Raw genomic sequence first — 57,415 nt, 5'->3', positions numbered from 1 at the left:
CCACCAGGGAGACGCGGGCGGCGAGCATCTCCTGGCCGAGCTCGGCGCCCGGGACGCGGACGCAGACGTGGTAGTCGCGGGACTCGTCGCCCCAGGAGCCGGTCGGGTAGTCGCCCGCGCGCGGCCCGGCCTCGGTGCGCCGGTCGGTCAACTCCTCGACGGTGGGCGCCACTTGCTTGACGAAGACGATCTCGACGCCCATCGGGGTCCACAGCCGCAGGCTGACGTCGGCGACCTCCTTGCCCATGGCCGTCTCCATCATGCGCGTGAAGTCGTCGGCGAGGCCCGCGGGGTCGGCGACGATGTCGGCGGTGCCGAGCAGCGCGGAGGCGATGCCTGTGACCTCTTTCACCTCCCAGTCGGTGCCGACGCCGCGGGCGTCGCAGGTGAAGCGGCCCGCGCAGGCGTCGAGGGAGGCGCGCAGGGCGTCCGGCGACTCGTGTTCGTTGCGCCCGTCGGTGAGCAGGATGCCGTGCCGTATCGACACCTCGGCGGAGGCGAGCAGCCGGTCGGCCAGGCGCAGCCAGGTGCCGATGGCGGTGCCGCCGCCCGCGCTGAGCCCCCGCAGGGCCTCCTTGGCCTGGGTGCGGGTCTGCGGGCCCGCGACGGCGAGGCGGCCGCCGCCGGGGTAGACCTCCTTGGCGACGTGGGTGCCGCCGATGACGGCGAAGTGCACGCCGTCGCGCAGGGCGTCCACGGCGGCGGCCGTGGCGTCGCGGGCGCCGCGCATCTTCGTCGGCGGGTAGTCCATGGAGCCCGAGCAGTCGACCATGATGGCGACGGCGGCGTCCGGGCCCTGGCCCGCCGCGTACAGATGGGGCGCGCTGACGGCGGAGCCGATGGTGCCGCCGCCGGTGGAGGTCACCGTGGCGATCGCGTTGACCTCGCGGCCGCCCTCCGGGAGGTACTCGTTCTGATAGACGTCGACGGTGAACTGCGGGACGCTCGACTTGAAGAAGTTGGCCATGGTTGCTGTTCCCCCCTGAGACGGTTCCCACGGCGGTCCCACGGTGTGGGCGCGCGCATGAAGTACGGGTGCACGGCAGCCCTTCGGGGCCCGTACCGTACGAAGGTCCCGGCGCGGGCGACGGCGTCGCGCCCGGACCGCTAGGCCGATCCTGCCCCTCGCGACGCGGCCGGGAACGGCAGGACCGCCACTGTTACGTTGTCGTGGCCGCCGCCGTCGAGGGCGTGGCCGACGAGCACCTGGGCACTGTGCAGCGGCCGTTCGGCGGCGTCCGCGGGCACGGCCGCGGCCATCTCCTCGGCCGCCTCCGCGTAGTTCCACAGGCCGTCGGTGCACACCACCACTACACCCGCACGGTCCGGTTTGAAGGAAGCGGTGTGCGGCTCCAGTTCGTACGCGTCGGCGCCGAGCCAGCCGGTGATGGCGTGGGCGCGCTCGTCGGCGTACGCCTCGGCCTCGTTCATCAGGCCCGCGGCGACCATCTGGGCGGCCCAGGAGTCGTCCTCGGTGAGGCGGACGGCGGGGCCCGTGCGGTCGACGGGGACCCAGTAGACGCGGCTGTCGCCGACCCAGCCGACGACGAGCAGGCCACCGGTGACGACGGCGCCGACGAGGGTGCAGGCGGGCGCGTTCTGGTGGGGGTGGTGCTCGCGGGCCGCGGCGGGCTCGTCCGCGAGAGCGTTGACGGCGTCGGCGGCGGCGACGATCGCGTCGTGCATGGCCTGCTGTGGATGGGTGCCGTGCGGCAGGGCCGCCCGCAGGGACGCGTCGGCGGCGCGGGCCGCGGCCGCGGAGGCCTCGTCGGGGCGGGTCGCCGAGGAGACGCCGTCGCAGACGATCGCGACGACGGCGGGGGAGCCGTCGGGCAGGGCGGCCGTGGAGATCGCGAAGGCGTCCTCGTTGCGGTGGTGGCGCAGGCCGCGGTCGCTGACGGCGGCGACCGCGTCGAGCTCCCGCTCCAGGTGGTCACGCTCGCGCGGCTGGGCGTGCCCGCAGTTCTCGCAGTAGCCGTCCGGCGCGACGCTGCCCGCGCGGCAGGCGACACAGACCTTGGCCTTCCCGGCGGGCCCGGCCGCGGGGGCCGCCGGGGCACCGGCGCGCGGGTCGGGGGCGGGCAGCGGGTAGTCGTCGGGCTCGGCCGCCTCGTCCCGGCCCGCGTGCCCGTCGCGCGCGTCGACGCTCTCCCGTACGCGGACGTCGTCGGCGTCCTGGGTCTCGCTCGCGGCGATGTCGCCCCGGGCCCCGCGCGCTGCGTCGGGGGCGGCGGGCCACGCGTCGGGCCCCTCCGGCAGCGCCGCCGGGGGCTCGGGGGCGGTGCGGTGCAGGCCGTTGATCACCAGCGTGGGGCGGTCGTCCGGTGGCACCGGGGCCGCCGAGAGGTGGTAACCGCACGCGCCGCAGTACAAGTCGCCCGCGTCCAGGGGCCACTCGCAGCTGGGACACGTCGACAGGGCCGCCGGTTGGTGCATTTCCGACATCCTCACACCCACGTCCGGGGGCGGAAACGGTTTGCCCGCTCCACCAGTTCGATCCTTTCCTCGCCACCCTGGGCGAGCCGGGCGAGCGTCCGGTACGCGCGCTCCAGACCGAACCGGAGGCCGCGTTCGTCCAGATCGCTGCCGAGCAGTACGGTCCGCGCGTGCCGGTCGCCGGAGGCCGTCGACGGGGCGGAGGCGTGACCAGAGTGCCTACCGGAGAGTACCCAGTCGAGCGCGGTGCCGAGCACCTCGGTCGACAGGTGCTCCCTGCGCACCGCGTCGAGCCCGAAGCCCGCGAGGGCCTCCACCTGCCCGGCTGCGGCCGTCAGGTCGTCCAGGAAGCCCGCGCCAGGACCCTCGGCCGTGTCGAACGTCATACGCCGTCGCAGCCGCGCCCGCACCGCCGCGACCCGGGCCGCCGTGTAGTGGATCGACGACTCCGGTACGGACTCCAGGGTCCGTACGGCGCCCGCGCGCTCGCCGGTGGCCAGCTGGACGCGGGCCAGGCCGAAGGCGGCGCTGACGTAGCTCGGGTCGGTGGCCCACACGAGGCGGTAGTACTCGGCGGCGTTGTCCAGCTGGCCGAGGACCTCGGCGCACAGGCCGAGGGCCAGCTTGGGCGCGGGCTCGCCGGGGAACGCGTCGTAGATGGCGTCGAAGGACAGCGCCGCGTTCTCGTGGTCGCCGGTGGCGAGGGCGGCGACGCCCCGGTACCAGACGACCCGCCAGTCGTCCGGGTAGTCCTTCTCCAGGGAGTCCAGGGCGTTGCCCGCCAGGGTGTGTTCGCCCAGGGTGAGGCGGACGCGCAGTTCGCGCAGGCGGAGTTCGGCGGAGTGGGCGGGGGCCGCGTGCAGGGCGGCCAGTAGTTCGCCGCCGCCCGTTGAGTCCACTAGGCCTGCGAGGAAGCCCGCGTTGGGGTCGGCGGGGTCGACCCGGGGGATGGGTAGGGCGAGGGCTGCGGCCGGGGTGTCCAGGGATTTTACGGGTACGGGGGCCGTGCCCTCTCCGGCTGGGGCCCCAGTTGCAGCGGTGCGGGGCGCCGGGGGCTGTGCCCACCCTTCCCCAAGCTCTCGGCTTCGCTCGAGCAGGGGAGACCCCACTCGCCCTGCGGGACGATTGCCCACAGAGGAACCCAACAGCGAGACGTCGCCTTCCAGCTGCCCGAACAGCTCCGTGTCCGTGACCTTCAGTTCCGGGCCGAACAAGGTGGACAGGGCCGGGCGTGGGCGGCCGCTTTGGAGGGCTACCACCTCGCGGAGGACGCCCGTCAGTTGTTCGGACATCTCCTGGGCCGAGGCGAAGCGGCGGGCCGGGTCGGGGTCGGTGGCCCGGACGAGCAGCCGGTAGAAGGACTCGTACCTGCGGAAGACCTCGATGTGGTCGGGGTCGGGCAGGGAGTCCACGAAGACGCTGGTGTAGCCCTGGAAGTCGAAGGTGAGGACCGCGAGGGTGCGCGCCACCGTGTACAGGTCGGACGCCACGGAGGGGCCGACCTCGGCGACCTCCGGCGCCTGGTAGCCCACCGTGCCGTAGATGGCGGACTCGGCGTCGTCCATGCGGCGGACCGCGCCCATGTCGATCAGCTTGAGCTGGTCCTCGGTCTGGATGGCGTTGTCGACCTTGAAGTCGCAGTACAGCAGGTTGCGGCTGTGCAGATGGCCGAGGGCCTCCAGGGCCTCGATGCCGTACGCGCAGGCCTGCTCGACCGGGAGCGGGTCCCGCTTGCCGCCCGGGGTGCGGCGGCCGTTGGCGATCTCCTTGAGGGACTTGCCGCCCACGTACTCCATGACGATGTAGCCGTCCATGGAGCCCGTGCGCTGGTCCAGGTGCTCGACGAAGTTGTAGATCCGCACGATGTTGGCGTGCTCGATCTCGGCGAGGAAGCGGCGCTCGGCGATCGCGGCGGCCATGGCGTCCTGGTCGCCCGTGTCGAGCAGGCCCTTGAGGACCACCCAGCGGTCGGACACCGCGCGGTCCACCGCCAGGTACACCCAGCCGAGGCCGCCGTGCGCGAGGCAGCCCACGACCTCGTACTGGCCGTGCACGATGTCGCCCGGGTGCAGCTTGGGCACGAAGGAGTACGGGTGGCCGCACTTGGTGCAGAAGCCCTCCGTGCGCCCCGGCCGGTCGCCGCGCGCGCGGCCCACCGGGGCGCCGCAGTCGGAGCGCGAGCAGAACCGCTTGCGCTCGGGCACCTCGGGGTCGCGCTGCACCGCGCCGCGCGGGTCGGGGCGCGGCACGGCGGGCACGGCGACCAGGCCCATGCCGAGGCGGGCGCGCGCCGAGGAGCCGCTGGCCGTGCCCGAGCTGCGCACGGAGACCGACCGCGACGACGTACGGCCCGACAGGGAGCGCGAGAGGCGGCCGGAGACCGAGCGGCGCGACGACTGGGAGCGCGAGGAGCGCGAACTGCCGCGCGTGGAGCGGGCGGAGGCGGACCGGCCCGAGGCGCCCGAGCCCTTCGCGCCGCCGGTGACGCCGGTCGCGGGCGAGCCCACCATGCCCTGCGGCGAGACGACCGGGGCGAGCCCGCAGGTGTCGCAGTACAGCTCGCCGCCGCCCACGTCCTCGTACGCGCCGGTGCAGCCGGGCCGCTGACAGGGCCGCGGCCCCGCGGTCCCTTGGGCCGTGTGCTCGCTCATGCGTCCCCCCTCCGGTCGGTGGGCCCGCCCGGTTGCGGGACCCGAGGTGCCAGGGCCTCGGCGGCGGCCTGCTGGAAGCGCAGTACCGCCTGCTCGGCGACGCGCAGGTCGCAGGGCGCGCTCCAGAGCATCCGGCGCGCGGTGTCGTACCGCTCGATGAGGAACGGGTCCTCGGCGAGGCCGTGCCGGGCGACCTTCGCCTTGTACGCGTCGAGGCGGCCGCGCAGCTCCGCGCGGACCGCGAGCGGCGCGGTGACGGCGGTCAGCGACTCGCGGGCGCGCAGGAGTTCGTCCTCGGCCTTCTGCTCCAGGGACTCCAGGAGCGGCGAGAGCCGGTGCCACTGCGCGTTGCGGCGGTAGTCGGCGGCCATGGCCAGCTGTTCCTGGAGGGCCGTCGGCGGTCCGGAGACGGCGGGCACCTCGGACGCGGCGATCTTCGCGAGGACCTCGCCGCGCGCGGAGCGGGCCTCGGCGAGGGTGCGGTCCGCGCGCGACAGGAGGTCGCGCAGCTTGCCGAGCCGGGCCTCGGCGTCCTGGCGCACGGTGAGCACGGCGTCGATCTCGCGGCGCACGTCCTCCAGGGCGCGGGCCGCCGTGTCGTAGCGGTCGGTGTGCGGGCGGCCGCCGCCGGGGGCCGAACTGCCCGGCGCGGGCTGCCAGAAGGCCAGCGGGTCGGAGACCACCTGCTCGCGCAGCAGGGCCAGCTCCCGCGTGATGCTCTCCAGGTCGTCGCCCGAGGGGTGCTCGCCGGGGCGCACGCCCACGGAGTGCGCGAGCTGCCGGGTGCGCTGGAGCTCGGCGGCGAGCAGGTCGATGCGGGCGGGCAGCGCCGACCAGACGGCGTCGGCGGCGACGACGGTGTCCAGGGAGTGCGCGTACAGGTCGTTCATCCGCGCGACCAGCTCTTCGAGGGTGAACCGCTCGGTGAGCCTGGCGGGGCCGGTGATCGAGGGGGCGGCGCCCGACGCGGTCCCGCCCGCGAGCGTCACGCTCTCGCCGCGCAGCAGCAGCGTCAGCTCCGTCAGGTCGTCGCGGTTGGGCCAGCGCCTGCGCTCGCGCACCTCGCGGGCGGTGCGCAGGGCGCCCGCGTACGCGTCGAAGTACGTCCACAGGAGCGTGATCTGGCGCTCGGCGCCGAGCCAGCGCTCCTGGGTGGTGCCGGTGAGCCGGGCGCCTTCGAGCAGACGGCGCCCGGCGTGGTCCTGGAGGGCGAGGAGCGAGGTCTCGATCGCCTCGTGTTCGGCGTCGAGGCGGGCAAGGGCACGGTCCACCTCGTCCCGGTCCATGACGGGGCCGGGGGGTCCCGCGACGCTCATCGATCACCTCTCCGCTCTGCGTTGCGCACTCTCGCGTGCTGTCACATCAGTTGTCGGGTCTCGTCGGGCCAGTCCTTGTACTTCCGTACTTCGGGGTACTTCGGGTCAGTCCTTGTACTTCGGCTTCGGCGGGCGGGCCGAGGAGCCCAGGTCGTCGGCGAGCCAGTCGTCGTACGACTTCTTCCAGCCGTCCTTGCGGTAGTCCTCCAGGACGTCGTTCACCCGGCGGACCAAATCGTCGGCGCCCTTCTTCATCGCCACGCCGTAGTACTCGGTGGTGAACGGCTTGCCCTTCAGCGCGACCGTCGGGTCCTGGGCGGCCTGGCCCGCGGCGAGCGCGCCGTCGGTGAGGACCGCGTCCACCTGGCCCAGCTGGAGCCTTACCAGGCAGTCGAGTTGGTTCGGCACCGTGGTCTTGATGTCGGCACCGAAGCTCTTCTCCTTGAGGGCGGCCTCCGCCGTGGAGCCCGCCGCCGAGCACACGCGCTTGCCCTTGAGGGTGTCGTTGTAGCCGGTGATGGTGGACTTCCTGGGGGCGAGCACCTGCTGGCCGGTCTCGAAGTAGGCCGTCGAGAAGTCGACTTGCTCGATGCGCGCGCAGTTGATGGTCATGGTGCGGACCACCATGTCGACCTGGCCGCTCTGGAGGGCGGGGATGCGCTGGTTGGTGGGGATCGCCCGGAACACCACCGCCTTCCGGTCGCCGAGCAGGCGTTCGGCGATCTCCCGGGCGAGGTCGATGTCGAACCCCTCCAGCTCGCCCTTCTCCTTGTTCGGGTCGCGGTAGCCCCAGCGGTAGCTGTTCTGGTCGACGCCCACGACGAGCTTCCTGACCTTGCGCTTCTTGATCGCTTCGAGCACCGGGCCGTCCTTGGGCGAGGGCCGCAGGCTGCGCTCCGGCTCCTCACACTGCTCGTCGGCGCGCGCGGGCGCGGCCTGCGTGAGCGGGTCGGCGCCCCGTGAACCGGCCTTCCGTGCCGCGCTGTTGCCGCTGCCGCTGCCGCCGTCGCTGAGCCGGGGCAGGACCAGGACCAGGGCGGTCGCCAGGAGACAGGCCAGCGCCATCGTGGCCACGCCTCCCCAGCCGCGCAGCCGCGCCACGCCCCCGCCGTGCCACCGGGTCCCGTCACGTCGCGTACGCATCGTCCGCGTGCCTCCCTTCACCCCGTCACCCCTGCCCCGCTCACCGGTACTCCGACAGCCTGCGGCCGATGCCGAGCACCGCGCCCGCCGCGCCGAGGACCGCGAGCACGGCGGCGCCGACGGGCAGGCCCGTCATCGCGCCCTTTCCGTCCGCCGCGGCCTGCTGGAACTCGCTCTGCTCGTGGGCGAGCGCCGTGTCGAGGGCGGCGTCCACGTTGTCGAAGGACTCGCCCGTCGACTCGCCCTTGGCGCTCCGGGAGCCGATGACCTTGTCGAGGGCGGCCTCGTAGTAGCCCGCGTCGTCGCTGGCGCGGGCCGACTTGTGCCGGGCCTTCCACTCGCTCACGTTGTCCGCCGCCGCCGCGACGGGGCGCCGTCCCGCGCCGTCGTCGGCGAGCCGGGCCGCCCGCGCGAGCAGCCCGGACCCGCCCGCGAGCCGCCGCATCTGCTGCTGGTAGGCGGTGTCGAACTTGTCCTTGCCGTCCTCGGTCGTCTCCGCGCCCCTGCTGACCAGGGTCAGGTTCTCGTTGCCCCGGGCCTTGAGGGAGCTGATCCGGGCGTCGTTGAGGACGGTCAGGGACCGTACGCCGTCGTCGTACGAGGTGCTGAGGCCGGAGCGGGCCACGGTGTGGCCGACGACGAGCCACAGCAGGGCGACGGCGGCGGCCGTGCTGGCGGCGAGGAGCCCCGCGTTGAACACCCGGTTCGTCCGCCGGTAGTTGCGGCGCTGGGCCCACACGAGCGCGGCCAGGGCCAGGGCGCCGAGGGCCAGCGAGGCCCACGGGTAGGGCTCGGCGTCGGCGTAGTCGTCGTCCAGGCGCTGGTTCTCGGCCTTGTAGAGCTTCTCCGCGGCGGGGAGCATGCGGGTCTGCATGGTGTCGTTGGCGTACCGCAGATAGGCGCCGCCGAGGGGCAGGCCCTGGCGGTTGTTGGCGCGGGCCCGCTCGATCAGGGACGTGTACTGGGGCAGCAGCTTGTTGAGCGCGCTGATCGCCGCGGCCGACGAGCCGTTGCCTCCGGTGCCCGCGTTCGCCGCGGCCGTGGCCAGCTTCTCGCTGGCCCGTTCGATGTCCCGCTGGTAGCGCTCCCTTATGTTCGCGGGCTCCTGGCCGCCGCCCAGGAAGCCGGTCGACGCGGCCGTGTTGGCGTCCGCGAGAGAGCGGTAGATCGCGGCGGCGTCCGCGCTCAGCGGCTGGCTGCGGTGCAGCACGCGGTCCGCGGCGTCCGCGCGCGAGGTGGTCTCCCAGGTGGTGACCGCGCCGAACGCCAGGACCAGGGCGGCGAGGACCGCGCCGATGACGCGGAGCCTGCCCGGCTCCGTGGTGGCCGCCTTGCGCAGGCGCTTGAGGCCCTCCGCCCAGGCGGGCTCGCGTGTGGGGGCCTTGGGCGGTGGCTCCGGCGGAGCGGTGGGCCGTGCGGCGGGCCGCGCGGTGGGCTGCGCCGCGGGCGGTGCCTCGGGTGCTGCTGGCGGGTGTGTCACCTGGGCCTCGACCTCCCCCTTGGTCATCGGGCGTGGCACCGCCGTGTCCTCCCGGTCCCCGGAGGCTGGTCCGTGGGCCTCGGCGGGAAGTGGTGCTCGGGCGCAAGTATCGCCGTCGGGGCGGGGATCCGCACGGGGCTTGGCCCGATCTTGTGCGGATCGCGGTGGGCCGCGCACCTTGGAACACGCGCTCGACCCCACTCCGGTTCCCGCCCCCACCGCTCCCGCGGCGGGTTTTCTCCCACCACCCCCACCCGTGCCACCCCGGCGACCCGGTCCGGCCCCGACCTAGCGGCTTGCACGTCGTCGTGCGGCGGCAGCGCGGGGCTGTGAGCTGAGGTCAGGGAGCGTAGTGGTGGCGGAGGCGGGTGTAGGCCGAGGGTGGGGCCGTGGTGGTGTCCAGGGCTAGGAGGGCCGCGCCCAGGACGGGGGGCTCGGTGACCACGCGGGGGGCGGCCTTGGGGGCGCGCTCGGCGAGCCGGGAGCGGACGCCGTCGTCCAGGAGGCGGTGGCGCGCGGCGAGCACGCTGCCGCCCAGGAGCACCGGAGCCTCCTCCTCCAGCAGATCCAGGCGCCCCAGCGCCACCGCGGCCATGGCGACGATCTCCTCCGCCATCCGCTCCACCAGCCCCCGCGCCACCGCGTCCCCCGCCGCGGCCGTGGCGAAGAGCACGGGCGTCAGCTCGTGCTGGCGCACCGCCTCGATGTGCCCCAGGTGCAGCGCCTCGATGAGCGCGTACATGGAGTCCAGGCCGAAGTGCGCGGGCAGCGCGCGCATCAGCGCGGTGGGCCCGCCGCGCCCGTCCTCGGCGCGGGCCGCGTGCCACAGGGCCTCCTGGGCGAGATGGCCGCCCCCGCCCCAGTCGCCGGAGATCTTGCCGATGGCGGGGAAGCGGGCGGTGCGCCCGTCGGGCAGCATGCCCACGCAGTTGACGCCCGCGCCGCACACCACGGCGACGCCGCGCGGCTCCGCGTCCTCCAGGAGGCCCGCGCGCAGCACCGCGAAGGTGTCGTTGCGCACGTCGACGGTCCCGCCCCAGCCGCGGCGGCGCAGCGCGGCGGCCAACTCCCGCTCCTCGACGGGCAGGTCGGCGTTGGCCAGGCAGGCCGAGACGTGGTCGACGGACGTCAGGCCCGCTTCCCCGAGGGCCCGGCCCACGGCGTCCGCGAGGACGTCCACGGCCGCCTCGACGCCGTCCTGCGGGGGCCGGAATCCGCCGCCGCGGGCCGTGCCGACGACGCTGCCGTCGGCCGCGACCACCGCGACGTCGGTCTTGCTGTTGCCCGCGTCGATGGCGAGCACGGAACTCAGGCCCACGCCAGGTGCTCCCGGTTGTGCGCGACGAGCTTGTCGGTGAGCTGCTCCGCGTACGCGTACTGGCCGACCAGCGGGTGGGCGAGCAGCGCCTTGAAGACGCGGTCGCGGCCGCCGTGCAGGGCCGCGTGCAGCGCCAGGTCCTCGTACGCCGTGACGTTCGCGATCAGGCCGGAGAAGAGCGGGTCGAGCGAGGGGACGGCCAGCGGCGTGGCGCCCTCCTTGCCGACGGAGGCCTGGACCTCGATGACCGCGTCGTCGGGGAGGAAGGGGAGCGTGCCGTTGTTGTAGGTGTTGACCACCTGGTACGGGCTTCCCCCGCCGCCCAGGAGGGACGCCGCGAGGTCCACGGCCGCCTCCGAGTAGAAGGCGCCGCCGCGCTTGGCGAGCAGCTCCGGCTTCTCGTCCAGGGCCGGGTCGCCGTACATCGCCAGCAACTGCCGCTCCATCTCCGCGACCTCGGCCGCCCGGGAGGGCTTGGTGGCCAGCTCCCGTACGACCTCGTCGTGCTGGTAGTAGTAGCGCAGGTAGTAGGAGGGGACGACGCCGAGGCGGTCCACCAGGGTCTGCGGCATGCGCAGGTCGGCCGCGATGGCCTCGCCGTGCTCGGCGAGGAGGCCCGGCAGGACGTTCTCGCCCTCGGGGCCGCCGAGCCGGGCGCCGAGCTCCCAGGTCAGGTGGTTCAGGCCCACGTGGTCCAGGTGCACCTGAGCGGGGTCCACGCCCAGGTGCGCGGCGAACTTCCGCTGGAAGCCGATCGCCACGTTGCACAGGCCGACGGCCTTGTGCCCGGCCTGGAGCAGCGCGCGGGTGACGATGCCGACGGGGTTGGTGAAGTCGATGATCCAGGCGTTGGGGTTGGTGCGGCGGACGCGTTCGGCGATGTCCAGGACCACCGGGACCGTGCGGAGGGCCTTCGCAAGGCCGCCCGCTCCCGTCGTCTCCTGGCCGACGCAGCCGCACTCCAGGGGCCAGGTCTCGTCCTGCTGGCGGGCGGCCTGGCCGCCGACGCGCAGCTGGAGCAGGACCGCGTCGGCGTCGGCGACGCCCGCGTCCACGTCGGACGTGGTGAGGATCCGGCCCGGGTGGCCCTGCTTGGCGAAGATGCGCCGGGCGAGGCCGCCGACGAGTTCGAGGCGCTCCGCCGCCGGGTCGACGAGGACGAGCTCCTCGATCGGCAGGGTGTCCCTCAACCGCGCGAAGCCGTCGATGAGTTCGGGTGTGTAGGTCGAGCCTCCGCCGACCACTGCGAGCTTCATTGCTGAATCAGCCCTTTACTCCGGTGAGGGTGACGCCTTCCACGAAGGCCTTTTGTGCGAAGAAGAAGATGACAATGACCGGAGCCATGACGAGCAGCGTCGCCGCCATGGTCATGTTCCAGTTCACCATGTGGGCGCTCTTGAAGGACTCCAGGCCGTAGCTCAGCGTCCACGAGCCCGGGTCCTGCGCCGCGTAGATCTGCGGGCCGAAGTAGTCGTTCCAGCAGTAGAAGAACTGGAAGAGCGCGATCGCCGCGATGCCCGGCTTGGCCATCGGCACGATGATCGTGAGGAGCGTCCTGAACTCGCCGCAGCCGTCGACGCGCGCCGACTCGATGTACTCCTTGGGGATGGTCAGGAGGAACTGGCGGAGCAGGAAGATCGAGTACGCGTCGCCGAACGCCATCGGGATGATCAGCGGCCACAGCGTGCCGGACAGGTGGAACTGCTGGGCCCACACCAGGTACATCGGGATCACGATGACCTGCGGCGGCAGCATCATCGTGGAGATGACGAGCAGCATCGCGGTGCGGCGGCCGCGGAAGCGGAACTTGGCGAGCGCGTACGCGACGGGGATCGCCGAGCACACGGTGAAGAGCGTGCCGAGGCCCGCGTACAGCAGGGAGTTGCGCCACCAGGTGAGGAAGCCGTCGGTCTCGAAGACGGCCTTGTAGTTCTCCCAGTGCCAGGAGGACGGCCACAGGTCGCCGCTCATCGCCTGGGAGTCGCTCATCACGGACGTCAGGAAGACGAAGACGAACGGCAGGAGGAAGAGCAGCGCGACGGCTATCGCCACGCTGTGCACGGCGATCCAGTGCAGGATCCGCTTGCGGCGGGCGCGGGCGGCCGCCGGGTCGCGCCGCCCCGCGGGCGCGGCGGCCTTCGAGGACGCGGGCGCGCTGAGTGTCGTGGAAGTCATGGGGATCAGTCCTCCGCCGAGAGCAGGCCCGAGCGCTTGCGCATGAGCAGCAGGGTCGCGGCCATGGCGATGGCGAAGAGCACGAGCGAGAGCACGCACGCGGCGCCGGTGTTGAAGTTCTGGAAGCCCATCGAGTAGACGAGCTGCGGGACCGTGAGCGTCGAGTGGTCGGGGTAGCCGGGCTGGATCACCGAGCCGGGGCCGATGTTGACGCCGGAGGCGATCTTCCCGGCGACCAGGGCCTGCGTGTAGTACTGCATGGTCTGTACGACCCCGGTGACCACGGCGAACATCACGATCGGCGTGATCGACGGCCAGGTGACGTACCGGAACTTCGCCCAGGAGCCCGCGCCGTCGAGCTCCGCGGCCTCGTACTGCTCCTTGGGGACGTCGAGCAGCGCCGCCATGAAGATCACCATGAGGTCGCCGATGCCCCACAGGGAGAGCATCACGAGCGACGGCTTGGCCCAGTTCGGGTCGTTGAACCAGGTGGGCGCGTCGACGCCGACCCTGGACAGGATCTCGTTGACCGGTCCCGTGCCGGGGTTGAGCAGGAAGACGAAGGCGACCGTGGCCGCCACCGGCGGGGCCAGATAGGGGATGTAGAACGCGGTCCGGAAGAACCCGACGCCACTCTTGATCTTCGTCACGAGCAGCCCGAGGCCGAGCCCGAAGAGCACGCGCAGGGCCACCATCACGACGACCAGCCACAGCGTGTTCCACAGGGCGGGCCCGAAGAGCGGCATCTGCTCGAACACGTACCGCCAGTTCCGCAGGCCCACGAACGTGGGCTCCTTGATCTGGTTGTAGTGCATGAACGAGAAGTAGACGGTGGCGATCAGCGGGTACGCGAAGAAGACGCTGAAGCCGATCAGCCAGGGGGAGAGGAAGCCGAGCACGCGCAGTCTGCGGCGCGTCGGGGGGGAGAGTGTGGCCATGGCGGGGCCCTCCTCAGTTCTCTGACTGGAGGTTGTCGGCGTCGATCTGGTCGTCGAGTTTCTTCAGGCCCTCGCGCAGGTTCTTCTCGCGGCCCGCCTCGACCCCGTACGAGAAGTCCCCGAACGAGGTGACGTAGGAGTTGCCGTTGGTGGTCGGGGGCAGGGCCCGGCTGTGCTCGCTCCGCAGGATCTTGAAGAAGGTGCGGAAGGTCGGATCGGCGTCCAGCTTCGGGGACCTGAGGGCCGCGAAGGTGGACGGCACGTTGTGGATGGCGTTGGCGAAGTCCACGACCTGGCCGGTGTCGGCGGTCAGGAAGCGCACCAGCTCCCAGGCGGCGTTCTGGTGCTTGCTGCTGTGCGCGATGCCCGCGACGGTGCCCGTGATGAAGCCGCGGCCGTAGGTGTCGGCCTGGTCGTCGGGCACCGGAAGGGGCGCGACGTCCCAGTCGAACTTCGCCTTGGCGTCCTTCAGCATCAGGCCGCGCCACTCGCCGTCCAGGAGCATGGCGAGCTTCTGGGTGAGGAAGGCGTTCTGGCTGGACATCTCGTCGCCGAAGGTCAGGCGGAACTTCTCCAGGTCGGAGAAGCCGCCCTGCGCGTCGATCAGCGCGTTCGTCGTCTTGAAGTAGTCGTACGAGGCGGGCTCCTTCGCGAGCCGCGACGTGCCGTCGGCGTCGAAGTAGCGCGGGCCCCACTGCGCGAAGAGGCGGTCCGGGCTGCCTTGGTACAGGCGGAAGTTGGGCATGTAGCCGACCCGTTCGTACGAGTCCTTGCCCTTGCGCACGGTCAGCTTCTTCGCCGCGGCCTTCAGCTCCGACATGGTGCGCGGCGGGCGCTTGATGCCCGCCTTCGCGAAGAGGTCCTTGTTGTAGTACATGCCGAACGCGTCCGCGAGGAGCGGCAGCGCGCACTGGGTGCCCTCGTAGCTCGTGTAGTCGAGGAGGGTCTTGGGGAACGTCTTCTTCTTGTCGAGGCCGGTCTTCTTCATGAAGGGGTCGAGGTCGACCCACATGCCGGAGTCGCAGTACTGGCCGACGTTGTTGGTGGTGAAGGAGGCCACCACGTCGGGGGCCTCGCCGCCGCCCGCCCTGAGGGCCTGGTTGATGGTGGCGTCGGTGACGTTGCCGGTCGCCTTCACATCGATGTTCGGGTGCAGCTTCTCGAACCGCTCGATGCTCTCGTCGATCGCCTTGACCTCGCCGGACGCCGACCAGCCGTGCCAGAACTTGAGCGTCACGGGCTTGGTCGGATCGTCGTCGTCGCTGCCGGTGCTCGGGTTGGCGCAGCCGGACAGGAGCAGTCCGGCGGCGGCGAGCACGACCGGCACGCGTGCGCGTATGCGCCATCGCGGCATGGCGGACTTCCTTTGCGGGAGGGGGCGGGGAGCGGACGGGGGAGCGGGGGGTCCGGCGCGGCTCAGGCCGTGTCGAAGAGGGTGTCGCGGGCCTGGGTGAGGGCCGTGCGCAGGGCGCCGGTGAGGATCGGGTCGCCGTCGAGGTCGCTGATGCGCAGGAGCGGGCGCGGCAGGGCGAGGCCGGTCAGCTCCTCCTTGACGCGCAGGCGCAGCGCCTCGCCGCCCGCCTGGGCCACCTGGCCGGACAGGACGACGAGTTCGGGGTCGACGACCGCGACGACGGCGGCGATGCCGGTGGCGATGTGCCGGGCCAGGTCGTCGCGCACGGCGGCGTCGGCGAGCGCCTCGGGGAGCGGCTTGCCGCCCGCGCGCTCGCGGACCACGGCACCGGCGACGAGGCTCTCGAAGCCGCCCCGGTACGAGCTGGGCGTCCCGTCGGGGCCGCGCAGCAGCGGGGCGCCCGGCACCGGCATGTAGCCGATCTCGCCCGCGCCGCCGGTCGCGCCGCGCAGCAGGGTGCCGCCGAGGACGATCGCGGCGCCCACGCCCTCGTCGAGCCAGGCCAGCACGAAGTCGTCGTGGTCCTGGGCCGCGCCCTCGTACTGCTCGGCGATGGCGGCGAGGTTCACGTCGTTCTCGATGGTGACCGGGGTGCCGAGGACCTCGGCGAGCTCGGCGCGCAGGGTGCGCGAGTGCCAGCCGGGCAGGTGCGGGGCGTAGCGGAGGCGGCCGTCGTGCGGGTCGATGGCGCCGGGCGTGCCGATGACGGTGGCGCGCAGGTCGTCGTGGCCGAGCCCGGCCTGGGCGAGCGCCCCGTCCACGGCCTCGGCGACGAGCTGGGCGGTGCGGTGGCGCACGTCCTCGGCGATGGCGTCGGCCTCGATGCGGAAGCGGCCCACCTCGCGTCCGGTGATGTCGGCGACCAGGGCGGTGAGCCCAGTGGGGTCGGCGGACAGGGCGGCGACGTGGCCGACGGTGGGGTCGATCTCGTACAGGACGGCGTTGGGGCCTGGACGGCCGCTCTGTCTGCCCGTGGTGCGGACCAGGCCCGCGCTCTCCAGGCGGCTGAGCAGCTGCGAGGTGGTGGGCTTGGACAGGCCGGTGAGCTCGCCGATGCGGGTGCGGGTGAGCGGCCCGTGGGCGGCGAGCAGGTCGAGCGCGGCGCGGTCGTTCATGGCGCGGAGCACGCGGGGCGTGCCCGGAACGCCGGGCGACCCGTTGGACGGGGTGGTTCCGGCCATCGCTGACGACACCTGCCCTTCGGTGACCTGCCTCCCCACGTCACTGTTAGGAAGGCTTCCTATTGGTTGCGAGGAACGTAAGCCGCCGTGAAGGACCCGTCAAGAGTGGGCGGCGCGGGGGCAACCAAGTCGTTACCTGCGGAAGATCCACCGGGGCGCACCCGCGGACCGCGGACGCCGAAGGGGGCGCCCGGCCGGTGCCGGGCGCCCCCAAGGGCGGTGCAAAAGGGTGTCCGAAAACAGCCCGAGGGGCTCCCGCGACGGAGCCCGACGGCTACTTCGACAGGTTCGGCGGCGGCGGTATCGGCGACGCCGTCAGCGACTGCGGGGACGTCGTCGAGGCGTACGCGGACGGTGCCGCCATGCCCGCCGTCGGGTCGGCGGCGGGCGCCTCCTCCGGCGGCAGCGGAAGGCCGCCCACGATGCGGATGCCCTCCTCGTCGAAGGCCCGCTTGATCCGCCAGCGCAGCTCGCGCTCCACGCCGAGCGACTTGCCCGGCATCGTCTTCGCCGAGACCCGCACCACCATCTGGTCCAGCAGCACGCTGTCCAGGCCGAGCACCTCGACCGGGCCCCACAGCTGTTCGTTCCAGGGCTCGTCCTTGCCGATCCGCTCGCCGACCTCGCCGAGCACCCGCTTGACCTTGTCCAGGTCCTCGTCGGAGCGCACGGTCACGTCGACCCCGGCCGTCGACCAGCCCTGGGAGAGGTTGCCGATGCGCTTGACCTCGCCGTTGCGCACGTACCAGATCTCACCGGCGTCGCCGCGCAGCTTGGTGACGCGCAGGCCCACCTCGACGACCTCGCCGGAGGCCACCCCGGCGTCGATGGAGTCACCCACGCCGTACTGGTCCTCCAGGATCATGAAGACGCCGGAGAGGAAGTCGGTGACCAGGTTGCGCGCGCCGAAGCCGATCGCGACGCCCGCCACACCGGCCGAGGCGAGCAGCGGCGCGAGGTTGATCTCGAAGGTGCTGAGCACCATGAGCGCGGCCGTGCCGAGGATCAGGAACGACGCCACCGAGCGCAGCACGGACCCGATGGCCTGCGACCGCTGCCGCCGCCGCTCCACATTGACCAGGAGCCCGCCGAGCGCGGTGCCGTCCACGGCCTGGGCCGTGCGGTTCATCCGGTCGATGAACTTGGTGATGGTGCGCCGCACGAGCACTCTGAGGACCATCGCGATCACGACGATCAGCAGGATGCGGAGCCCGATGGCGAGCCACGTCGACCAGTTCTCCTCGACCCAGCTCGCGGCGTTCTGAGCGCTCTCGTGCGCGTCGTCGAGCGTGACGGGCTTCGGTGACTTCGTCGGGTCCGGGTCCGTCCCGGCGGCCGAGAGCACGGACAGGAACACGGCGGGTACCTCCAGGCATAGCGGTCTGCCCAGGAGAAGCGCCGGGCAGACCCACCACACTAACGGGGCATTGTGTGGGGATCGTTGTCATGTTCGAAGGAGGCCGGGTGATCACCCGGTGACCTGCGGCAGCTCAGCGGTGGGAACACGTGTCATCAGCGGTGCCGGAGGGGTGTGGTTGAAAACACTTCAAGGCCGTTACCGGGACATGGTGGCGCTACGACCAGGCATGAGGGGAAACTGGTCCACAGATCGTCCCGGCGCGAGCCACGCGCCGCCGGCGTACAAGGAGGCCTCCGTGCCGCATGTCCTGGTCCTCAACGCGTCGTACGAGCCCCTTGGCGTCGTACCGCTCCGCCGCGCGCTCATCCTCGTCCTGGAGAACAAGGCACTCTGCCTCGAGGAGTCCGGCGCCTTCATGCACAGCGCGACCCGCACCATCCCCGCACCCAGCGTGGTCCGGCTCAAGCGGTTCGTGCGGGTCCCTTACCGGGGGCCCGTTCCTCTGACGCGACGCGCGCTGTTCGCCCGTGACGGCGGCCGGTGCGTGTACTGCGGTGGCGTCGCAACCAGCGTCGACCACGTCATTCCGCGCAGCCGCGGCGGCCAGCACGTCTGGGACAACGTGGTGGCGTCCTGCCGCCGCTGCAACCACGTGAAGGCCGACCGGCACCTGATGGAGCTCGGCTGGCGCCTGCGCCACAAGCCCGCCCCGCCCACAGGTCTCGCCTGGCGCATCATCGGCACCGGGCATAGGGACCCGCGCTGGCTGCCGTACCTGCAGCCGTTCGGCGCGGACGACGCGATGGCCCGGATCGACGGCATCTCCGCCTAGGGGACCGGATCGGTCCGGGCCTTTTCGTCGTGGCCGCGACGCCGCACGGCCAGGATGTGCGGCGCCGCGGCTACGACGACCTCGTGGCTACGACGACGACCTCGTGGTTACGAGGACGGGCCGGGCCCCGGGGCTCAGCCCGCCACCGGACGCTCGGCCACGGCGTAGGCCTCCACCGACCACAGCGAGTAGCCGAAGCGCGTCGCCCGCCGATCGCCCTGCACCCGGACGAAGCGGGTGCCCGGCGCGTCCATGCGGACCGACTCGCGCCCGCCGCGCCCGTCCCGCACGGTGGCGGCCGTGCGCCAGGTCCTGCCGTCGGCCGACGTCTGGATCCGGTACGCGGCGGCGTACGCGTCCTGCCAGCGCAGCACCACCTGGCCCAGGCGCACCGGACCGGCCAGCTCTAGCTGCCACCAGGCGCCGTCCTCGGGCGGTGAGGACCAGCGGGTGGCGGCGTCCCCGTCCAGGGCGGCCGAGGCCGGGAAGCGCGCCGTCTCGTCGCCCGAGGACGACGCCCGCGCCCCGCGCGCCAGGTCCGGGCCGCCGGTGCGGGGATAGGCCCGCACCGCCACCGTCCGCGTCCCGCCCGCGAAGGACACCGGGATCTCGTACGTCCCCGCGCGCGTGCCCGTGGGCACGGTCACGTCGAGCGGCACCTCGACCCGCGTGCCGCGCGGCAGCGCCGTCGCCTCCGGGACGCGCACCTGGATGCCTCCGGGCGCCCGCGCCTCAAGACGCCCGTGCACGGGGCCGGGGCGGCGCGGGAGCAGCCGGGCCGTCAGCCGGGCGGGGGCGCCGCCGATCTCCGCGTCCGCCTCGGCGCGGGTCAGCGTGAGGCGGGCCGCGGGGCCGTCGGCGAACCAGGGCGCCAGGTGCGCGACCGTGCCGCCGGACGCGGTGACCCGTACGGCGTCGGCGCGCAGGCCCGGCTCCGGGCGGGCCTCGGTGAACCCGGAGGCGGAGAGCCCGGCCAGGCGGCGCCAGCCCGCGCCCGGCACGTGGGCCTCCAGCACGCCCCGGGTGCCGGGGTCCGTCAGGGCCGTCACGGCGGCCAGCGCCCGGGCCCGGCCCCAGCGGGCCTCGGGCCCGTCAGCCGCGTGCGGGCCGTCGAGCCCCGCCCACCGCCCGTACGCCCGCTCGACGCGGTCCAGGAACGGGTCGAGGACGCCCGCCCCGACCGTCACGCCGCCGGACCGCAGCTCCGCGCGGAGCCCGCGCAGGGCCCGGGCCGCGCGCCAGGCGGTCGCGCCGTCGTCGTGGGCGGTCGCCGACAGCAGGGCGACGGCCGTCTCGCCCGCCGCGCCGTAGCGCGCCAACTGCGCGGACCAGGGCGCCACTTCGCGGCCCACCTCCGTCCCGGCGAGGTGTTCGGGCGCCGCGCGCATGACGGCGAAGGCGGACCGCAGCTCCTGTGCCGCGGCCTCGGCGCGGACCGGGTCGGGCGTCGTGCGCGCCGCCCAGAACGCCCGCAGCAGGGGCCGCAGATAGGCCGACTCCTCGGCGCCGAGGACGGACGAGGCGTCGTTCCCCGCGAGGGCCCGCAGCGCGCCGCGCGCCCGCGCGTCCCCGCCCGCCAGGTCGTCGATCGCCGCGAGCCAGGACGCGTGGGGCCGGTAGCCGCGCGGGTTCCAGGCGTAGTCGGCGGCCGTGAACAGCGGGATGCGGGACGCGGCGGGCTGCTCCATGGCGTTGCCGAGCAGGCCCGCCGAGCCCTGCGCCACGGCGGGCTCGCGGCCTGTGTAGGGGCCGAGGAAGACGCGGTCCCGCGCGAAGTCGTTCACCGGGTAGTTGTCCATCGTGACGAGCGGATGCGCGCCGAACGCCTCGCGCGCGCCCGCCAGTTCACGGCCCGTGATGGTGCGCGGCACGACGCCCACACCCGTCCACGCCACCTCCACCCCGCCGTCCAGGTGCCGCGCGAGGGCATCGCGGTACGCGGTCGAGCCGTCCTGGAAGTACTCGGTCGGCATCAGGGACAGCGGTCGTGCCCCGGGGTGCCGGGCGGCGAGGTGCCGGGACAGGGCGTTCGCGACCCGGGCCTGCGCCCGGGCCGCGGCGCGCGGGCCCGAGCCGAAGGCGTCCGCGTCCTCGGCGCAGTGCCACTCGCTGTAGCTCACGTCCTGGAACTGGAGCTGGAAGGCGCGGAAGCCCAGCGCCCACATGGCGTCCACCTTGCGGGCGAGGTCCCGCACGTCCCGGTCCGACGACAGGCACATGCCCTGGCCGGGGGCGACCGCCCAGGCGAGCGTCACGTGGTTGCGGGCGGCCCGCTCGGCGAGCGCGCGGAAGTCGGTCCGCTGCGCCGCCGGGTACGGCTCGCGCCAGCGGGCCTGGCGGTACAGGTCGTCGCCCGGCGCGTACAGATACCGGTTCTGCTTCGTCCGGCCCATGAAGTCCAGCTGGGCCAGGCGCTGTTCGCGCGTCCAGGGCGTGCCGTAGAAACCCTCGGTCAGGCCGCGCACCGGGGCCGCGGGCCAGTCGCGGACGCGGACGCCGGGGATCAGCCGGGCCCGGGCGTCCGTCAGTTGCCGCAGCGTCTGCACCGCGTGGAAGAGGCCGTCCGGGCCGACGCCGTCCAGGGCCACGGTGCCGCGGCCCGCGACCTGGCCCACCGCGAGGCGGTAGCCGCCCGGGGGCAGGCCGGTGCGCGGCCGGGCGCCGAGCGCGCGCAGTGCCTCGGCCGCGCCGGTGCCTCCGGCGTGGATCACCAGGTGCGTGCCGGGTGGGGGCGGGGTGCCGTCGCGCACCTCGGTGAACTGCCGTGCGCCCGCGGCGCGCAGGAGGCCGCGCAGGGCGTCCAGGGCGTGCGGGTCGGCGTCCCCGTCGGCGACCAGGACGACCGCGTCGCCGACGGGGACCGGGGCGGTGGCCGTGGACTCCAGGTCGTGGGGGCGGGGCCACACCTGTGGGGGCTCGGCGGGGGTCCGCTCCGCATCCGTACGGGGGCCGCCCGGGGGTGGTGGGGTGGCGAGGGCCGGTTCCGTGAGGGCGGTGGTGGTGCCCAGGGTGCTCGCGATGACGGCCGCGGCGATGGTGGCCGCGCCCTTCCTGCCCCGCAGTCGCACGGCCTCCTCCTCGTCACTGTCGTCGCACGGACGGTCACGTAGAGCACTGAGCCCACCATTGCCGCGGGGCGGGTGTCAACGCCGGGGGCTCCGCCCCCGTTTTCGGCGCTTCGCGCCTCGTCCTCAAACGCCGGACGGGCTGAAAGATCTCGGTGCGGGCCGGATGCATTCCGCGCGTCCGCAGACGAGATCCGGTCCGCACCGGCAACCATCCAGCCCGTCGAGGGGGTACCCCCTGCTCCTTAAGAGCTTGGGGGAGTTTGAGGACGAGCGCGCCAGCGCGATGAAGGGCGGGGTGCCAGGGGCGGCCAGCCCCTGGTTCGGGAAGGGGTGGGATTGGGGGCTCCCGGCAGGGCTGCTGTGACCAGCGTCACCTTCGTGGGTCGTTTGCGTCTGTGGTGCGGCGCAGTGGGTATGCCCCCGGGAACCGAAGCCCGCGAAATCCCTCGCGCATCCGCGCCCACCCGCGAAACAAGGAGCGTCCCGTGCCCCCTTCGGCGCATCTTCTCCCGTCCGGCCTCCCCCCGGAGGTCTCGCACCCGGACTCAGGACTCGAAGGATCCGGCTCCTGCGGCTGCCTGGAGCCGCCCCTGACCAGCGAGCCCCCGCTCGCCGACGCCGCGCCGCTGACCAGTGAGCCGCCGCTCACCGACGCCGCGCCCCTGACCAGCGAGCCGACCTCCACGGGCACGGCCGCGGGCCTGGACCCGGCCGGGATCTAGGGCGCGGGGTGACCCTGGCCCGGCTCGCCGCCCTGCACGGCGTGGCCGCCTCCTACTCCCCGTCCCCGGGCCGCACGGTCCAGGCCTCCGACGCGGCGCTCGTCGCCGCGCTCGCCGCACTCGACGTCGACGCGAGTACGCCGGACGCGCTGGGCGCGGCCCTCGCGGAGCGCGAACGGGCCCTGCGGGAAAGGCTGTTGCCCCCGACCCTGGTCCACTGGCGCGCACCGGAAGGCGGGCGGGAGGAGTTGCCGAAGGACGACACCGCCCCCGAAGCGCTCCGCGCGCTGCCCGCCCGCACCCGCCTGAACCTCCGCACCGAGCAGGGCGACACGCTCACCTGGGACGCCCCGTCGCCGCCCCCGCACCTGCCGCTGGGCGCCCACTGGCTGCGCGCCACCACCCCGGACGGGGCCGTCGCCGAGGCGCACCTCCTCGTCGCCCCGAGCCGCGCGCCCGAGCCACGCGGGCGGGCGTACGGCTTCCTCGTCCAGCTGTACTCGCTCCTTAGCCGCCGCTCCTGGGGCATGGGCGACCTGGGGGACCTGGCGGAGCTCGCGGCCTGGGCGGGCCGCTCGGTGGGCGCGGGCTTCGTCCAGGTGAATCCGTTGCACGCGGCGGTGCCCGCGCCGCCCGGCGGCAGCAGCGACCCCTCGCCGTACCGGCCGTCCTCGCGCCGCTTCCCCGACCCCGTGCACGTACGGGTGGAGGACGTACCGGAGTTCGCGCGGCTGCGCGGCGCGGCGCGGCAGCGGGCGGGCGCCCTGCTCGAACGCGCCGACGGGCTGCGGCGCGCGGTGCTGCGGGACGGGTGCCTCATCGACCGCGACGCGGTGTGGGCGGCCAAGGCCGAGGCGCTCGAACTGGCCGCGCGGGTGCCGCTCGGCCCCGGCCGCTGCGCCGCGTACAGCGACTTCCTCGCCGAGCGCGGCGAGGCCCTGGAGGCGCACGCCACCTGGTGCGCGCTCGCCGAGCGGCACGGACCCGACTGGCACGCCTGGCCCGCGCCCCTGCGCGACCCGGACAGTCGCGAAACCGCCCGCGCCCGCGCCGAGTTGATGGACCGCGTCGACTTCCACGAGCGCCTGGCCTGGTACGTCGACGAGCAACTGGCCGCGGCGCAGCGGGCCGCGCGGGACGCGGGCATGGGCATCGGTCTCGTCCACGACCTGGCGGTGGGCGTGCACCCGGACGGCGCCGACGCCTGGGCGCAGCGGCGCTTCTTCGCGGCGGGCATGTCGACGGGCGCGCCCCCGGACGCCTTCAACGCCCATGGCCAGGACTGGAACCTGCCCCCGTGGCGCCCCGACCGGCTCGCGGAGTCCGGGTACGCGCCGTTCCGCGAGCTCCTGCGCGCGGCGCTGCGGCACGCGGGCGCGGTGCGCGTCGACCATGTGATGGGCCTGTTCCGGCTGTGGTGGGTGCCCGAGGGCCGCCCGCCCACGGAGGGCACGTACGTGCGGTACGACGCCGAGGCGATGCTCGCCGCCCTCGTCCTGGAGGCGCACCGCGCGGACGCGCTTGTCATCGGCGAGGACCTCGGCACCGTCGAGCCGGGCGTGCGCGAGGCGCTGCGCGAGCGCGGGGTGCTCGGCACGTCGGTGCTCTGGTTCGAGCGGGACTGGGCCGGGGAGGGGGCCGGGTCCGGCAAGGTGCTGCCGCCCGCGCGGTGGCGCGCGGACTGTCTCGCCACCGCCACCACCCACGACCTGCCGCCCACGGCGGCCCGCGTCACCGGCGAGCACGTCACGCTCCGCCACGACCTGGGCCTGCTGACCCGGCCGCTGGCCGCCGAGCGCGCCGAGGCCGCGGCCGACGTGCGCGAATGGCTGGCGCTCGCCGCCCGGCTCGGGCTGCTGCGCGGCGGCGCCGGACACGAGGAGGACGAGGTGCGCGCGGTGCACCGGCTGCTGCTCGCGACCCCGGCCCGGCTGATCGGGGTCTGGCTGCCGGACGCGGTCGGGGACCGCCGCCCGCAGAACCTGCCGGGCACCTTGGACGCGTATCCCAACTGGCGGCTGCCCATCGCCGACGCCGCCGGGCGCCCGGTGTCCCTGGAGGACCTGACGGCCTCGCCCCGGCTGCACGCGCTGCTCGACGTCTTCCGGGAGTTCCGGGGCGCCCGCACCGGCGGGGCCTGCCGGGGCCCGGGCGCGGTCCCCTGATGGCACCCCGGGCGCGCGGCCCGCGGAGCCGTTCGCTAGTTTGGCATCGTGGACAAGAAGAACGCCCTGCGCGCCGGTGCCGTTGCCACCGGTACGACGCTGATGATGCTGCTCATGTCGTCCCCCGCGCTCGCGCTCACCCGCGACGACGGCGACGACCCGGCTCCCAAGCTGAGCGTGGCGGAGACGCTCGGGCTGTACGTGGCGGCACCGATCGTCCTCTTCCTGGTGATCGCGGGTCTGGTCATGGTGGGTGACAAGTCCCGCAAGCAGCAGAAGCAGGGCTGATCCGCCCCCTTTTCTGACGCCGAGGGCGCCCCTCGGCGGCGTACACGGAGAACGTGTACGCCGCCGGAGGGCGCCCTCGTGCGTGTTCAGGCGGGTGCGGCGCCCGCGAGCAGCTTCCTGAGCAGGTCGGCGAGCTGGGCTGTCTCCTTCTCGTCGAGCCCGGCGGCGCCGAGTGCCGCGCGCTGCGCCTCAAGCCCGGCCACGACGGCCCGGTCGACGAGCTCGCGCCCCGCGTCGGTCAGCGTGACCTGGAGTCCGCGCCGGTCGTTCGGATCGGGCGAGCGGCGCAGCAGGCCCGCCCGCTCCAGCTTGTCGAGGCGCCCCGTCATGCCGCCGGTGGTCAGCATCAGCGTGGCGGAGAGCTGCCGGGGCGAGAGCGTGTACGGCTCGCCGTGCCGGCGCAGCGTGGCGATGACGTCGAACTCGCCCCGGGTGGTGCCGACTTCGCGGTAGGCCTTCTCGACGCGGTCGCCGACCGCCTGCGCCACGCGGTACACGCGGCCGTAGATCTCCATGGGGGTCGTCTCCAGTTCGGGCCTGACCGAGGCCCACTGATCGATGATCGCGTCGACGGCGTCGGCATCGACGTGCGGAGTGTCCGGGGAGTGCATGGGGGAAGTATCGGCCCCCGCTCTAGAAGCTTGCAAGTAAGCAGATTCGAGCTAAGTGAATTTTCGCTAAGTGGGTTGACGGTAAGTAGCTTGCGACTAAGCTAATCACCATCAAGCTTCCACTACGGCCTGTCGGGCCGCCGAGAGGGGTGCGCCATGAACCGTGCCGCCACGATCCTGCTCACCGCCTACGCCCCCATCACCTGGGGCTCCACCTACGCCGTCACCACGGAGTTCCTCCCGGCGGACCGGCCCTTGTTCACGGCCATGATGCGGGCGCTGCCCGCGGGGCTCCTGCTGCTGCTCCTGGCCAGACGGTTGCCGAAGGGAGTGTGGTGGGGGAAGGCGGCGGTCCTCGGCGCGCTGAACATCGGCGCCTTCTTCCCCCTCCTGTTCCTCTCCGCCTACCGCCTGCCCGGCGGCATGGCGGCCGTGGTCGGCTCCGTCGGGCCGCTGTTCGTCGCCGGGCTCTCGGCCCTCGTCCTCAGTGAGCGCCCGACCGTCCGCACGCTGCTCACCGGGATCGCGGCCGCGTTCGGCGTCAGCCTCGTCGTCCTCAAGGCCGCCGGGGGCCTGGACGCGATCGGCCTGCTCGCCGCGGTGGCGTCCACGGCGTCGATGTCCACGGGCACCGTGCTCACCAAGCGCTGGGGCCGCCCCGATGGCGTGGGCCCGCTGGCCCTGACGAGCTGGCAGCTGACCATGGGCGGCCTGCTCATCGCGCCGCTCGCCTTCTTCGTCGAGGGCGCGCCGCCCGCGCTCGACGGCCGGAACATCGCGGGCTACGTGTACCTGTCCATCGCCGGTACGGCCGTCGCCTACTGGCTGTGGTTCCGCGGCTTCAGCCGCCTCAGCGCGACCCAGGTCAGCCTGCTCGGGCCGCTCTCGCCGCTGACGGCGGCGGTCATCGGCTGGGCGGCGCTCGGCCAGTCGCTGACGGCGGTGCAGGTGGCGGGCATGGCGCTCGCGTTCGCGGCGACGCTGTTCGGTCAGCTCAAGCCCCGCGAGACGGCGGCGCCGACGGGGGCGCGGACGGTGGCGGGAGCGCCCGCCGCCACCAGATTGTTCAGCTTGGCTTCAAAGAACGGTCGGAAAGATTCGATGGACCTGACCGGTTCGGCGGTGCGACGGTAGCCCGGCAAGCGAACGCACCCACCGCCCCGGACCCGGGGAGAGAGGCGAGGGACAGCAGTGGCGACGACCCTGGACCGGACCGTCGAGCCGAGCACGGAGAGCGCGGGGGCGCGCGGGACGCGGGGGGAGCGGGGGGCACGGGGGGAGCGGGGGACGACGTGGGGGGAAGCGGGGGACACGGGGAGCGCACGGGCCGACACGGCCGACCGGGCCGACCGGGCCGACCGGGCCGACCGGACCGACCGGGCCGACCGGACCGACACGGCCGACCGGGCCGACCAGGGAGACTGGTCGGCCCGGTCGGCCGTTGCCGGAGGCCTCGGCGGGTCGGCCGTTGTCGGAGGTCTCGGCGCCGGGCTCGGCCTCGCGCTGCTGGCGACCGTCGTCTGGTCGGGCAGCTTCGTCACGTCCCGCGCCCTCGCCGACAGCGTGCCGCCCGTCCAGCACGCCTTCTGGCGCTGGCTGATCGCCATCGCGGCGGTCGCGCCCTTCGCGCTCCGCAGGACCTGGCGCGCACGGGCCGTCCTGCGCCGCCACCTCGGCTACCTCCTCGCCGCCTCCTTCCTCGGCGTCGCCCTCTACAACACCCTGGTCAACCAGGCGGGCGTGACCACGACCGCGGGCAACATGGGCATGATCATGGCCGCGTCGCCGGTCCTGATGGCCTGCTACGAACGCCTCGGCGGGGCCCGGCTCGGCGCCCGCCGCACCACCGGCACGCTGATCGCCTGCGCCGGGGTGCTGCTCCTGGTCAGCAAGGGCTCCCTCGCCCTCGACCTCGCCCCCGGCGACCTGTGGGTGATCGGCGGCGCCCTCGCCTTCGGCTCCTACAGCGCGCTGCTGCGGCGCAGGCCCCCGGAGCTCGGCGGACTGCCCTTCCTCTTCGCGACGTTCGTGCTCGGCGCGCTGATGCTGCTGCCCGCGTACGCCGTCAGCCTCACGGTCCAGGGCGGCTTCACCCCGACCCCCGGCACGGTCACGCCGCTGCTCTACGTGGGCGTCGTCTCCTCCGCCGTCGCCTTCTTCGCCTGGAACAAGGCCATCGCCCTGATCGGCGCGGCCCGCGCCGGAGTCGTCTACTACCTCCAGCCCGTCTGCGTGGCGCTGCTGTCCTACGCCCTGCTCGGCGAGGAGATGAGCTGGCCGAGGGCGGCGTGCATGGGCCTCATCCTCGGCGGGGTGGTACTCGGCTCGACGGCGGGGCGCGGGCGGCCTCTCAGCTCCTGACCCGGCCCTTCAGGGCATACCCACCGCCGACGACCACGGCGTCGGCGGCCGGGTGCCATGCACCGGGTGAGCTTCGGCTCGCCCTTGGCGGTGGCGCCGCTCAGACCGATGCGGGCGGTGCCCCGCGCGGTGCGCCAGGGGTGTCCGGGGCTGGTGCGCACGAGGATGCCGGTGACCGTGGCGGTGGAGCCGCCCGTGGTCAGGCAGTCCACCTTGAAGTCGCCCCACAGCGTGCGCGCGGGCTTGCCGTCGCGGGCGGGGTAGCTGTGCTGGATGCGGAACGTGCCCGTACTCCGGCTCTTCCTGAACGAACCGCCCGCGGGGGACACGGCCTTGGCGTCGACCCCGATCCGGACTTCCTCGTCCTCGACCGGACAGTCCATGCGGCCCTCGCCCTTCAGTACGGCTGCGGCTCCTGCGGGACGAGGGCGGGAGGGCGCGCCCGCCTGACTGTGCGGGCGCGCCCGGCCGGCGGGACGGGGCGTGCCCGGCCGGTGTGGCCCGATCCTTTCGGGCGGCCGGGGCCGGGGCGTCGGCCCCCGGGCCCTAGCGCCTCCGCCGCGCGGGGGAGGCCGGAGGGGTCGCGGGTACGTTGGCCGTATGAGTGAGTGGGACATCAAGAAGCTGCGGATCCTGCGCGCGCTGCGGGACCACGGCACGGTGACGGCGGCCGCCGGGGCGCTCAGCATGACGCCGTCCGCCGTGTCCCAGCAGCTGTCCAACCTCGCCCGGCAGCTGGACGTCCCCCTCCTCGAAGCGCAGGGGCGGCGGGTGCGGCTCACCGGCGCGGCGCACCTGGTGCTGCGGCACGCCGAGGCGGTCTTCGCCCAACTGGAGCTGGCCGACGCGGAGTTGGCCGCGCATGCGCGGGGCGACGAGGGGGAGGTGCGGGTCGGGGCCTTCTCCACGGCGGTGCCCGCGCTCGTGGTGCCCGCCGTACGGGCCCTGCGGGCGGCTCGGCCCGGCGTCTTCGTACGGGTCCGGGAGGCCGAGGCGGCGCAGGCGTACGAGCTGCTCGCGGCGGGCGAGGTGGACCTGGCCCTGTCGCTCGCCGCGCAGGCCCCGGCGCGCAGCGACCCCCGCTTCACCGGGGTCACCCTCTTCGCCGATCCGCTGGACGTGGCCCTGCCCGAGGGGCATCCGCTGGCCCGCGAGCGGGGCCTGCGGCTCGCCGACCTCGCCGACGAGCCGTGGATCTTCGGTGGGTCCGGGCCCTGGTCGGACATCACGCGGGCCGCGTGCGAGGCGGCGGGGTTCGTGCCGGAGCGGGCGCACAGTGCCGCGGGGTGGACGGCGATCCTGGCGATGGTGGGGGCGGGGATGGGGGTGGCGCTCGTGCCGCGGATGGCGGGGGCCGCCGGGTGTGGGGGTGTGGTGACGCGGGGGCTCGGGGCGGAGCGGCCCTACCGCCACGTCGTCGCGGCGACCCGGCGGGGTGCGCCCCCCGCCGTGACCCACGTCCTCACCGCCCTCCGCGCAGCGGCCCCGGCCTGAGCCCGGGCCCCTGTGCCAACGGCTGGGCGGCACCTGGGCCTAGGGCCCTGGCGAAACGGCCGGGCGGCACCTCGGCGCTGTGCCCACCCGTCCCGCCCTGCGGGACGATTGCCCACAGCGGGAAACGCCATGCCGGCGAAGCTCGGGCGTTACGGGTGGGTGGGTGGGAAAGACCCGCCGCGGTAGCGGCGGGCAGCTGCCCACCCACCCGCGGGCGCTCCGCGTCGGGGCCGGGCCGGCGAAGCCGGGGAGCTACGGGTGGGCGGGTGGGAGGAAAGAGCCCCCGGGGCAGCCGGGGTCAGGCCTTGTCGGCGGCCTGCGCCCGCAGGGCCCGCTCCACCCCGGCCCGAGACTCCGTGATCAGGCGGCGAAGGGCCGCCGAGGGCCCCGCCGAGGCGAGCCACGCGTCGGTGGCGTCGAGCGTCGCCGCGGACACCTGGACCGACGGGTAGAGCCCCACGGCGACCTGCTGCGCCATCTCGTGCGACCGGGACTCCCACACCGCCTTGACGGCACCGAAGTACTTCTCCGTGTAGGGCGCGAGCAACTCCCGCTGCTCGGTCTGCACGAAGCCGGAGATCACGGCCTCCTGCACGGCGTTGGGCAGCGCGTCGGACTCCACGACGGACGCCCACGCGGCCGCCTTGGCCTCGGGGGTCGGCCGCGCGGCCCGCGCGGCGGCGGCGTGCCGCTCGCCCGCGGCGGTCTTGTCCCGCTCCGCCTCGGCCGCGATGCCCGCCTCGTCGAGGCGGCCCATGGCCGCGAGCCGCCCCACGAACGTCCAGCGCAGCTCCGTGTCCACGGCGAGGCCCTCAAGGGACTCGGAGCCGTCGAGCAGCCCTTCGAGCAGCGCGAGGTCGGACTCCGTGCGGGCGGTGGCCGCGAAGGCCCGCGCCCAGGCGAGCTGGTGGTCGCTGCCGGGCTCGGCCGCGCGCAGGTGCTCCAGGGTCGCCTCCGTCCACCGCGCGAGCAGCGCGTCGCGCCCGGCCGGGTCGGCGTACAGGTCGAGGGCGAGCTTCACCTGGCGGTGCAGGGACTGCACCACGCCGATGTCGGACTCCTTGGCGATGCCGGAGAGGACGAGGGCCAGGTAGTCGCGCGTGGGCAGCTCCGCGTCGCGGGTCATGTCCCAGGCGGACGCCCAGCACAGGGCGCGCGGCAGCGAGGCCTCGAAGTCGCCGAGGTGCTCGGTGACGACGGCGAGGGACTCGGCGTCCAGGCGGACCTTCGCGTACGACAGGTCGTCGTCGTTGAGCAGGACGACCGCCGGGCGGGCCCGGCCGACCAGGGCCTCCACGGCCGTCAGCTCGCCGTCGACGTCCAGCTCCACGCGGTCGGTGCGCACGAGCTTGCCCGAGCTGTCGTCGAGGTCGTACAGGCCGATGGCGATGCGGTGCGGCCGCAGGGTGGGCTCGCCGGTGGCGCCCGCGGGCAGCGCCGGGGCCTCCTGCTTGACGGCGAAGGAGGTGATGACGCCCGCGGAGTCGACGTCCACGACCGGGCGCAGGACGTTGATGCCCGCGGTCTGGAGCCACTTCTGCGACCAGGTCTTCAGGTCGCGGCCGCTGGTCTCCTCCAGGGCGCCGAGCAGGTCGCTGAGGCGCGTGTTGCCGAACGCGTGGCGCTTGAAGTACGCCTGCACGCCCTGGAAGAACTCGTCCATGCCGACGTAGGCCACCAGCTGCTTGAGGACCGAGGCCCCCTTCGCGTAGGTGATCCCGTCGAAGTTGACGAGCACGTCGTCGAGGTCGCGGATGTCCGCCATGATCGGGTGCGTGGAGGGCAGCTGGTCCTGCCGGTACGCCCAGGTCTTCATGGAGTTCGCGAACGTCGTCCACGAGTGCGGCCAGCGCGAGCCCGGCGCGTACGCCTGGCAGGCGATGGAGGTGTAGGTGGCGAACGACTCGTTCAGCCACAGGTCGTTCCACCACTCCATGGTCACGAGGTCGCCGAACCACATGTGGGCCAGCTCGTGCAGGATGGTCTCGGCGCGCACCTCGTACGCGGCGTCCGTCACCTTGGAGCGGAACACGTACTGGTCGCGGATCGTCACCGCGCCCGCGTTCTCCATCGCGCCCGCGTTGAACTCCGGCACGAAGAGCTGGTCGTACTTCTTGAAGGGGTACGCGTAGTCGAACTTCTCCTGGAACCAGTCGAAGCCCTGCCGCGTCACCTCGAAGATCGCGTCCGCGTCCAGGAACTCGGCGAGCGACGGGCGGCAGTAGATGCCGAGCGGCACGCTCTGCCCGTCCTTCTCGTACGAGGAGTGCACCGCGTGGTACGGGCCGACGATCAGGGCCGTGATGTACGTGGAGATGCGCGGCGTCGGCTCGAAGGACCAGACGTCGTCCTTCGGCTCGGGCGTCGGCGAGTTCGAGATCACCGTCCAGCCGCTCGGCGCCTTCACGGTGAACTGGAACGTGGCCTTCAGGTCCGGCTGCTCGAAGGAGGCGAACACGCGGCGCGCGTCCGGCACCTCGAACTGCGTGTACAGATAGGCCTGCTGGTCCACCGGGTCGACGAAGCGGTGCAGGCCCTCGCCGGTGTTCGTGTACGCGCAGTCGGCGACGACGCGCAGCTCGTTGCGCCCCTCGCGCAGGTGCTTCAGGGCGATCCGGGAGTCGCGGAAGACCGCGGCGACGTCCAGGGCGTGGTCGTTGAGGACCACCTCGTGGACGGCCGGGGCGATCAGGTCGATGAACGTCTCGGCGCCCGCCTCGGCGCTGTCGAAGCGCACGGTGGTCACCGACCGGTAGGTGCCGCCCTCCTGCGCTCCGGAGAGGTCGAGATCGATCTCGTACGAGTCAACGGTGAGCAGCTTCGCCCGCTGCTGCGCCTCTTCGCGGGTCAGATTGGTGCCGGGCACGCGGTCATCTCCTCAGTGCGACTTGCGAAGTTTCTGTGATGTTTCCGGCCATCCTTCCATGCGGGACGGCGGGGTGCCCCGGGCCATTGTTCTCGGCCCGCCCTGCGGTTAGCATCCGCGCGTCGGCTCAGGCCCCGCGGGCCTCAGCGGGCCCGACGGTGGCGGTCACGCGCGGAAGCAGGTGTATATGGCACGGGGAGTACGGGGCCGGTTACGCGGGAGAAGTCCGCGCGCGGTCCTCGCCCCGGCGGCGGCCCTGGCCCTGCTGCTCGCCACGGCGGGCTGCGGCGACTCCGGCGGCGCCGACGGGGGCGGCGCGGCGGACGGCAAGGGCCTGGAGAAGACCACGATCACCGTCGGCACGATGCCCGTGGCGGACACCGCCCCGCTCCAGCTCGCGATCAGCAAGGGCTTCTTCAAGGCCGAGGGGCTCACCGTCCGCACGACGACGCTCCAGGGCGGCGCCGAGTCGGTCGGCAGGCTGCGTGCGGGCGCCCTCGACATCTCCTTCGGCAACTACGTCTCGTTCTTCCTCGCGCACGCCAACAAGGCCCTGGACGTGCGGATCGTCGCCGACGCCTTCGCCCTGGCGCCCAAGACGCACGCGGTCCTGGTGCCCAAGGACTCGCCGGTCAAGAGCCTGAAGGACCTCGAAGGCAAGAAGATCGGCGTCAACACGAAGCGGAACATCAGCTCCCTGCTCGTCCAGAAGGCCGCCAAGGCCGAGGGCGTCACGTTCGACGAGGACGAGGACTTCGCCGAGGTCGACATGCCGAACATGGAGACCGCCCTGAGGACGGGCAGCGTCGACGCCGTGCAGGCCGCGGAGCCGTTCGTCAGCGCGATCGAGGAGTCCGGCACCGGCCGCGTCGTCGCCGACCTCGGCAGGCCGCCGACCGCGGGCTTCCCGATCGCGGGGTACGCGACCACGGCCCGGTTCGCCGAGCGGAACAAGAAGACCGTCGAGGCCTTCCAGCGGGCCATGGCCCGCGCCCAGAAGCAGGCCGCCAACCGCACCACGGTCGTGCGCACGCTCCCCGACTACACCAGGATCACCCCCGACCAGGCCGCCCAGCTCCACCTCGGCGGCTATCCGATGGCCCTGGACCCGGCACGCCTGCGCCGGGTGGTGGACCTGATGCGGGAGTTCGGCTATCTGCGGCGGCCGCTCGACATCGAGCCCCTCCTCGTGCGCACGGGGCCGTGAGGGCGATGCGGTGAAGGAGGCGGCGCGCTTCGGTCCCGGGTCCGGCCCGGAGACAGGGGCGCGCGCCCCCCGCCGCGTGCGCCCGGGCGCCCTTCCGCGCGCCGGGGCGCTCGTCTCCCGGCGGTGGGGGCGGGCCCTGCTCGGCGCGCTCGGCGTGGGCGGGGCCGTGCTCGTCCTCGAACTCCTCTCCCGCACCGGCGCCTTCGGCGACGGGGAGCTGCCGCCCGCCACCTCCGTGCTGGCCCGCGCCGCCGAGATGGCCGTCGACGACGGCTTCCTCGGCCAGCTGGGCACCACCGTCTCCGCCTGGCTCGGCGGGCTCGCCCTCGCCGTCGCCCTCGCCGTGCCCGCCGGGCTCCTCCTCGGCTCGCTGCCCCGGCTCGACGCCGCGAGCCTCGCCGTCGTCGAGCTGGCCCGGCCCGTGCCGTCCGTCGCGCTCATCCCCCTCGCGATCCTCGTGTTCGCCGAACCGGTGCGGGTCGAGCGGTCCCTCGTCTGCTACGCCGCGCTGTGGCCGATCCTCCTCAACACCCTGTACGGGCTCCGCGACGTGGACCCCGTCGCCAAGGAGACCCTGCGGTCCTTCGGCTTCGGGCCGCTGTCCGTCCTCTGGCGGGTGTCCCTGCCGAGCGCGGGCCCCTTCGTGCTCACCGGGGTGCGGATCGCCGCCTCCGTGGGGCTGATCGTGGCGGTCAGCGCGGAGCTGCGGGCCGGGGGCGACTCGGGGCTCGGGGTGTATCTGCTCCAGACGCAGTCCGGGGGCGGGCGGCCGGATCTGATGGTGGCGGGGGCGGTGTGGGCGGGGGCTCTGGGGGTGGGGGCGAACGGGGTGCTCGTGGCCGTGGGGCGGGGGCTTTTTCCCCACAGTGCCCGTTCAGCGCGCTCCGCGCGCGGGCGCCCCTTCCCGAGACGAAAGGGCTCCGCCCCCTCGACCCCCGGATATCGCGCTTCGCGCTCGTCCTCAAACGCCGGACGGGCTGAATGATGACCGTTGTGCGCTTTCTGCTGCTGCGGGGGTGGCTGCTCGTCCTGCTCGTGCTCGTCTGGGAAGCGGCCGCCCGGCGAGCGGAGGACGTGTACTTCCCGCCGCCCAGCCGCGTCGTGCGGCTCATGGTGCGCGAGCCCGGGTTCGACGCGCTCCGGCAGAGCCTCGGGCAGCTGCTGCTCGGGTGGGCGATCGCCGGGGCCGTGGGGGTGGCCGTCGGGGTGGGGGTCGGGCTCTCGCGGGTGGCGCGGCACGTGCTCGAACCCGTGCTGCAGTTCGCGCGGGCCGTGCCGCCGCCCACGCTCATCCCGTTCTTCATGGTCGTCTTCGGCCTCGGCACGTCCATGCGCCTTGCGACCATCGTGTTCGGGGTCGTGTGGCCGGTGCTGCTCAACACCGTCGACGGGGTGCGCTCCGTCGAGCCGGTGCAGCTGGACTCGGCCCGGGTCTTCGGCCTGGGCGGGGCCGCGCGGCTGCGGTACGTGGTGCTGCCCGCCGCCGCGCCGAAGGTCTTCGCGGGGCTGCGCGTCGCGCTCGGCTTCGCCCTGATCCTCATGGTCGTCGCCGAGCTGATGGGGGCGGGCGACGGGGTCGGCGCCCGGCTCAACGCGGCCGAGCGGGAGTTCCGCCCCGACCGGATGTGGGTGGTGATCCTCCAGCTCGGCGCCGTCGGCTGCGTACTCAACGGACTCTTCCTGCTGGTCGAGCGGAAGGCACTGGCCTGGCACCGGGGCGCCAGGCGCGAGAACACCTAGGGCGTGGGGGCGCCCGCCGTTCCCGCGCAACCGGTTCACCCGGCACAGAGGGAACGACCGAAGCACGTGAGCACTCAATGCACATAGACCACGCGGCAGTTGGCGACAGGGGCACAGGGGGAAGACGGCATGTTGGACATCACGGGGCTCAGCCATCGCTACGACGACGGACATCAGGCCGTCGAGGACGTCGAACTCTTCGTGGACCGCGGCGAACTGGTGAGCATCGTCGGCCCCTCGGGGTGCGGCAAGTCCACCCTGCTGCGGTGCGTCGCGGGCCTCCAGCGGCCGAGCGCGGGCCGGATCACGGTCGGCGGCCGGGCCGTCGAAGGGGCCGTGCCGGACGGCCTCGCGGTCGTCTTCCAGGACTACACGCGCTCGCTCTTCCCCTGGCTGACCGTCCGCGACAACGTGGCCCTGCCGCTGCGCCGCCGGGGCCTCGACCGCGCCGGGTGCCGCGCCCGCGCCCTGGACGCGCTCGCCCAGGTCGGCCTCGCGGACGCGGCGGCCAAGTACCCCTGGCAGCTCTCCGGCGGCATGCAGCAGCGCGTGGCCATCGCCCGGGCCCTGGCGTACCGGCCCGCGCTGCTCCTCATGGACGAGCCCTTCGGCTCGGTGGACGCGCAGACCCGGGAGGACCTGGAGGACCTGCTCCTGGCCGTACGCGGCGGACACGCGCAGGGCGACGGGGACGCGGCGGACGGCCGGGACGCGGCGCCGGGGCGCATGACCATCCTCCTGGTCACCCACGACATCGACGAGAGCGTGTACGTCGGCGACCGCGTCGTGGTCCTCAGCGGCGCCCCGGGCCGCGTCCACCGCGAGCTGCGGGTCGAACTCCCCGCGCCCCGCGACCAGATCGCCACCCGCGGCCTTCCCGAGTTCGTGAAGCTCCGGGCCGAGGTCGGACGGGCGGTGCGACGGCCATGACCGTGGACGTACTGATCGCGGGCGCGGGCATCGGCGGCCTCACCACCGCGCTGAGCCTGCACGCGGCGGGCATCGACGTACGCGTCGTCGAACCCGTCGACGTGCTGCGGCCCGTCGGCGTCGGCATCAACCTCCTCCCGCACGCCGTACGGGAGCTGACCGAGCTGGGCCTCGGCGACCTGCTCGCCGCGACCGGCGTACAGACGGCCGACATGGTCCACTACGACCGGCACGGCAACCGCATCTGGGGCGAGCCGCGCGGCCTCGCGCTCGGCTACCACTGGCCGCAGTACTCCATCCACCGGGGCGCCCTCCAGATGCTCCTGCTCGACGCGGTGCGCCAGCGGCTCGGCGACCGGGCCGTGGTCACCGGCACGGCGTTCGTCCGCTTCATGGAGGACGGCAACGCGCTGCGGGTCGTGCTGCGGGACGTGGCCCGCGGGCGCGAGCACGCGGTGCGCGTGCGGGCCCTCGTCGGCGCCGACGGCCTCTACTCGACTGTCCGCTCCCGGCTGCACCCCGGCGAGGGCCCGCCGCGCTGGAACGGCATCCGGATGTGGCGCGGCGTCACGGAGTGGCACCCGGTCCTCGGCGGCCGCACGGTCGCCGTCGCGGGCAGCAACGCCCACGCGAAGCTGGTCGTCTACCCCATCTCGCGGGAGGCCGAGCTGCGCGGCCGGGCCCTGCTCAACTGGGTGGCGGAGGTCCGCTTCCCGCCGGAGCCCGGCGCCGGGCCCGGCTCCGCCGACTGGAACCGCGGCGGCCGCCTCTCCGACGTCCTGCCGCACTACGCGGGCTGGCGCATCGGCGACCTCGACGTGCCCGCCCTCTTCGCCGCGACCCGCCGCATCCTGGAGTACCCCATGGTCGACCGGGAGCCGCTGCCGTGGTGGGGCAAGGGGCCCGTCACCCTCCTCGGGGACGCCGCGCACCCCATGTACCCCGTGGGCTCCAACGGCGGCTCCCAGGCCATCCTGGACGCCCGCGTCCTGGCCCGCTGCCTGGCCGTCACGGACCCCGACCGGACCGCGGGCCTGCGCGCCTACGAGGAGATCCGCCGCGAGGCCACCTCCGCGCTGGTCCTCGCCAACCGCCGCATGCCCGCCGACCGCTTCCTCGCGGCGGTCGCCGAGCGCGCCCCGGACGGCTTCGAGCGGGTGGAGGACGTCCTGACCCCCGCGGAGCTCGCCGAACTGGAGGCCGCGTACCGCTGGACGACAGGCACGGACGTGGCAGAGCTCAACGGGAGGGGTTCGTGGGGGCTTCCCTGAGCCGGTCCAGAAGCCGGGCGAGCGCGACGGGGGTGGTGGTCAGCACGGCGCCGGGGGCGTCGCTCTCCCGCAGGTGGATGGTGCCGTGCGTCGCGGCGACCTCGACGCAGGTGTTGCCGTCGCCGCCCTCGGAGAAGGTGGACTTCTGCCAGTGGAGGTCCTGGGTCATGACTGAGCCTCACAGGTCCTTGAGGATGCGGTGAATGAAGTCCCTTGACGGCCCGGGGCCCAGAGCCGCCGTCTCCACTTTACGGAAGAGTTTTCGAAAACGGTCCAGCTGGGATCCCGCATCCAGGAACGCAGTGCCGTGCGGCGAGTCCCGCAGCACGGTGTCCAGTTGGGGGATCGGGCCACCCGTGTACAGCATCGCGCTGCTCGCTCCGGCGAAGCCGGTTACCTCGAAAGGAATGACGCGTACGGTGTGACCCCGGTCGATCTGGTGCAGGATGGCTCGGAGTTGATCGCGAGCCACCCTGCGGTCGGCCACGAGGATCCGCAGCGCGCATTCGTGGACGACCGTCTCGTACGTGGCGGCGTCGTCGCCCTCGATGGCGGCCCGGCGCCTCATCCGGTGCTCCACCCGGGGTTCGAGCTCGCTGGGCGGGAGCTCCGGGACCGCGTACGAGAAGACCGCCCGGGCGTAGTCGGGAGTCTGCAACAGCCCGGGTACGTGCGTGATGACGACCTCGCGCAGGAACGTGGCGTGGTACTCCAGCTCGGCGACGTCCAGGAACGCCGGTGGCAGCACGCCCCGGAACTCCTCCCACCAGCCCTGCGTGCGGTCGGTCGCCATGGCGGCGAGGGCGTCGACCAGCGCCTCGTCGGCGCAGGCGTAATGAGCGGCGAGCCGTCGCACCCGCTCCGCACTGACACCCGCGAGGCCCGCCTCTACCTGACTCATCTGCGCCGAGGTCGAGCTCAGTAACCCTGCTGCCTCCCGGGCTTTCAGCCCGGCGGCCTCCCGCAGCCTGCGCAGCTCGGTGCCCAGGCGCACCTGTCGTGCGGTGGGCTGATTCCTCGGCGCCATGTGCTCCTCCGGGTCTCAACTCGCCGGTTGATACCGCTCGTTCGGGTGTCAGATTATGGCAATCGGTTGCGGGAGGAAAAATTTTCGCCCTACTCTACGTGATGTGTCGCAACGCTGCGAAGCGTTCGGGAGTTCCGGAGGGCGGCTGTCCCCGCACGCCATGACGGGGTAGTCGCGCTTCTGCCCTACGCGCGCAGCGTGTATCCAACTCCTCAGACCCCCAACGGAGTTCACACATGCCCGAAGACGGCAGCAAACCCGAACCCGGCCCCGGCGCCGAGCCCTGGGAGTACACCCTGCACATCCCGCGCGAGCTCTGCGCGGTTACTGTGTGTCGCCATACGCTCCGTGTGATCCTCGCCGTGCACGGCCTCCGCGGCGTCGTCGACGTGGCCGAACTCCTGGCGACCGAGCTGGTCTCCAACGCCGTGCGCCACACCAAGGGCCCCGTCTCCTTCCGCCTCCTGTGGGCCGACGGAGTCCTCCGCATCGGCGCCTGGGACGCCGACCCCACCCCGCCCGCCCCGACCCCGCGCCCGGCCCCCCTCGACCTGGAGGACGGCCGGGGGCTCGACCTGGTCCGCTGCTGCTCCGACACCTGGGGCTGGCACCCGCTGCCGAGGGAGGGCGACGCGGGCAAATACGTCTGGTGCGAGCTCGGCGCCGCCGCCTAGGACGCGCTCCTGCCCGCCGTCGCCACCACCCCCAGGGCGAGCACCGCGAGGCCGCCGCCCAGCCACAGGACGTCCGTCGCGCCCAGGCCGTCGGCGACCCGGCCGCCGAGCAGGGCGCCCAGGGCGATCGCCGTGTTGAAGATCCCGGCGAAGAGCGCGGAGGCGGCCTCGCGGGCCTGGGGGGCGGCGGCCATCACCCAGTTCTGGGAGGAGACGGAGACACCGCCGTAGGCGAGGCCCCAGGCGACGAGCAGGGCGACGGACGCGGGCAGGGACGAGCCCGCGGGGACCAGGAGCAGCACCACCGCCGCCAGGCCCGCGGTGATCAGCAGGAGGGTGCGGCGCGGGTCGCGGGCGGCGAACGCGCCGCCCAGGAAGTTGCCCGCGACGCCCGCGACGCCGTAGCACAGGAGGAGGCCGCTGATCAGGCCCGCGCCCACGCCCGGCACCCGCTCAAGGACCGGACGTACGTACGTGTACGCGGCGAAGTGGCCGACGACCAGGAGCGCCACCGCGATCAGGCCGACGCGGAGCCGGGGCAGGTGCAGCAGGCCGGGGAAGACGCCGAGGCGCACCGGCTCGCTCGGCGGCAGCGCCGGGAGCACCACGGCGAGCAGCACGGCCACGCCGAGGCCGAGCGCGGACACCGCGCCGAAGGCCCAGCGCCAGCTGGCGAGTTCGCCGAGGAAGGTGCCCGCGGGCACGCCGAGGACCGACGCCACGGCTATGCCGCTGAAGATCACGGCGGTGGCCCGGCCGACGGACTCGGCCCGCACCAGGCGCACCGCGAGCGAGGCCGCGACGGCCCACACGCCGCCGATGCAGAGGCCGACCACGATCCGCGCGACGAGCAGGACCTCGAAGGACGGCGCCAGGGCCGACAGGAGGTTCGCGGCGCCGAGCAGGAGCATCAGGCCGCACAGGACGGCCCGGCGGTCCGCGCCGCGCACCGCGACGGGCAGGAGCAGGGCGGCGAGCGCCGCGACCACGCCGGGCAGGGTGACGGTCAGGCCCGCCGTGCCGTCGGAGACGCCGAGGCCCGAGGCGAGCGAGGTGAGCAGGCCGACGGGCAGCATCTCCGTGGTCACGACGGAGAAGGTGGCGGCGGCGACGGCGACGACGGACAGCGGCAGGGCCCGCCGCCGCGTGTCCACGTGGGGGGTGGGGGTCAGAGTTTCCATGGGCGTTTCCATGGGCACCAGACAACGCCCGCCCGGCGGCCGGGAACAACGCCGAAGATCTCATCCTTGAATGAGCGGGACTCATCGATCCCGGAACGATCGAGCGTGGGCGGGAGCTGCCGACTGTGGGCGGAGTGGAGATACGGGAGCTGGAGTGCTTCCTCGTGCTGGCCGAAGAGCTGCACTTCGGGCGGGCGGGGGAACGGCTGTACGTCTCGCAGAGCCGGGTCAGCCAGCTCCTCGCCGCGCTGGAGCAGCGGGTCGGGGCCCGGCTCGTGGAGCGTACTAGCCGCCGGGTGCGGCTGACCCCGCTCGGCGAGCGGTTCCGCGCGGAACTGCGGCCCGCCTACGAGGAGTTGACCGCCGTCGTCGACCGCGCGAAGGAGGCCGCGCGCGGGGTGGAGGGGCGCCTGCGCATCGGCTTCCAGGGCACGGCCGACGCCCGGCTCATGCAGGCCATCACCACCTTCCAGCGGCGGCACCCGGGCTGTGTCACCGAGATCGCGGAGGTGCCCTTCGCGGATCCGTTCGGGGCGGTGCGCCAGGGCGAGGTGGACGCGGCGATCGTGCTCCTGCCGGTGGCCGAGCCGGACCTCGTCCTCGGCCCGCTCTTCTCCCGGCAGCAGCAGACCGTCGCCGTGTCGGTACGGCATCCCTTCGCGGGGCGGGAGCGGCTCGCCGCGGCCGAGCTGCGCGGCCTGCCCCTCATCGCGGCGGCGCCGCCCGCCCCCGCCTACTGGCGCGCGGCCCACGCCCCCTCGGCCCTGCCCGCGCCCGCCGTCCGCACCCTCCAGGAGGGCCTCACCCTCGTCGCCGCGGAGCAGGGCGCGATGCTCCTGTGCCGCCCCACGGCCGCGTACCACGGCCGCGAGGACGTCGTCTTCGTACCGGTGGACGGGGTGCCGGACTCGGTGCTCGGCACGGTCTGGCACCGGGACGGGGAGACGGAGCGGGTGCGGGCGTTCGCGCGGGCGGTGACCGAGGCGACCGCCGTGGCGGCCGCGGCGTGATGCCCCTTACGCGGCTTCGGGGCGGTGCACCACGAAGTGCAGGCAGCCGTACTCCACGGCACGGACGTGCACCTGGGTGACCTCCGGGATGGCGAACGCCTCCTCGAAGGCCTCGTCGTAGCCCGCCGTCGTGTCCTCGGGGAGCTCCAGGAGACGGCCGCCGACGATGTGGCCGCGGGCGTCGTAGCGGCGGAAGGTGCGCAGCGCTCCGGCGCGCGCGAACGGGTAGCCGGTGGCTGTCCCCTCCGCCGGGCCCGCGCAGGGGTCCGCGTGGATGAAGACCGGGCCCTGCTCGTCGTACGCGCCCGGCCGGGCTCCGGTCTTCGCTGCCCAGCGGCGCAGCGGGGCGTACGCGACCAGGGCGACGCGGTCGCCCGGGGCGATCGGGCGCAGGCAGCAGCGCAGGGGGCTGCCGCCCTCCTCGTCCGTGTACGGCACGCAGGCGCGGCCCGCGTCGTCCCGGTCGCGCAGCTGCGCCAGCGCCTCCGGCTGAATGGGCTGAGGTGTGTACAGGGTGCTCATGCCCCCCACCCTCCGCCCTGCCCCTCACCCACGCTGGCGCTTTCCGGACACCTACGTCGCCCCCCACCGCTACCGCGGTGATTCCCCCACCCGCCCACCCGTGCCACCCCAGCCACCACGCCCGGCCCCGACCTAGCGGCTTGCCCGCCGTCGTCGTCTCATCCCTGTCGGGCGGACGACGACGGCGCTCGGCGGACAGGTTCAGCCCGTCCGGCGTTTGAGGACAAGCGCGTTAGCGCGGGGTCTGAACCGGGCGGGACGGGTCAGGACTCCTGGGCGACGAGCTCAGCGATCTGCACGGCGTTGAGCGCAGCGCCCTTGCGGAGGTTGTCGTCGGAGATGAAGAACGCGAGCCCGTGCTCGACGGTCTCGTCGCGGCGGACGCGCCCGACGAAGGCCTCGTCGCGCCCCGCCGCGACCAGCGGGGTGGGCACGTCCGTGACGACGACGCCCTCCGCGCCGGAGAGGATCTCGACGGCGCGCTCGGGGCTGATCGGCCGCTCGAAGCGGGCGTTGACCTGGAGGGAGTGGCCGGTGAAGACGGGCACGCGCACGCACGTGCCGGAGACCTTGAGGCCGGGGATCTCCAGGATCTTGCGGGACTCGTGGCGGAGCTTCTGCTCCTCGTCGGTCTCGTTCAGGCCGTCGTCGACGACGGAGCCCGCCATCGGCAGGACGTTGTACGCGATCGGGGCGACGTACTTGTCGGGCGCGGGGAAGTCCACGGCCGAGCCGTCGTGGGCCAGCTTCGGGGCGTCGGCGCCGACCTTCTCGACCTGCCCGTACAGCTCCTCGACGCCCGCGAGCCCGGAGCCGGAGACGGCCTGGTAGGTGGCGACGACCAGCGAGGTGAGCCCGGCCTCCTGGTGCAGCGGCTTGAGGACGGGCATGGCGGCCATGGTCGTGCAGTTCGGGTTGGCGATGATGCCCTTGGGGCGGTCGGCGATGGCGTGCGGGTTCACCTCGGAGACGACCAGCGGCACCTCGGGGTGGCGGCGCCAGGCCGAGGAGTTGTCGATCACGACGGCGCCCTGCGCGGCGACCTTCTCGGCGAGGGCCTTGGAGGTGGCGCCACCGGCCGAGAACAGCACGATGTCGAGGCCGGTGTAGTCGGCGGTCGAGGCGTCCTCGACGGTCACGCCGTCGATGACGGTCCCGGCCGAGCGGGCCGAGGCGAACAGGCGCAGCTCGTCGACCGGGAACTTCCGCTCGATCAGGATCTTGCGCATGACCGTGCCGACCTGACCGGTGGCTCCGACGATTCCGACCTTCACGGCTACTCCCTAAAGTTCTGGCACGTGCCTCGGCTGGCTTTCAGCCTTCCCATCATGCGGGGGACCCCAGGGCGCCTGTCCAATTCATTGAGGTCTCAATCGTGCGCTGGGGCGGCGCTGACCAGCAGGTGAGACGCCGCCCCCGGGGCGGATCCCGGGGACGGGCCGGTGCCGCGGGGCGCTCAGCCCCGGCCCTCGTGGGTGAGCATCCTCTCGGTTTCCGTACCGATGTGACGTACGACTCCTCGACGTCCTCCCGGCCGAAGTCGCGGCCGCGCCCGTCGAACGATTCGGCCCGCTGCCGCGTCGTAGGGGAAACGGAGGAGGGGGAGGGGCATTGCTGCGCGGAAAACCACGCCGTCAGGCGCGCGACACGGCCGACCGCCGCACCCCGGCGGCGGACCCGCTCGACCCGGCCCAGGAGGCCCGGGTCCGGGCCGTCCTGTCGCTCGGCGGAGTGCCGTACGGCGAACTCCAGGACGGGGTGCAGCAGGTCAGGCTGCGGCTCCTGGAACGGGCGGCGAAGGGGGAGCAGGCCCCGCGGAACGTGTCCGCCTGGGCCGCGGTCGTCGCCTCGAACTGGGCCGTGGACTGGCACCGGGCCCGGCACCGCCAGGAGCGGCTCGGCGAACGGCTCGCCGCGCTGCGCCCGGAGCGGCCCGAGGACGACGGCGCCGAGTCGCGCGTCCTGTCGCTGGCCGTGGCGCAGGGCCTGGACGAACTGCCCGACGGCCAGCGGCAGGTCGTCGTCCTGCGCTTCTACGCGGACCTGCCGGTGCGGGACATCGCCGCCGAGCTCGGCATCCCGGAGGGCACGGTCAAGAGCAGGCTGCACACGGCCGTACGGATGCTGCGCACGCGGCTGCAGAAGGAAGAGGTGGTGTGACCGTGGCGCACGGCGCGTACGACGGGCACGACGAGCACGAAGGCCGCGCCGCGCGGGGCGGGCCGCCGCCCGGGGAGCGGTACGACGGCCCCGACGCGCTGATGCTCGCGGTCACGGACGAGCCCGTGCCCGAGGCGGCGCGCGCCGACGAGGAGTTCCTGGCCGAGCACGCGGCGGCGGTCGCGGACGTGGCGATCCTGCGGGAGCAGCTGCGGGCCGTGGGGGACGCCCTGGCGCGGGGCCCGGGGGAGGCGCCGCCGCGGCCGGTGCGGGGCCCGGGCGCGCCCGGGCGGCGGCGCGCGCTGCTCGCCCTCGCCGCCACGGCCGCGGCGGGCCTGCTCGGCGGCGTGGTGTGGCTGGGCGCGCGGGCCGACCTCGGCGCGGGGGGCGACGGAGACGACAAGTCGGCGGGCGCGGGCGCCGACTCCAGGGCCGAGCGCCGGGAGCCGGGCGGGGACGCCCCCCAGCAGGACGCGGGCGGCAAGCGGTCGCCCGCGGGTTACGTGGCCTGCGCCCGCCTCATCGTCGAGGGCACCGTACAGAGCGTGGAGACGCTGCCGGGCGGCGGCCAGGACCGGATCACCCTGGACGTGTCCCGCGCCTACAAGCCCGCCGACGCGCCGGACGAGGTGACGTTCGTGATGGACGTGACCGCGGATCCGCCCCTGCGCGCGGGCGACCGCGCCCTGATCGGCATCCCCAAGGGAGAGGCCTCGCCGGACATCTGGACGACGGGCAAGGACATCCCCGACGAGCGCCGCTGGATCGTCGCCGCCCTGCCGAAGGCACGCGGACTGGAGTGCTGAGGCGCGCGGACCGGAGCGCTGAGGGGCACGGAATGGAGCGCTGAGGGGCACGGAATGGAGTGCCGAGGGGCACGGACTGGAGTGCTGAGTTCCGGTGACAGTTGGGTGAAGGCGCTGTTGCGCCCGACGATAAACCCTTTGAACTGCGGTTTTTCCGGGCTAACTTCCTTCCACCGCGATCACTGATGATCACCAGCGATCAGCAGTGGTCGGCACTGATCACCGAACCCCCCAGGGAAGGACCCCCGTGCGCGCACCCCGCAGCCGGGCGACGGCCGCTCTCGTCTCCGCGGCCGTCGCCGTCCCCGTCCTCTTCGCCGCCGCACCCCAGGCGGGCGCGCAGGCCGACCACAAGCCGCACCCCACCACGCAGGAGCGGCAGGCGAAGAAGCTCGCCAAGAAGCTCGTCGAGAAGTCCTCCGGCAAGAGCGCCTACCGCCACCTGGAGAAGTTCCAGGAGATAGCGGACAAGAACGGCGGCAACCGCGCCGCGGGCACCAAGGGCCACAAGGCGTCCACCACGTACGTGCACGACCGCCTGAAGAAGGCCGGGTACAAGGTCTCGTACCAGGACTTCACGTTCTACGAGTCGAAGACGCTGCGCGAGGGCGCGGCCGTCCTGTCGCCCGAGGCGCGCAAGCTCAACGCCGTGGCCTTCGACTTCAGCAAGGCGACGCCCGAGGGCGGCATCCAGGCGCCGCTCGCCGCCGCCCGCGTCGACGACACCCCCGGCTGCGAGCCCGACGACTACACCTCGGACACCTTCACCGGCAAGATCGCCCTGGTGAAGCGCGGCACCTGCACCTTCGCCGAGAAGGAGGCCGCCGCGGCCAAGGCGGGCGCCGTCGGCCTCATCCTGTACAACCACTCCGGTGACAAGCCCGTCCACGGCAACCTGGAGACCCCGGACAACGCGCACATCCCGGCCGCGGGCATCACCCTGGCCGAGGGCGAGGCGCTCGCCAAGCAGATCGCCCAGGGCGAGGTGAAGGTCTCCCTGGACGTCGCCACCAAGGCCGTCCCGCGCAAGACCCGCAACGTCATCGCGGAGACCCGCGGCGGCCGCGCCGACCGGGTCGTCGGCCTCGGCGCCCACCTGGACTCCGTGACCGAGGGCCCCGGCATCAACGACAACGGCTCCGGCTCCGCCGGTCTGATCGAGGTCGCCGAGAAGCTCGCCAAGGCGACCAAGGGCGGCACGAAGCTCAACAACAAGGTCCGCTTCTCCTGGTGGTCCGCCGAGGAGCTCGGCCTGCTCGGCTCCGACCACTACGTGAAGACGCTGACGGCCAAGCAGAAGAAGAACATCAAGCTCTACCTGAACTTCGACATGATCGGCTCGCCGAACGCGGCCGAACTCGTCTACGACGGCGACAACTCCGACAACGTCGGCTCCGGCCCGGGCCCGAAGGGCTCCGCCCAGATCGAGAAGCTGATCAACGGCTTCCTCGACAAGAAGAAGGTCCCGCACTGGGGCACCGACTTCGACGGCCGCTCCGACTACGGCCCCTTCATCGCCGAGGGCATCCCCGCGGGCGGCACCTTCACCGGCGCCGAGGGCCTCAAGACCGAGGAGCAGGCGGCGAAGGCGGGCGGCAAGGCCGGTCAGCCCTACGACCCGAACTACCACGGCAAGGGTGACACCCTGAAGAACATCGACCGCAAGATCTTCGACGTGAACGTCGACGTCATCGCGCACGCGGTCGGCATCTACGCGCAGGACCTGGGCTCGCTCAAGCGCTGATCTCCGCGCGGGGCTCAAGCGCTGATCCCCGCGCGGCACCGCCGCACGCACGAGAACGGGGCGGGCACCTGGACCAGGTGCCCGCCCCTTCCGCATGCCGTGCCGCGGAGGTCTCCGTACGCGCTACTCGGTGACCTTCGCGACCGTCACGGTGCCGGTGCCCGCGACGGTGCCGCGCGCGTTCAGGAGGTTGACCTCGCCGAAGAGCACCCGGCCCGAGGCGGCGGGGGCGCCCGCGACGAGCTCGGCCGCGACGGTGGCGGACTCGCCGTTGGCGAGCTTCACCGGCTTGGCCTCGTCGACCTTGACCTGGCCGAGCGACGCGGAGAAGAACACGTCACGGTAGTCGTACGCGGTCTGGCCTGACGGGATGGAGTAGCCCGCGACCTCGATCGTGTACGTGCCCGGGGCGGGCTTGGCGATGCTCACCGATTCGTCCGAGTCGCCGTCCGCCGACTGCGCGACGACCCGGCCGTCCTTGAGGACCGCGAGGTCCAGGTCGGCGCGGGCGTCCGAGGTGGAGCCGATCGCGGCGTCCAGGCGCTCGGCGCCCTCGGGCACGACGACCGTGGTGGTCTGCTTCTGGCCCTGCTTGATGGTGGGCCGCGCGGTGACGGCCGAGCCCAGCGAGCCGCCCTTCAGCTTGCCGTCCACCGTGGCGTAGTCGTTCGTCGCCTTCCAGGTGACCGGGGTCGGCTGCCCGACCTTGGCGTCGTCGACCTTCTGCGGCGCCGGGGCGAAGGACACGCCGAGCGCGGACACGTCGAGGCGGTAGGGGTTGTCGAGCATCGGCGAGGTGCGCCGCGACTCGACCTCGATCTCCCAGACGCCCGGCGTCGGGTCCTTGTACGACCGCAGGTCGGGACGGCAGGTGTTGTCCGGGTTCGGGAAGTTCGGGTAGCAGACGAGCGAGGAGGTCTCCTCGGACGGCAGCCCGTAGGGGTGCACGGAGATGAAGCGCGTCTGGCTCTTGTCCGCGAGCCCGCCGAGGGCGACCTCAAGGGTCTTCGTGCCCTTGGGGACCGTCACGAAGTGCGACTGGGTGCTGTTGCGCTGCACCGAGCCCTTCGCCGTGTACGTGAACTTCGGCTTGGCCAGCTCCTTGGAGACCACCACGGTCGTCATGATCTGGTGGTCGATGCCGGGCGTGCGCTTGTCGTTCACGGTGAGCCGGGCGCTGGAGACGCCCGCCGACCGCGGCGCGGCCTGCACCTTGACCGTGACCGGCTTGTCGCGGGTCAGCAGGACCTCGGAGGGGCCGACGAGGCTGAACGTCTTCTCGTGGTTGTTCGCGAACTTCAGCTCGTGCCGCACGGGCCCGCGCGGCCCGGTGGTCCGGGTGAGGGTGACCTTGTAGGTCTTCTTCTCGCCCGCCTTCAGGCCGCCCTCACGGTCGTACAGACCGGTGCCGGGCTTCTTCAGCTCCTGGTCGAGGGCCGTGTCGACGGGCGCCTTCACGGTGTACTCGTGCGCCTTGGCGCCGCGCTTGATGGCGTCCCAGGCACCCATGACGTCCATCCGGCCGGTGCCCTGCGCATAGGCCTGGACGCCGGGGATGCGGTCGGCGGTCGAGGTGAGCGCGGTGCGCAGCTTCGCCGGGGTGAGGTCGATGCGCTGCTGCTTGGCGGCGCTGAGCAGCAGCGCGGCCGAGCCCGCCGCCTGCGGCGACGACATCGACGTGCCGTTCAGCATCGAGTAGCCGGCCGGGAGCTTGTAGCCCGCCTCGACGACCGGGCCGCCGGGCAGCCAGGTCTGCGTGGTGTTGATGGCCGAGCCCGGCGCGGTGATCAACGGCTGGAAGCCGCCGTCCTCACGCGGCCCGCGCGAGGAGAAGTTGAACATGCCGTACTTCTTCGTCACCTCGGAGCCGTAGTTGGCGGCCCAGGTCTCCTTGGAGATGGCCGCGCCCACGGAGATGACGTGGTCGGCGAGCCCGGGGTCGCCGATGGTGTTGGCACCGGGCCCCTCGTTGCCCGCCGAGATGACCAGCTGCACGCCGTAGGTGTCGATGAGCCGCTTGTACAGCTCGGCACGGGCGTTGTTGCCGTCGTTCAGCGCGGGCAGACCGCCGATGGACATGTTGACGATGTCGACGCCGCGCTTGGTGACGAGGTCGATCATGCCTTCGGTCAGGGCCACGTTGGTGCAGCCGCCGGACCAGGTGCAGGCGCGCGAGGAGACGATCTTGGCGCCGGGCGCGGCGCCGCTCATCTTGCCGCCGAACAGCTTGTTGGCGGCCGTGATGCCCGCGACGTGCGTGCCGTGCTCGGACTCGATGAGGCCGATGTTCACGAAGTCGGCCTTCTTGCCGACCCAGTCGCCGCCGTAGGGGTCCGTCGGGACGTCCTTGCGGATCTCCACGACGAACGGCACGCGCTCGGCGACGTCGGTGGCCGGGTCGTCCTTGCCGAAGTAGGCGACCTGGTGCTTGTCCCCGTAGGGCTTCATCGCCTTGTCGTCGGTGAAGTCCTTGTTGTCGTTCAGGTCGACGCGGACGGTGCCTGCGGCCGGGTCGTACAGGACGCCCCAGGTGTCCGTCGTGTCCCCGTCGCGGTTCAGGTCGCCCTTGGCGTCGCCGCCCGCGGTGGCGGCCTCGCGGAACCGGCTGATCTGGAAGGACCCGGAAGGCGCCTTCCACGTGTCCCCGTCCCACGTGAAGGCCGGACCGCTGACCGGGTTCGTCATCCGCCGCCAGGTGCCGTCGCCGTCCACGATCGGGTCGGTCGCCGTCACCCAGTCGGTGATCTTGCGCTCGCCGGTGGTGGTCTTCTGCAGCGCCGGGTGCCCGAGGTCGACGCCCGAGTCCAGGACGCCGATGGTGATCCCGCGCCCGTCGGCCTTCGGGTTCTTCTTCACGAAGTCCACGGCGCCCGTCTCGAACGACGGGTTGTACGGGTTCTTCGCGGGCGTGTCCTTGCCGGGCGCGGGGTAGGCGGCGGCGCCCGCGGCGGGCCCGGCCCCCTTCGCGCTCTGCGGCTTCGGGTCGTCCAGCTCGATCTCCTGGCGCAGGTCGATGCCGTGCACCGTGGTGAGCTTGCTCGCCGCCTTGATCGCGGCGTCGGCCTTCGCGGTCGGCACGGAGGCGCGGACGTAGCCGAGCTTGTCGTACGTGCGGCCCACCGAGCCGCCCTCGACGGCGTCGAGCTGCTTCGCGACCTGCTCGGTCGCGCCGGGCTTGGTCGCGACCATCATGGTGACGGTCTTGTCCCCGTCCGCCTTCGCGTCCGCCAGCAGCTCCGCGTCGGCGGCGCCCAGCTTGGCGGCGGCGGACTTCGGAGCCGGGGCGGGGGTGTCGTCGGCGAAGGCCAGGGGGAGCGGGGCCGCCGCGGTCAGGGCGGCGGCCACGGCTATCGCGGTGGCGAGGCGGGCGGTGCGTCTCGCGCCCGGGCCGTCCTCAGTGGAGTGCTGTGCTTCGCGGGTCATCTACATCCCTGTACGTGAATTCGAAGTGGTCAGGTTCGAAGTGGCGGTCCGGAAATCGGGGCCGGATGACCGCTCAGCTTTACGTAAGGGGTGCCTTTTGGGGAGCCCTGCCTGCCCCGCTCTTGCCCGGTGGCGTACTCCCGCCATACGCCACCCGGAACAACCCACCCCATAACGGGACTTGCCCCCCACCGCCCCCTCGCGGGACGTCCCAGCCCCCTCGCGGTGCTCCCCAGCCCCGCCCCTCCCCACCCCATGGACCACCGCCCCCACCTCAGAGACACCGCGCTACCGCGCTCGTCCTCAAACGCCGGACGGGCTGAATGGGCCAACCCCACGCGGCCGCCTGCGGCCCGCTCGCGGTGCTTTCCCACCCACCCGCCCCTGAGGCCCACTGAACGACGGCGTGCAGGCCGCCAGGCCCGGGCCGGGGGTGGGGTGTTTTCCCGCCCGCCCTCTGAGGCCCAGTGGACGACGGCGTGCAGGCCGTCAGGCCCGGGCCGGGCGGGGTGTTTTCCCACCCACCCGCCCTCTGAGGCCCAGTGGACGACGGCAGGGGAGCCGCTAGGTGGGGGGCGGGCGGGTGTTTCCCACCCACCCCCTCGGCCAACTGAACGACGGCGGGGAAGCCGCGAGGTCGGGGCCGGGGGTGGGGTGTTTTCCCGCCCGCCCTCTGAGGCCCAGTGGACGACGGCGTGCAGGCCGTCAGGCCCGGGCCGGGCGGGGTGTTTTCCCACCCGCCCGCCCCCCTGAGGCCTACTGATCGACGGCGGGGGAGCGGCTAGGTGGGGGTCGGGTGGGGTGTTTTCCCGCCCACCCGCCCTCTGAGGCCCAGTGGACGACGGCAGGGGAGCCGCTAGGTGGGGGGCGGGCGGGTGTTTCCCACCCACCCCCTCGGCCAGCTGAACGACGGCGGGGAAGCCGCGAGGTCGGGGCCGGGCCGGGGCGCTGGGGTGGCACGGGTGGGGGTGGTGGGGGAGGCCGCCGCGGTAGCGGCGGAAGTGGGACGACGGTGGGGGAGCCGCTAGGTCGGGGCCGGGCCAGGTCGCTGGGGTGGGAACGGGTGGGGGTGGTGGGAGGGGACCCGCCGCGGTAGCGGTGGGGAGGGCCGGGTTAAGACCCAGGGGTCAGGTGAGGTGACCGTTCGGCGGGCGCCCACGCCACAGGTCCAGCCCCACGTCCACCAGGCTCACCCGATCAAGCCCCGCCACGGAGTCCAGCGCGTGCCACGCCGCAAGGTCCGTCGACCCCGACGTCTCGTGGCGCAGCGACCCCCCAACCACCCGCCCCTCATACACGAGCCGCACCCCATGAAAGTCGGCGACCGCCCCAAGCCGCCGCGGATACCGCCGCCGCAGCGAGTCGACGCCGAGCAGCGCGACGGGCTCCACGGCGTACCCCGTCTCCTCGTCGACCTCGCGGATCACCGTGTCGTAGGGGTCCTCGCCGTGGTCCATGCCACCCCCGGGCAACGTCCAGCGCTTGCTGCCGTCCCCCGCGACCCAGCGGGCGAGCAGCACCGATCCGTCCCGTACGCATACGGCGTAGGCCGCCACCCGGAGTTCCTTGTGCATTCGCTGACGTTAGACCGCGTACACCGGCGAGGCACGGTCTGTTACCCAACTGCCGATCACGGGTTGGCGGGGGAGTACTCCGGCGCGGACCACGTCCACGGGCTGGCTCCGGCGGTCTCGACGGCCTCGGCGACGCGGAAGCGGACGGTGCGCTCGCCGCCGGGCCCGTACGCGGTGGCGGCGGTTCCGGTGAGCTGGAGGGCGGTGCCGCTGGTCCAGTCGAGGAAGAGCAGCCCGGCGCCGGGGTCGGCGGTGAGGTTGCCCAGGGTGAGGAACATGGCGTTGCCCGCGTAGTCGGGCCAGCTCAGCTCGGTGGGGGAGAGGACCCGGACGAAGCCGGGGTTGCCGCCCCGGTGGCTGGCGTCCGCGCCGCCGTCGCGCACGGTGGCGATGAAGAAGGTGTCGGCGGCGGCGACGAACCGCCGCTGGGCCGCGGTCAGCTCGGCGGTGACGCGCGGCGCCCCCGCGGCCCCGTCGCGCCGCCCGCCGACCAGCTGCCGCCTCTGGAGGTACTTGGGGCAGTTGGAGAACACCTGGTCCGCCTCGATCGCGAGGCCGCGCGACGTCGGCCGGGCCCGCCCGTTGAGCCGCATGCGGCGCCGGGTGCGCGGGTCGAGGGCGATCGTACCGACGGGCGTGCCGGGGCGGCCGAGCGCGGCGGCGAGCGGATCGCCCGCCCCGGCCCGGCCCGCCACGGACACCTGGTGCGCCCCCGTGGCGCGGACGAAGCCGGGGTCGCCGGTGAGCGGCGAGGCCCACACCCGCCCGCTGCCGGGGTCCCGCGCGCCGACGACCAGCATCGGCTGGAGCGCGAGGAACGCGGCGGCGACCGGCCGGATGCCCGGGCCGATGGACCGGCCGACGTGGTCGGCGAGCGCGCGGACGCCCACGCGGTCCTGCACGGCGCGCGAGCCGGAGTGGTAGGGGTCGTGCTCGGTCACGGCGGCGCCCTCCTTCGGGGCTCGGGGAAACGGGGGCGGGGCTCCTAGAAGAAGCCGCAGGTCGGCGCTGAGCCCGAGGGGGCCGTGCCGGTGTCGGCGCCGGACCGGGTGTAGATCTCCAGGCGGGTGCCGTCCGGGTCGTGGAAGAAGATCCCGCCGGACGCGGCGCCCTCGCCGTGCGGCACGACGCCGTCGTACGCGAACTCCACGCCGTGGGCCCGCAGATCGCGCTCGTAGTCGCGGACGACGTCGACGGACTCCACCTCGAACGAGAGGTGGTGCAGGCCCGCGCGCCCGGAGTCGTACGCGCCGCTCGCCTGCTGCCACAGGGTGAGCGCGAGGGTGCCCTCGCGGCCGAGGAAGGCGTAGCGGCGGCCGTCGTCGGCGCCTTCGCCGGTCACCTCGAAGCCGATGACGTCCCGGTAGAAGGCGAGCGAGCGGTCCAGGTCGGTGACGTTCAGGCCGATGTGGCCGGTGGGCGGTGCGCTGATCGTGGTCATGACTCTCCCCTGTGGGTGCTTCCGTCCGGCGGCACGGGGGAGCTGTCGGTCCTCCGTGCCGGATCGGCTAACCGTTGAAAGTTAGATTAGTGGTTAGTGATCGCGAGCGTCAACCGCTCACGTACTCTTGACTGGTTAGCTCTGAAGGGAGAACCCATGCCCGCCGCCCACGACCCCCGCCCGCTCACCGGCGAGCCCCTCTCCCTGGACCTGCTCAACACCCGCTGGATGCACGACGGCACCCGTCAGGACCTGCTCACCGGCCCCGAGGGGCTCGCCGTCTGGCTCGCCGCGAACGGCCTCGACGCGCGCTTCACCGCCGACGCACCGACGCTGCGGAACGTCCTCGCCGCCCGCGACGCCCTCGCCGGACTCGTCGACCTGCCGGGCAAGCCGGGCGGCGACGCGACGGCGGTCGCCCGCCTCGACGCGGTGCTCGCCCACGGCCGGATCCGCGCCCGGCTCACCCCCGAAGGCCCCGCCGAGGAACCGGAGTTCGCCGATCCGGCCTGGGGGCCCGCCTGGCTCGCCGCGCGCGACTACCTGGACCTGCTGTCCGCCGCGCCCGACCGGATCCGCGCCTGCGCCCACGAGGCGTGCGTCCTGCACTTCTTCGACACCTCGCGCAACGGCACGCGGCGCTGGTGCAGCATGGCCGTCTGCGGCAACCGCGCGAAGGCCTCACGCCACTACGCCCGCACCCGCCCCTGACCCCGCCGCGCGCCCCCTACCCCGGGAGGTGAACGGCGCGTGACCGGCGCGCCTCCGTCCGGAGAGGTGCGCATGCACACGCAGGGTGTCCCTCAGATCCACTTACGGTGATCGGCGTCACCCGTTGTGGCGACGTTAACGCGCAGGTCACCCCAGCTGCCAACGATCCAGTACGAGCGGGGAGCGCACCGGACAGCCACGGTCCGGACCTCCCCGCGACCACTGCCGACGCGTTCGCACTCGGGGAGACGCGCCATGTCGCGCATACGCTCTGTCGCCACCGCCGTCACGACCGCCACCGTCAACCGCCGGGCGTTCCTCGCCGCGACGGGCGCCGTGTCCCTGTCCGCGGGCGTCGGATACGCCGTCGGGCCGGGGGGCCACGGGAAGGCGGCCGCCGCCCAGCGCGGCCCGGTCGCGGTCTCCCGCCCCGCGCCCGCCGCCCCGCTCGCCCCCTACCGCACGGGCACGACCCTCCACTCGGCGGCCGCGCCCCGGGGCACCTCCGGCTTCCGGCGCCTGGGCGACGGACCGGCCTGGCCGCGCGTGGTCCGCGCCGACCTGGCACCGGCCCACCGGGGCCGGGAGGAGCGCCGCACCGCGCTCGCCGCGTTCGTCCAGTTCACGGACCTGCACCTGGTCGACGTACAGCATCCGCTGCGGTACGAGTACCTGCGCGCCCAGACGGCGAGCGCCTGGCGGCCGCAGGAGGCCCTGTCCGTGGCGGGCGCGGTCTCGCTCGTCGAGCGGGTCAACGCGCTGCGCGGCGCGCCCGCCACCGGCGCGCCCCTGCACTTCGTGATGACGACCGGCGACAACACGGACAACAACTCCCGCACCGAACTCGACTGGTTCCTCAAGGTGATGAGCGGCGGCCGCGTCACCCCCAACTCCGGCGACCCGCGCCACTACGAAGGCGTGCAGAACAGCGGTCTGAAGCTGTACTGGCACCCCGACGCCGCGCTGCGCGACGCCGACAAGCGCGTCGGCTTCCCGCAGCTGCACGGCTTCCTCGACGCCGCGATCCGGCAGGTCAACAGCCCCGGCCTGAACCTCCCCTGGTACTCCACCGTCGGCAACCACGACGCCCTGCCCGGCGGCTGCTACGCCCCCGGCGACTCCTACTTCGCCGACCTCGCCGTCGGCGGCCGGAAGCTGATGTCCCTGGACGCGGCGCGCGGCGCCGCCCTGTGGAAGGCCGTCAAGAAGGGGCAGGACCCCAAGGGCGCCCACTTCAAGGAGGTGCTGCGGGCGGAGAAGCGGCGCATGCGGTCCGTGACCCCGGACGCCGCGCGCGCCCCCTTCACCCCCGCCGAGTACGTCCGGGCCCACCTCGACCCGGCGCACGCGGGCCGCGGCCCCGTCGGCCACGGCTACACCCAGGAGAACCTGGCCAACCGCACCCAGTACTACGCCTTCCGCATCACCGACGACGTCCTCGGCATCAGCCTGGACACCACCGACCCGGGCGGCCACTACGAGGGCTCGCTCGGCACCGCCCAACTGCGCTGGCTGGAGCGGACCCTGAAGGCCGTGGAGAGAAGCGGCGACGCCTCGTACGTCATCGTCTTCAGCCACCACACCAGCCGCACCATGCGCAACCTGGTCACCGACCCCCACCACCCGCGCGAGGCCCGGCACGGCGGCGACGAGGTGCTCGCGCTGCTGCGCCGCCACCGCTCCGTCCTGGCCTGGGTGAACGGGCACAGCCACAAGAACGCCATCACCCCGCACGGCTCGCTCTGGGAGGTCTCCACCGCGTCGCACGTGGACTTCCCGCAGCTCGCGCGCGTGATCGAGCTGGTCGACAACCACGACGGCACGCTGTCCCTGTTCACCACCCTGATCGAGTCGGCGGCCCCGCACCGCACGGACTTCGCCGACCTCTCCCAGACCGGGCTCGCGGCGCTCTACCGCGAGCTGGCCTTCAACGCCCCCGGCGCCAAGCCCGCCCTCGGCGGCGCACCGGGCGACCGCAACACGGAACTCGTCCTCCGCAAGCGCTGAACCCCGTCCTGCCCGACCGCCTCCGCCCGACTGCCTCCGCCCGACCGCCCCGGCCGTGACTTCCCGGCCGGGGCGGAGTTCTGCCCTGCGTGACGGGCGGACGTACGGACGAAGGACGGCGACCCATGGCAGTGCCGAGACGGCTCACGCCGGTGCGCAGGGGGTGCGTGGCGGCGGCCCTGGTCGCGGCGGTGGCGGCGGCCCTGACCGCCCCCGCGGCCGCGACGCCCGGCGCCGACCGGGACCACCGCGGGACCCGGGCCGCCCTGGCGGCCGCCGTGCGCGGCGGCGTCCCCGGAGCGACGGCCCACGCACGGGACCGGCACGGCTCCTGGAGCGCCGCCGCGGGCGTCGGCGACCTGCGCGAGGGCACCCCGCGCGGCGCGCACGACCGGTTCCGCGCGGCCAGCATCACCAAGACGTTCGTGGCGACCGTGCTGCTCCAGCTGGAGGCGGAGGGCAGGCTCGACCTCGACGACACCGTGGGCGCGTGGCTGCCCGGCGTGGTCGAGGGCCACGGCCACGACGGCGACCGGATCAGCGTCCGACAGCTCCTCAACCACACCAGCGGCATCCACGACTACAGCGCGGACCCGGACTTCGACCGAGGGCTCACCACCCCGGAATTCTTCGCGCACCGCCACCGCACCTGGCGGCCCGCGGACCTGGTCGCGCTCGCGACGCGCCACGCGCCGGACTTCGCCCCCGGCCGAGGATGGGCGTACTCCAACACCAACTACGTCGTCGCCGGAATGGTCATCGAGAAGGTCACGGGCCGCCCCTACGGGGACGAGGTCCGCGACCGGATCATCAACCCCCTGCACCTGCGTGCCACCTCCGTGCCCGGCACGGCGCCGACCCTGCCCCGGCCCAGCTCGCGCGCGTACTCCAAGCTCTCCGGCACCGCGGGGAGCAGGACGTACGACGTGACCGAGCTGAACCCGTCCATGGCGGGCGCCGCGGGCGAGCTGATCTCGGACGCCGCGGACCTGAACCGCTTCTACACGGCCCTGCTCCGCGGCGACCTGCTGCCCCCCGAGCAGCTCGCCGCGATGAAGAGGACGGTCCCCGCCCGGGGGAAGGGAAGCGCGGGCGGGCGCTACGGCCTCGGCCTGCTGCGGCTCGAACTGCCCTGCGGCACCGTCGTGTGGGGCCACGGCGGCGGCATCCACGGCTCGCTGTCCCTGGCCCTGACCACGACCGGCGGCGGGCACGCCCTGACGTTCCACTTCAACGGCGACTGGGCGGGCGGCCAGGACCGCGTCCTGGCCGCGGAGTTCTGCGGCGCCTGACCGCCGCCGTCCGCAGCCGTGCGGGGGCGGCGCCCGGCCGTCCGCAGCCGTGCGGGGGCGGAGCCCCGCCGTCCGGAGCTCCGCCCCCGCACTCCCCTCCGGGGCCCGCGCCGTGCCCGCGGGCACGGACGGCCCGGCTATCTGGGCAGGACCACGATGTACGCCGCCGGGTCCCGGTCGCAGGAAGCCATCAGGGCCGTCAGGACGACCGCCGCCTGCTGGTCGGGGGCGTCCCGCAGCTTCTTCGGGGTGATGTGGACGACGGTGACGCCGAGCCGCTCCAAGTGCTCGCGCTTGCGGGCGTATGCGGACCACTGCTCGTCGTCCTCCTGCTGCTCGCGCCCCGTGCGGCCGTGCCGCGGCGCCCGCGTGTCCAGCTCCACGGCCACGGCCTGCTCGGGCCAGTACGCGTCGACGCCGCCCAGGTGGGGCCCGCCCGGAAGGCGCAAGTCGACGTTCCACAGCGGATCGGGGAGCCCGTGGTCGTGGACCAGGGCGTGCAGGCGGTCCTCGGCGATCGCGCGGCCCTCGGCGAGCAGCGAGTCCACGGCGTCCACCACGTGCGGACGGCCGAGCAGCCGCGCCCGGTTCAACTCCGCCACCAGGACGGCCGGTTCGCAGTGTCCGCCGCGCACCGCCTCGGTGAGCAGCCGCCGCACCGCGCGCGCCTCGGCGAGGTGGGCGACGGCGTCGGCGAGCGCCCGCGCCACTGGCGCCACCGGCACGCCGGTGATCTGCAGCGGTGTGGGCAGCGTGTGCGCGCGGACGAGGCGGGCGCAGCCGGTCGAGCGCAGCCGCCGGGTGCGCGGGACCAGGACGTCGATCCGGTCCAGGGAGAGCAGCGGCGGCGTGGAGGAGAAGCGGTGCAGGGTGAGG

At 73.7% G+C, this 57,415-nt stretch carries 47 protein-coding genes (2 of these 47 running past the window's edge); 20 read left to right on the top strand and 27 right to left on the bottom strand.

The annotated features are described in order from the left end of the window. The 13 genes from ACIG3E_RS08290 to ACIG3E_RS08230 form a co-directional block, all read right to left on the bottom strand. Window positions 1-967, bottom strand: partial view of a VWA domain-containing protein gene (locus ACIG3E_RS08290; protein WP_399612806.1) — the 5' portion only. 377 nt of this gene lie to the left of the window's left edge; the window shows 967 of its 1,344 coding nt (coding positions 1-967); its start codon is at window positions 965-967; the stop codon falls past the left edge of the window. A gap of 140 nt (window positions 968-1,107) precedes the next feature. Next, window positions 1,108-2,445, bottom strand: a complete 1,338-nt coding sequence (locus ACIG3E_RS08285) for a PP2C family protein-serine/threonine phosphatase (RefSeq protein WP_399612804.1) — start codon at window positions 2,443-2,445, stop codon at window positions 1,108-1,110. Window positions 2,446-2,447: 2 nt separating this feature from the next. Continuing rightward, the gene (locus ACIG3E_RS08280) at window positions 2,448-5,087 is read right to left on the bottom strand and encodes a tetratricopeptide repeat protein (RefSeq protein ID WP_399612802.1); all 2,640 of its coding nucleotides are present in this window, start codon (window positions 5,085-5,087) and stop codon (window positions 2,448-2,450) included. Next, complete coding sequence (locus tag ACIG3E_RS08275) at window positions 5,084-6,403, bottom strand: hypothetical protein (RefSeq protein WP_399612799.1); 1,320 nt, start codon at window positions 6,401-6,403, stop codon at window positions 5,084-5,086. The genes ACIG3E_RS08280 and ACIG3E_RS08275 overlap by 4 nt, the downstream gene beginning before the upstream one ends. A 105-nt stretch (window positions 6,404-6,508) precedes the next feature. After that, window positions 6,509-7,546 (bottom strand): glutamate ABC transporter substrate-binding protein, encoded by a 1,038-nt coding sequence (locus tag ACIG3E_RS08270; RefSeq protein ID WP_399612797.1) that lies wholly within the window; start codon window positions 7,544-7,546, stop codon window positions 6,509-6,511. Window positions 7,547-7,586: 40 nt separating this feature from the next. Further along, window positions 7,587-9,053: a hypothetical protein gene (locus ACIG3E_RS08265; protein WP_399612794.1), complete on the bottom strand. Its 1,467-nt coding sequence runs from the start codon at window positions 9,051-9,053 to the stop codon at window positions 7,587-7,589. 313 nt (window positions 9,054-9,366) lie between these two features. After that, window positions 9,367-10,344: an N-acetylglucosamine kinase gene (locus ACIG3E_RS08260; RefSeq protein ID WP_399612792.1), complete on the bottom strand. Its 978-nt coding sequence runs from the start codon at window positions 10,342-10,344 to the stop codon at window positions 9,367-9,369. Beyond that, window positions 10,335-11,600 (bottom strand): 6-phospho-beta-glucosidase, encoded by a 1,266-nt coding sequence (locus tag ACIG3E_RS08255; protein WP_399612789.1) that lies wholly within the window; start codon window positions 11,598-11,600, stop codon window positions 10,335-10,337. Before ACIG3E_RS08255 ends, ACIG3E_RS08260 begins: the two co-directional genes overlap by 10 nt. Before the next feature lie 7 nt (window positions 11,601-11,607). Continuing rightward, window positions 11,608-12,519, bottom strand: coding sequence for a carbohydrate ABC transporter permease (locus ACIG3E_RS08250; protein WP_399612788.1), 912 nt, complete (start codon window positions 12,517-12,519; stop codon window positions 11,608-11,610). 5 nt (window positions 12,520-12,524) lie between these two features. Further along, window positions 12,525-13,457, bottom strand: a complete 933-nt coding sequence (locus tag ACIG3E_RS08245; RefSeq protein WP_399612784.1) for a carbohydrate ABC transporter permease — start codon at window positions 13,455-13,457, stop codon at window positions 12,525-12,527. A 13-nt stretch (window positions 13,458-13,470) separates the two neighbouring features. Then, window positions 13,471-14,811, bottom strand: coding sequence for an ABC transporter substrate-binding protein (locus tag ACIG3E_RS08240; protein WP_399612781.1), 1,341 nt, complete (start codon window positions 14,809-14,811; stop codon window positions 13,471-13,473). Between the two features lie 62 nt (window positions 14,812-14,873). After that, window positions 14,874-16,052 carry an ROK family protein gene (locus tag ACIG3E_RS08235; RefSeq protein WP_399612778.1) on the bottom strand — a complete coding sequence of 393 codons (1,179 nt, stop codon included), beginning with the start codon at window positions 16,050-16,052 and terminating at the stop codon, window positions 14,874-14,876. A gap of 274 nt (window positions 16,053-16,326) precedes the next feature. Further along, window positions 16,327-17,409 (bottom strand): mechanosensitive ion channel family protein, encoded by a 1,083-nt coding sequence (locus ACIG3E_RS08230; RefSeq protein WP_399612777.1) that lies wholly within the window; start codon window positions 17,407-17,409, stop codon window positions 16,327-16,329. A 298-nt stretch (window positions 17,410-17,707) separates the two neighbouring features. On the opposite strand from ACIG3E_RS08230, the gene ACIG3E_RS08225 reads away from it, so the two are divergent. Continuing rightward, a complete protein-coding gene (locus tag ACIG3E_RS08225; RefSeq protein WP_399612773.1) occupies window positions 17,708-18,244 on the top strand; it encodes an HNH endonuclease in 537 nt (178 codons plus the stop codon). A 134-nt stretch (window positions 18,245-18,378) separates the two neighbouring features. Here the strand turns inward: ACIG3E_RS08225 and ACIG3E_RS08220 are convergent, their stop codons facing one another. Next, window positions 18,379-21,312 (bottom strand): beta-N-acetylglucosaminidase domain-containing protein, encoded by a 2,934-nt coding sequence (locus ACIG3E_RS08220; RefSeq protein WP_399612770.1) that lies wholly within the window; start codon window positions 21,310-21,312, stop codon window positions 18,379-18,381. A gap of 485 nt (window positions 21,313-21,797) precedes the next feature. Here ACIG3E_RS08220 and ACIG3E_RS08215 point away from each other — a divergent pair, with 485 nt between their 5' ends. Genes ACIG3E_RS08215 through ACIG3E_RS08205 form a run of 3 tightly spaced genes read left to right on the top strand, consistent with a single transcriptional unit; the run spans window position 21,798 to window position 24,487 of the window. Next, window positions 21,798-22,034 (top strand): hypothetical protein, encoded by a 237-nt coding sequence (locus ACIG3E_RS08215; RefSeq protein WP_399612767.1) that lies wholly within the window; start codon window positions 21,798-21,800, stop codon window positions 22,032-22,034. Between the two features lie 8 nt (window positions 22,035-22,042). Then, on the top strand, window positions 22,043-24,199 hold the full coding sequence (malQ, locus tag ACIG3E_RS08210; protein WP_399612764.1) for a 4-alpha-glucanotransferase: 2,157 nt from the start codon (window positions 22,043-22,045) through the stop codon (window positions 24,197-24,199). 48 nt (window positions 24,200-24,247) lie between these two features. Then, entirely contained in the window at window positions 24,248-24,487 is a 240-nt protein-coding gene (locus ACIG3E_RS08205) for a hypothetical protein (protein WP_138959772.1), read from the top strand. Between the two features lie 86 nt (window positions 24,488-24,573). Here the strand turns inward: ACIG3E_RS08205 and ACIG3E_RS08200 are convergent, their stop codons facing one another. Continuing rightward, window positions 24,574-25,098 carry a MarR family winged helix-turn-helix transcriptional regulator gene (locus tag ACIG3E_RS08200; RefSeq protein WP_399612760.1) on the bottom strand — a complete coding sequence of 175 codons (525 nt, stop codon included), beginning with the start codon at window positions 25,096-25,098 and terminating at the stop codon, window positions 24,574-24,576. Window positions 25,099-25,254: 156 nt separating this feature from the next. Between ACIG3E_RS08200 and ACIG3E_RS08195 the strand changes: the two genes are divergently transcribed. Continuing rightward, complete coding sequence (locus ACIG3E_RS08195) at window positions 25,255-26,232, top strand: EamA family transporter (RefSeq protein ID WP_399612758.1); 978 nt, start codon at window positions 25,255-25,257, stop codon at window positions 26,230-26,232. Window positions 26,233-26,289: 57 nt separating this feature from the next. Then, window positions 26,290-27,459 carry a DMT family transporter gene (locus tag ACIG3E_RS08190; protein WP_399612756.1) on the top strand — a complete coding sequence of 390 codons (1,170 nt, stop codon included), beginning with the start codon at window positions 26,290-26,292 and terminating at the stop codon, window positions 27,457-27,459. On the opposite strand, the gene ACIG3E_RS08185 is transcribed toward ACIG3E_RS08190, so the two are convergent. Beyond that, window positions 27,345-27,842, bottom strand: coding sequence for a hypothetical protein (locus ACIG3E_RS08185; protein ID WP_399612753.1), 498 nt, complete (start codon window positions 27,840-27,842; stop codon window positions 27,345-27,347). The genes ACIG3E_RS08190 and ACIG3E_RS08185 overlap by 115 nt on opposite strands. Before the next feature lie 217 nt (window positions 27,843-28,059). On the opposite strand from ACIG3E_RS08185, the gene ACIG3E_RS08180 reads away from it, so the two are divergent. Continuing rightward, a complete protein-coding gene (locus tag ACIG3E_RS08180) occupies window positions 28,060-28,953 on the top strand; it encodes a LysR family transcriptional regulator (RefSeq protein WP_399612751.1) in 894 nt (297 codons plus the stop codon). 298 nt (window positions 28,954-29,251) lie between these two features. On the opposite strand, the gene pepN is transcribed toward ACIG3E_RS08180, so the two are convergent. Beyond that, window positions 29,252-31,819 carry an aminopeptidase N gene (gene pepN, locus ACIG3E_RS08175; RefSeq protein ID WP_399612748.1) on the bottom strand — a complete coding sequence of 856 codons (2,568 nt, stop codon included), beginning with the start codon at window positions 31,817-31,819 and terminating at the stop codon, window positions 29,252-29,254. A 187-nt stretch (window positions 31,820-32,006) separates the two neighbouring features. Between pepN and ACIG3E_RS08170 the strand changes: the two genes are divergently transcribed. The 5 genes from ACIG3E_RS08170 (at window position 32,007) to ACIG3E_RS08150 (ending at window position 36,967) form a co-directional block, all read left to right on the top strand. Then, window positions 32,007-33,026, top strand: coding sequence for an ABC transporter substrate-binding protein (locus ACIG3E_RS08170; protein ID WP_399612744.1), 1,020 nt, complete (start codon window positions 32,007-32,009; stop codon window positions 33,024-33,026). Between the two features lie 10 nt (window positions 33,027-33,036). Continuing rightward, on the top strand, window positions 33,037-34,011 hold the full coding sequence (locus tag ACIG3E_RS08165) for an ABC transporter permease (RefSeq protein WP_399612741.1): 975 nt from the start codon (window positions 33,037-33,039) through the stop codon (window positions 34,009-34,011). 8 nt (window positions 34,012-34,019) lie between these two features. Further along, window positions 34,020-34,766, top strand: coding sequence for an ABC transporter permease (locus tag ACIG3E_RS08160; RefSeq protein ID WP_399612739.1), 747 nt, complete (start codon window positions 34,020-34,022; stop codon window positions 34,764-34,766). Between the two features lie 129 nt (window positions 34,767-34,895). After that, complete coding sequence (locus ACIG3E_RS08155; RefSeq protein ID WP_399612737.1) at window positions 34,896-35,696, top strand: ABC transporter ATP-binding protein; 801 nt, start codon at window positions 34,896-34,898, stop codon at window positions 35,694-35,696. After that, entirely contained in the window at window positions 35,693-36,967 is a 1,275-nt protein-coding gene (locus ACIG3E_RS08150) for a flavin-dependent oxidoreductase (RefSeq protein ID WP_399612735.1), read from the top strand. Before ACIG3E_RS08155 ends, ACIG3E_RS08150 begins: the two co-directional genes overlap by 4 nt. Here the strand turns inward: ACIG3E_RS08150 and ACIG3E_RS08145 are convergent. Beyond that, window positions 36,936-37,136: a DUF397 domain-containing protein gene (locus ACIG3E_RS08145; protein ID WP_399612732.1), complete on the bottom strand. Its 201-nt coding sequence runs from the start codon at window positions 37,134-37,136 to the stop codon at window positions 36,936-36,938. The two genes, ACIG3E_RS08150 and ACIG3E_RS08145, sit on opposite strands and share 32 nt — an antisense overlap. A 9-nt stretch (window positions 37,137-37,145) precedes the next feature. Then, on the bottom strand, window positions 37,146-37,994 hold the full coding sequence (locus ACIG3E_RS08140; RefSeq protein ID WP_399612729.1) for a helix-turn-helix domain-containing protein: 849 nt from the start codon (window positions 37,992-37,994) through the stop codon (window positions 37,146-37,148). Between the two features lie 236 nt (window positions 37,995-38,230). Between ACIG3E_RS08140 and ACIG3E_RS08135 the strand changes: the two genes are divergently transcribed. Continuing rightward, window positions 38,231-38,668 carry an ATP-binding protein gene (locus tag ACIG3E_RS08135; protein ID WP_399612726.1) on the top strand — a complete coding sequence of 146 codons (438 nt, stop codon included), beginning with the start codon at window positions 38,231-38,233 and terminating at the stop codon, window positions 38,666-38,668. Here ACIG3E_RS08135 and ACIG3E_RS08130 read toward each other — a convergent pair. Beyond that, window positions 38,665-39,849: an MFS transporter gene (locus tag ACIG3E_RS08130; protein ID WP_399612723.1), complete on the bottom strand. Its 1,185-nt coding sequence runs from the start codon at window positions 39,847-39,849 to the stop codon at window positions 38,665-38,667. The genes ACIG3E_RS08135 and ACIG3E_RS08130 overlap by 4 nt on opposite strands. A gap of 125 nt (window positions 39,850-39,974) precedes the next feature. Here ACIG3E_RS08130 and ACIG3E_RS08125 point away from each other — a divergent pair, with 125 nt between their 5' ends. Further along, the gene (locus tag ACIG3E_RS08125) at window positions 39,975-40,859 is read left to right on the top strand and encodes a LysR family transcriptional regulator (RefSeq protein ID WP_399612721.1); all 885 of its coding nucleotides are present in this window, start codon (window positions 39,975-39,977) and stop codon (window positions 40,857-40,859) included. 6 nt (window positions 40,860-40,865) lie between these two features. Here ACIG3E_RS08125 and ACIG3E_RS08120 read toward each other — a convergent pair whose 3' ends face one another. Continuing rightward, complete coding sequence (locus ACIG3E_RS08120; protein ID WP_399612719.1) at window positions 40,866-41,381, bottom strand: DUF1203 domain-containing protein; 516 nt, start codon at window positions 41,379-41,381, stop codon at window positions 40,866-40,868. Window positions 41,382-41,644: 263 nt separating this feature from the next. Next, a complete protein-coding gene (locus ACIG3E_RS08115; RefSeq protein ID WP_399612716.1) occupies window positions 41,645-42,655 on the bottom strand; it encodes an aspartate-semialdehyde dehydrogenase in 1,011 nt (336 codons plus the stop codon). Between the two features lie 337 nt (window positions 42,656-42,992). On the opposite strand from ACIG3E_RS08115, the gene ACIG3E_RS08110 reads away from it, so the two are divergent. The 3 genes from ACIG3E_RS08110 (at window position 42,993) to ACIG3E_RS08100 (ending at window position 46,091) form a co-directional block, all read left to right on the top strand. Further along, window positions 42,993-43,541: an RNA polymerase sigma factor gene (locus ACIG3E_RS08110; protein ID WP_399612713.1), complete on the top strand. Its 549-nt coding sequence runs from the start codon at window positions 42,993-42,995 to the stop codon at window positions 43,539-43,541. After that, a complete protein-coding gene (locus ACIG3E_RS08105; protein ID WP_399612711.1) occupies window positions 43,538-44,347 on the top strand; it encodes a hypothetical protein in 810 nt (269 codons plus the stop codon). The genes ACIG3E_RS08110 and ACIG3E_RS08105 overlap by 4 nt, the downstream gene beginning before the upstream one ends. Before the next feature lie 247 nt (window positions 44,348-44,594). Then, the gene (locus tag ACIG3E_RS08100) at window positions 44,595-46,091 is read left to right on the top strand and encodes a M28 family metallopeptidase (protein WP_399612708.1); all 1,497 of its coding nucleotides are present in this window, start codon (window positions 44,595-44,597) and stop codon (window positions 46,089-46,091) included. A gap of 123 nt (window positions 46,092-46,214) precedes the next feature. Here the strand turns inward: ACIG3E_RS08100 and ACIG3E_RS08095 are convergent, their stop codons facing one another. From ACIG3E_RS08095 to ACIG3E_RS08080, 4 genes are all read right to left on the bottom strand, one after another. Further along, complete coding sequence (locus tag ACIG3E_RS08095) at window positions 46,215-49,514, bottom strand: S8 family serine peptidase (protein WP_399612706.1); 3,300 nt, start codon at window positions 49,512-49,514, stop codon at window positions 46,215-46,217. 1,127 nt (window positions 49,515-50,641) lie between these two features. After that, complete coding sequence (locus ACIG3E_RS08090) at window positions 50,642-51,088, bottom strand: NUDIX hydrolase (protein ID WP_399612704.1); 447 nt, start codon at window positions 51,086-51,088, stop codon at window positions 50,642-50,644. A gap of 56 nt (window positions 51,089-51,144) precedes the next feature. Further along, window positions 51,145-52,029 carry a pyridoxamine 5'-phosphate oxidase family protein gene (locus ACIG3E_RS08085; protein WP_399612702.1) on the bottom strand — a complete coding sequence of 295 codons (885 nt, stop codon included), beginning with the start codon at window positions 52,027-52,029 and terminating at the stop codon, window positions 51,145-51,147. 44 nt (window positions 52,030-52,073) lie between these two features. Continuing rightward, on the bottom strand, window positions 52,074-52,529 hold the full coding sequence (locus ACIG3E_RS08080) for a VOC family protein (RefSeq protein WP_399612699.1): 456 nt from the start codon (window positions 52,527-52,529) through the stop codon (window positions 52,074-52,076). Between the two features lie 156 nt (window positions 52,530-52,685). Here ACIG3E_RS08080 and ACIG3E_RS08075 point away from each other — a divergent pair, with 156 nt between their 5' ends. The 3 genes from ACIG3E_RS08075 to ACIG3E_RS08065 all read left to right on the top strand — a co-directional run bounded on the left by ACIG3E_RS08075 (window position 52,686) and on the right by ACIG3E_RS08065 (window position 56,539). Beyond that, window positions 52,686-53,240 (top strand): CGNR zinc finger domain-containing protein, encoded by a 555-nt coding sequence (locus ACIG3E_RS08075; RefSeq protein ID WP_399612697.1) that lies wholly within the window; start codon window positions 52,686-52,688, stop codon window positions 53,238-53,240. A 255-nt stretch (window positions 53,241-53,495) separates the two neighbouring features. After that, window positions 53,496-55,247, top strand: a complete 1,752-nt coding sequence (locus ACIG3E_RS08070; protein ID WP_399612695.1) for a TIGR03767 family metallophosphoesterase — start codon at window positions 53,496-53,498, stop codon at window positions 55,245-55,247. Between the two features lie 125 nt (window positions 55,248-55,372). Next, the gene (locus tag ACIG3E_RS08065) at window positions 55,373-56,539 is read left to right on the top strand and encodes a serine hydrolase domain-containing protein (RefSeq protein WP_399612693.1); all 1,167 of its coding nucleotides are present in this window, start codon (window positions 55,373-55,375) and stop codon (window positions 56,537-56,539) included. 137 nt (window positions 56,540-56,676) lie between these two features. Here ACIG3E_RS08065 and ACIG3E_RS08060 read toward each other — a convergent pair whose 3' ends face one another. After that, a protein-coding gene (locus ACIG3E_RS08060; RefSeq protein ID WP_399612690.1) for a hypothetical protein crosses the window boundary here: on the bottom strand, window positions 56,677-57,415 show its 3' portion. Its footprint extends 329 nt past the window's final position; 739 of the gene's 1,068 nt are visible here — the last part of the coding sequence; its start codon lies off the right edge, out of view; it ends in the stop codon at window positions 56,677-56,679.

It is taken from the genome of Streptomyces sp. NPDC053474 (assembly GCF_044544845.1).
In the GTDB taxonomy this organism is placed as follows: Bacteria; Actinomycetota; Actinomycetes; order Streptomycetales; family Streptomycetaceae; genus Streptomyces.
This window is presented reverse-complemented; position numbering and strand designations above follow the sequence as displayed.

Bases quoted from the DNA above. Each gene is read 5' to 3' on its own strand.
- ACIG3E_RS08200 (WP_399612760.1), bottom strand. From the start codon at position 25,098: ATGCACTCCCCGGACACTCCGCACGTCGATGCCGACGCCGTCGACGCG.
- ACIG3E_RS08130 (WP_399612723.1), bottom strand. From the start codon at position 39,849: ATGGAAACTCTGACCCCCACCCCCCACGTGGACACGCGGCGGCGGGCC.
- ACIG3E_RS08185 (WP_399612753.1), bottom strand. From the start codon at position 27,842: ATGGACTGTCCGGTCGAGGACGAGGAAGTCCGGATCGGGGTCGACGCC.
- ACIG3E_RS08080 (WP_399612699.1), bottom strand. From the start codon at position 52,529: ATGACCACGATCAGCGCACCGCCCACCGGCCACATCGGCCTGAACGTC.
- ACIG3E_RS08070 (WP_399612695.1), top strand. From the start codon at position 53,496: ATGTCGCGCATACGCTCTGTCGCCACCGCCGTCACGACCGCCACCGTC.
- ACIG3E_RS08180 (WP_399612751.1), top strand. From the start codon at position 28,060: ATGAGTGAGTGGGACATCAAGAAGCTGCGGATCCTGCGCGCGCTGCGG.
- ACIG3E_RS08170 (WP_399612744.1), top strand. From the start codon at position 32,007: ATGGCACGGGGAGTACGGGGCCGGTTACGCGGGAGAAGTCCGCGCGCG.
- ACIG3E_RS08195 (WP_399612758.1), top strand. From the start codon at position 25,255: ATGAACCGTGCCGCCACGATCCTGCTCACCGCCTACGCCCCCATCACC.
- ACIG3E_RS08135 (WP_399612726.1), top strand. From the start codon at position 38,231: ATGCCCGAAGACGGCAGCAAACCCGAACCCGGCCCCGGCGCCGAGCCC.
- ACIG3E_RS08265 (WP_399612794.1), bottom strand. From the start codon at position 9,053: ATGACCAAGGGGGAGGTCGAGGCCCAGGTGACACACCCGCCAGCAGCA.
- ACIG3E_RS08285 (WP_399612804.1), bottom strand. From the start codon at position 2,445: ATGTCGGAAATGCACCAACCGGCGGCCCTGTCGACGTGTCCCAGCTGC.
- ACIG3E_RS08155 (WP_399612737.1), top strand. From the start codon at position 34,896: ATGTTGGACATCACGGGGCTCAGCCATCGCTACGACGACGGACATCAG.
- ACIG3E_RS08065 (WP_399612693.1), top strand. From the start codon at position 55,373: ATGGCAGTGCCGAGACGGCTCACGCCGGTGCGCAGGGGGTGCGTGGCG.
- ACIG3E_RS08095 (WP_399612706.1), bottom strand. From the start codon at position 49,514: ATGACCCGCGAAGCACAGCACTCCACTGAGGACGGCCCGGGCGCGAGA.
- ACIG3E_RS08235 (WP_399612778.1), bottom strand. From the start codon at position 16,052: ATGGCCGGAACCACCCCGTCCAACGGGTCGCCCGGCGTTCCGGGCACG.
- ACIG3E_RS08250 (WP_399612788.1), bottom strand. From the start codon at position 12,519: ATGACTTCCACGACACTCAGCGCGCCCGCGTCCTCGAAGGCCGCCGCG.
- ACIG3E_RS08090 (WP_399612704.1), bottom strand. From the start codon at position 51,088: ATGCACAAGGAACTCCGGGTGGCGGCCTACGCCGTATGCGTACGGGAC.
- ACIG3E_RS08245 (WP_399612784.1), bottom strand. From the start codon at position 13,457: ATGGCCACACTCTCCCCCCCGACGCGCCGCAGACTGCGCGTGCTCGGC.
- ACIG3E_RS08280 (WP_399612802.1), bottom strand. From the start codon at position 5,087: ATGAGCGAGCACACGGCCCAAGGGACCGCGGGGCCGCGGCCCTGTCAG.
- ACIG3E_RS08275 (WP_399612799.1), bottom strand. From the start codon at position 6,403: ATGAGCGTCGCGGGACCCCCCGGCCCCGTCATGGACCGGGACGAGGTG.
- ACIG3E_RS08145 (WP_399612732.1), bottom strand. From the start codon at position 37,136: ATGACCCAGGACCTCCACTGGCAGAAGTCCACCTTCTCCGAGGGCGGC.
- ACIG3E_RS08150 (WP_399612735.1), top strand. From the start codon at position 35,693: ATGACCGTGGACGTACTGATCGCGGGCGCGGGCATCGGCGGCCTCACC.
- ACIG3E_RS08140 (WP_399612729.1), bottom strand. From the start codon at position 37,994: ATGGCGCCGAGGAATCAGCCCACCGCACGACAGGTGCGCCTGGGCACC.
- ACIG3E_RS08075 (WP_399612697.1), top strand. From the start codon at position 52,686: ATGCCCGCCGCCCACGACCCCCGCCCGCTCACCGGCGAGCCCCTCTCC.
- ACIG3E_RS08120 (WP_399612719.1), bottom strand. From the start codon at position 41,381: ATGAGCACCCTGTACACACCTCAGCCCATTCAGCCGGAGGCGCTGGCG.
- ACIG3E_RS08240 (WP_399612781.1), bottom strand. From the start codon at position 14,811: ATGCCGCGATGGCGCATACGCGCACGCGTGCCGGTCGTGCTCGCCGCC.
- ACIG3E_RS08270 (WP_399612797.1), bottom strand. From the start codon at position 7,546: ATGCGTACGCGACGTGACGGGACCCGGTGGCACGGCGGGGGCGTGGCG.
- ACIG3E_RS08255 (WP_399612789.1), bottom strand. From the start codon at position 11,600: ATGAAGCTCGCAGTGGTCGGCGGAGGCTCGACCTACACACCCGAACTC.